This window comes from Sphingomonas sp. BK580, assembly GCF_014194975.1.
Classification (GTDB): domain Bacteria; phylum Pseudomonadota; class Alphaproteobacteria; order Sphingomonadales; family Sphingomonadaceae; genus Sphingomonas.
The window spans coordinates 444,409-502,079 of sequence record NZ_JACIAY010000003.1 but is presented as its reverse complement, the minus strand read 5'-3'; the positions used below and the strand labels follow the sequence as shown (position 1 = coordinate 502,079).

Below are 57,671 nucleotides of genomic sequence, written 5' to 3'. Positions count from 1 at the left end.
CTGCGCCCCACGCGTTTGCGGCGATCTGGGCTAGCTGACGAACATTCGCGAGCGGCGCTCCGGTCGCTCGCCTCCTCTGGAGAGCCTCTTGAGCCCGGCATAGTGCGGCTGAGGGATACATATGATGTTCTCCGATGGTCCGGTTGCAGTCTCAGATCTTCTTGGTGGTGGAAGCGGGTGGGGCGCCCTTGAGCGAGGGAGCGGACGCGTTCTGCTTCTCAGGGCCCGGCTTCTTAGGTTTGCGTGCTTCTTTGCTGCCTTTGCGCTGACTCTTCGCCATGTGGTCCTCCGAAGGTAGAATTTGATTCTTTGATGTTGTCGCTAAGCTCGCTCAGCTTGCCTTCGCGTGCTTTGTGACCCGGCAGCACGTCTTTCGCTGATGATGCCCAGAACGTTGCTGCTTTCATAATGAGCAGGTCGTCAACGGCATTGTGGCCTGGAATCGAGTACAAACCTCAATCCACCTCTGTCATGCCTTTAAACTTCGCTCCCCGATCGCCAATCTCAGGCGCGAGGATCGGCTTCTAAGTCGCCTCGAAGGAACTTAGCGTCAGATTAAGCCTTAGCGCCATACGTCGCAGATCAACGATCTCACGACCAAGCATCTGCGCCAGCTTACTGCCTGTGTGTCCCATAGAGACGCCACTTCGCAGGGCCGTGATGTCGCTTTGCGTCCAGCGTCGCGAAGGATTGCCCGCGGACGTCTCCGTCACGAAACGAGGTGTCGTAGAAGCCATTCACGTGCTCGTGCCGACGTCAACGAGCTAAGATAGAGCATGATGATCAGGGCGGTGGGGACGAGCCAGATGATGCTCAGCGTCACCAGGAGCCAGATCAAAGCTCTTGCTCCGACACCAAGTTAGCGAGGACGACATCAACGCTGCCAGCTGCGCTCACGACAGAATAATGATGAAGAATGGGCCGCTCCTCCCTTTGCTCGTCGAAATTCTTGATGCGATCGGCGTAGCCGGTGGCTAAGCGCCAGTGAGACGATTGCGCTTCGGGCGAAGCGGCTGTGGCTGCTCGTCCGACGGATACCTGTTGCCGCCCATGGAGTTCTGCGAGATTCATCCATTTCACTCCGCGCGTAAGCGGGAGCGCGAGGTCTCTCAGCCGCTGGCGCTTACGAAAGGAAGCCAGCGATGCGACCTATATGAGCGATAACGCTAGCAAATACAACAGACCGACTGGGCTAGCAGCCACACAGCTGGGCGGCCATCGGTCGTGCCCACAAGCGGGCAGCACGGCAGAGATACCTTCACCTCAGTCACCCGTCCCTTTGCAAACGCCGCCGATCATACCTGCTGTACCCCCACGCATTCCCGCTGCCACGTCCGTTTGGGCCCACTTGCAGGCCATCCAGGCAATTGCGCGAAGGGCCTAGGAACCTTGAACACTGAGACTAACGAGCGACCGAATCTGGGGGGCCGGCGAGGCGCCCGGAACGACCGTGTGTGGACGCCCCTTCGGATGCAAGAGGGTGTTGAAGAGATTTTAGCGCGGGTTCAGGTGCTTCCGTGTGTCCGGCCTGTCGATGCAGCCTTCATCACGGCTGCTGGCCTGAATGGAGATCGCGGATCGGGTCCAGATCGCTTTTGCGCGCTCAGGGCGCCTGGTCATTTCACTGGTTTTCCCGACCCCGTCTTCTGACCGTTGCGCCATTTCTCTCTGCTGACCTTCCCTGCGTCCCTGACGCCTCAAGCCTTGGCGGTTACCCCGCGGCCGGAGCTCTGTAGGTGCCGCCGTGCGCCATCAGCGCCCAGACGATCCGTGCCATCTTGGTCGCGAACGCGACGGTGACCAGCATGCGCGGCTTGCGCGCGAGCATGCCTGCCAACCACGCGCTGGCCTTATCGGGCTGGCGCGCCGCGACCTTCGTTGCCTAGCTTGCCCCGAGGATCAGCAGGCGCCGCAAGCTGCGCTCGCCCATCCTGGTCGTGCGCCCAAGCCGTTCCTTGCCGCCGCTCGAATGCTGTCGAGGAACGAGACCGAGCCAGGCGGCGGGCTTTGTCAAAGCTAATGCACCCTCGCAGGTGATTGGGGTAGGGAAGCGAATGCCCCGCCCGCGGAAGCCAGCCAGCCCGTTCCGCTACTTCAACTCGTCACCCGAGGTGATCCGGTTGGTGGTGCTGATGTACGTGCGCTTCCCGCTGTCTCTGCGTAACGTGGAGGACCTGCTGTTCGAACGCGGGATCGACATCTGCCATGAGACGGTGAGGCTGTGGTGGAACAGGTTCGGCCCGCTGTTCGCGGGCGAGGTGCGGCGCCAGCGGGTGAGCCGCATGCGCGGCTTCTGCCATTGGCGCTGGCACCTGGACGAGATGTACGTGAAGCTGAACGGCGAGAAGGTCTACCTGTGGCGCGCGGTGGACCACGAGGGTGAGATCCTCGAGAGCTACGTCACTAAGACTCGCGACAAGAAGGCAGCGCTCGCCTTCATAAAGAGGGCGCTCAAGCGCCACGGCTCGCCCGAGGCGATCACGACCGACGGTCTGCGCTCCTATGGTGCAGCACTGACCGAACTCGGCAATCGCGAGAAGCAGGAGCTGGGTCGCTGGGCCAACAACCGCGTCGAGAACTCGCACCTGCCGTTCAGGCGACGAGAGCGGGCGATGCAGCGGTTCCGGCAGATGCGAACGCTACAGAAGTTCGCCTCAGTTCACGCCAACGTCCACAACCACTTCAACCACGAACGCCACCTCGTCGACCGCCAGACCTACAAGCAGCGCCGCTCCGCGGCGCTGGCAGAGTGGCAGGCGCTCGTCGGCTGATCCAACGCGAGCCGAGGGCGAGGTGCATCGTGTAGAGACGAGTTCGCGTTAGACTGACAGCACCGGCGCGCATCGTTGAGCTGCTGACACACGGCCCCAGCACACATGCCACCGACGTTGATATAGCCGCTCAAACCGGTTGGATGGCAGGACGCGATGTTAACCAACCGCCAAGCTGATTAGGTTCATAATGGCGCAATGTCGCATTTGGCTCACATCGATAGAGAAGACGCGCGCTTAGCCGCACTGCGCGCGCTCGAGCTGCTCGACACACCTCCCGAAGCTGAGTTCGACGCCATTGTCGCCGGTGCTCAGCACCTGTTCGACTGCAAGATCGCCTATGTCGCGCTCATCGACGCTAACCGGCAGTGGTTCAAGGCGAGCTGCGGCCTAGACGCGTCCGAGACGTCACGCGAGGTGTCTTTTTGTACGCTCACGATCGCGAACGACGACCTGCTGGTGATTCCTGACACGCACGCCGATGAACGGTTTGCGCACAACCCCTTGGTCGTTGGACCGCCTCACGTCCGCTTCTACGCTGGTGTGCCGTTGCGGGTGAAGGACCCGACTTGTGAAGCTTTGCTGCCTATCGGTACCATTTGCGTGGCGGACGATCGGCCGCATAGCCCTGCTGCAGATAAGCTCGCCGTGCTCACCGGCATGGCGCGGGTGGTCGAGGCACTGATTGACGCTCGCCGGCTTAGCCGAGACAGCCTGCGCCTCGTCCTCGAGCGACAGGATGCGCTCGACGAGATGGCGCGGACGCAACGCCTGCTCACTCATGCCGAGAGGATGGCGCGGATTGGCTCGTGGCGGCTCGAGATTCCCACCGGACACGTTCATTGGTCCGAGCAGACCTACGCCATTCATGCTCTTGAGCCGCACTTAGACGAGCCACTCGCCGAGGCGCTCTCCTTCTACTCAAAGCCTGACCGAGCTCTGTTGAACGACGCGATCGAGCGTTGTGCCCGCGACGGCACGCCATGGGACCTGGAGCTGGACCTCACTGACGCCCGCGGCGTCGTGCGCCGCGTGCGGACGCTCGGCGAGATCGATCGTCGCGGCGGCGAGCGCGTCGCGATTATGGGCGTCATCCAAGACATAACGGAGCGGCATCACTTTGAACGCCACCTACTCGCCGCCGCGCGAACTGATGAGTTGACGGGGTTGCCGAGCCGCCGCGCGTTCAATCTTGAGGTAGAGCAGCTGCTCAACACCGCGGGTGACAGCCCGCCTTTGCCGTTCGCATTGGCTATCATCGACCTAGACCGCTTCAAGGAAGTGAACGATCGGCTCGGCCATGCCGCAGGGGACGATGTGCTGCAGCGCATGGCAGGGAAGCTGCAGGGGGCCGACTATCTCGGCGCGAACTTCGTCGCCCGTGTCGGGGGTGACGAGTTCGTCGTCCTCATGATGGGAGGTGACACTAGCGATCGCCTGCCGGGGTGCTTGAGCCGGCTACTTGCAGACCTACGACTTGAAGTCACCGATCGCGGGGACATTATCCAGGTCTCCGCTACGATCGGCGCCTGCCTCTGCGATGAGGAGTTGCGCAACCGATCAGCGCTTTTGAAAGCAGCAGACGACGCCCTTTATCGCGCAAAGGCTCGGCAGCGAGGTGTCGCTGCAATTGCGGGACGCGAGGAGGTTATCAGGCGTGATCCTCACAGCTGCTGAGGGATCGCGCTTGCTGGGCACCTGCGTCGGCACGCTTCTGTTCATGCGCTCAAGCCGGCGCTCGTTAGCGTCGTGCAGGAGTCGCTCACCTCGCTGGAAGACGATGTCACGGCAACCCCCGTCGCCATCATGCCCATGGATCCTCGCGGCGCCGCTCCTGCCCAGAGATGAACGTATGGCCAAAGTTGGGTAGCTTCAAAGAGCCCGTCAGCGTCCGGTTCTGGGTCGTGCCTCCATTCTAAGGGAGCGAGTGTCTGGTCGCTGTCGAAGGTACTGCCCATAGGGACAGATCTGCTCGTTCAGGGCCGCGCGCGGCCCCGCGGTGATCGTGAGCATATGAACCTCGGAGTTGAGACTGGAGCGCCACCGGCCTACGCTGGTCAGGATGACGCAAGAGCCTGAGCTTGGCCGCAACGTAACCGCTCAAGCGGTTATCGACGGGTTGACTCCGCCGCCTCAGCGGGCGGTGACTGATGGTGCCAGAGAACCTGAGCCGTTTATTCGTCAAAGAGCACTTGAGCGCTACCTTGCGCGGCTTCAGTTAAGCTCGAAGCTCTCCTCAACAGAGATCGAAGCTGTTGCTGGCCTAGATGGTGAGGTGAAGGTTGTGCGGGCTTACCGCGACATCACACGCCTTCCAGGCAGCGATATGAACGTCACTTTGGTTGCCAAGGGAATGATCGGGCGCTTTCACCTTTGCCCCTCTGGCAAAAGGGCAATCACTGCTGTCTACATGGCCGGTGACATAGCCGACTTGGAGTCAGCGTTTCTGCCGGCGATCCGCTGGAGCTTGACAGCTCTGACGCCGGCGACGATCGTTCGCATTCCTTACGCACAGCTTAGATCGGTGATCGTCGCCAATCCCGGTCTGGCTCTCGCGTTCTGGCATGACATGGCGATCGAAGCTTCCGTTCTTGAGCAATGGGTTATCAATCTGGCGTGCCGAAGCGCTGAAGCTAAACTGGTTCACCTACTATGCGAGTTAGGCCACCGGTTTGAACGAGCGGGATTGGGACGGCGAGACGACTACGTCCTACCGATGATCCAAGCACAGATCGGCGACGCCATTGGCCTCACCGATGTGCACGTGAACCGCATGCTTGGCTCGCTTCGTCGCGCCGGGCTCATCAAGCCGGACGGCCGGAGGATAACGATCCCAAGCTGGTCGAAGGTCGCAGCGATCGGCGGGTTCGATCCTCGTTATTTGCACGGCTTGGCGGCGGGAGCCTCGATCAACTGAACTTCCGTTGTAAACCGACAACCGTAAACGCGGGGGAAATACCCGGCGCTGTGCTCGCGTTGGCGAAGATCGGGGCGGAGGCAATCTCCGCCGCTATACCACCTCGCTGTCAAGGCTCGCACCTGAGTTACTCTTGGGTTACGGCGAATCGAAATCGGGCCACATACGATTAGCGCATGCCGGAATTTCGCATCAGCATCACAGACGACGAGGCGACCAGCGAGGGCATCGAGCGTCATGAGAGCTACGCCGCAGCACGAAGGTCTGCGGTGCAGACGGCATTAGCGTTTTTGTTCGATCGCGAAGTGCTCCCGCCAGCGCTAGCCGCAACCTGTGAGATACGAAACGAAGAGACGGGGCTTGCCAAGCGATTCAATGTGGATCTGCACGTTGGAGGGGACCGTCTGGTGTGATAGCGGCGAAGGTCACCCCCGCCGCGATCTACCCCTCCATGATGGCGTGAGATCAAGAGCTAGGGGTATAGATCAGACAGTAGCCGCGGGATCCGCAATGCGCGACGGAGTAGCGGGCTCGCCACACGGGGCCGCCGCAATTCATTACTGTTAGTTGCATGAGCCGAGATAGATTTTTGACTGCCTGCTCGCAGGTGGTGCGGCCCATCTTGAGACCGGTGGCCGGCGTCGCATGCGCTGACCGTGGCGGAGGCAACCTCCGCCGCGGTGCTCGGAACCGGCGTGATTGATCCACTTAGGCTTTGAACCTGGATCTAAGCGGCGTTGTAAGAAGCCGTCGTGATGGCGGCATGCCATCATTCTAAATCTCGATATCCGATGCCGCCGGCAGCAGCGAAGGCAACGAGCGACACACCACCTACTCGGCCGCGCGGAAGTCGGCAGCGCGCTCCGCCGTGAGCATTCTCTTGGAAAGGCGGCCGAGCTCGGCCCCGCGCATCGCCACCTGCGAGATCAGACGACGAACGCCGTTAGCCGGGTCGATGTCGAGGTGAAGGTCGGGCCGGATCGGCTTACTTGAACGCGGCGGAGATGACCTCCGCCGCAGTCATCCGGAGGGCACGTCCGGTAACGCCCATAGGCAGCCATTCAGCCCGATCCGGTGGCATTGCCCGCCGAACCTCATTGCGGCCGAGCCACGTCGCTTTAAGGTGGGCTGATGCAGCGTCGTCTCAGACACCTTGCCTTCAAGATCGGCCTGCCTGTGCTAGCAGGACAGTACCTGTCCGACTGGATCGATAGCGGCTTTAGTTTCGCTCTCGATCACTTCCCTGTGCGAGCCATCCTCCTCCTGTCGTTGCTACTCCTATGCGCAGCTTATCAAGAGCATCGCGCACGCAAGAAGCAGACCTTCCGCTAACTGCCAATTGCCGACATCTCGTCCGTATGACACGTTTGCTCGATGCGATCCGCACTCTTCCGTCCCGCTACGGCCCTGCTCATGCTGGCGATCCTCGGGATCGGCAGTTGCAGCCGGCCGCTCAAGCGCTTGAATGCGTCAGAGAGCCGGAGCTGCGTCTCGCAAGGCGGATACGAAAGTCGTGGCCCTTTCGGCTACCCGTTCTGTCAGTTCCGGTATTCCGACGGGGCAAGATCTGCTCAGGCAAATTTGATTGCCAAGGCCAATGCATTCTAGAGATCGCCGGCTCACCCGGGTCAGCCCCTGAACCTGGAGCACCTGCCCTCGGCGTCTGCGAAGCAGAACGGTCTACGTTCGGCTGCTATGCGACGGTCGAGGAAGGCAAGGTCTCACCCGAAGGCGGCGTCTGCGTCGACTAGCCGCAACGTCCGCTTTCCTGCCATCAGGCCAGCCCGACGCTACGTGAAGCGCCCGGAAGGCTCGAGCGGCGAGATGAACGAGCGGCCGGAGCTGGGAAGCGGGGAGGGGCACCTGGATGACCGGTTCTGGGTCGAAGCCACTAAGGCTCTTCCCGCGCATGTTACCCCGGCGTCACCGACCTTCAGGCCATCTCTGCACGGTGCGCCAACATCGATTCACGGCAATGAACCAACCTGATCGGACCGCTCCAGCGTCAGGCCATCGCGACGTGGCGTCGGCGCCGTCGCAACGCCGCGCCGATCGTGGCGCAGCCGGTCAGCATCCGCCCATGTCGCGGGCTCCGGCACCGGCGGCGCATAATCATAGGTTGGTTTGAAGTTCAGCCATCCGCAGAGATCCTCCGCTCCCGGGTCCCAAAGCACCGAGGAGCCCGCGGGAACCTGACAATAGCTCGCCCCGGCCAACCCAGGAAACACAGTGTCGCCCGGCGCGGACGAGAAATAGCCGAGGTCGAGATCCCGCCTGCGGCACCGGAGGCTTCCTTGCCTGCACCATCGACTAAAAGCAGCAGTTCGTTAAATCGCCGATGGTGAAGGGGAATGTTTCGCGTGTCGGCACATCGAGCGATCATGAGACAGATCGCAGGCGGCTACCTCGAATACACCTGAATTGCTCCCCTCCATCATAATCCCAACATATCGAGGAACACCGTGCGCTCGTGAAGCTCGGAGCGGAACGCGTCGTCGATCGGTTGCTCGAAGGGAAGGTCGAGCGTCTCCACCTCTCGCAGCACGAGGCGACGGCGGCGTCCAGCCGCCGCTGGCGAAAGTGACACCCGCATCGGCTGGTTGAGCGCACCTGAGATCTCGCTCCCTGGTACGCGTGTCCACGCACCGCCCCCTCCCTTCAGCGCAAGCAGCCCATCTGCTGGAGCGGCACCATCAGCTTCTTCCACTGCGGTCATCACGCGATTGAGGTGAGGACCGGCTGGTGCAACTCCCTCCAACGTCACGTCGAACCCACCGATGGCGGGCAAGATCGTCACCGTCCGATCGACCGGAAGCGGGAGGAAGTCCGTCAGGATGCTCGGCGACAGCTCCAACCCCGCCAGGCTGTTCGGCTGGTACCGGGCCAGGCGCAGGCGGACGAAGGGCGCATAGCTCTCCGCCGCCGCGCCCGGGAGCGCGACATCGGCGTGCCATCGCCCACTCGCCCGATCGTAGACCACGTCGCAGGGCATCGCGGTCACGGGCGTCCCGTCGTCCATGGTCAGCGGTATCGCGGAGGTCGGGTCGGCGAACATGCCTGCGTCCAGTCTTGAGGCCGGCAGCGCCGTATCCCAGATTGGATCGCGCAAAATGCGGCTGGCCCGCCCATCCGACGGCGCACCGTCCGCGGCGAGCAGAACCGCCAATCGCTCGCCGGCGCCGGATCTGTGCCACGGCCGTGCTAGTTCGATCCGGAGCCGTCCACCATGACGGCGTCGACGGATGGCACCGGCCGGCAGACCGGCCGCCGCGGGATCCACCGTCTCCCAGGCGTAGGCCGGGCCCGCCGCCAGGATGATGGGGGACAGAGGGATCGCCGCACTGGGGACGTGAGTGACGAGGGAGTCGCCGACGTTCGCGAACGCGGAGCCGGGCGCATCGTCGAAATAGTTCGCGAAGCGGCTGATCGCGGTCGCCACGTAGCTGATCGTCCGGTGCGCGGTGTCGCCCAGCTCGTGGTTCAGCGTGGGAAGCACGGCGATCCCCCGATCAAGCCGCAGTGGGGCTAACAGGTCCGTCCGTCGCGTCGGCGGCGGCATGGGAGCGTCCGGGGCGAGCCCGTCCAGCGCATAGGCGGGATAATCGACGAGTTCGTCCCAACTCGCGGCGACGTCCAACTGCGCGGTGCTGGGGATGTGAACGCCGATCATGGGAGTGGACGTAGCCGCCGTCAGCACCGCGACCGTGGCGCCCGGCGTCCGCGTCACCTCGAAGGCTCCGGAGGGCTTTCCCAACGGCCGGCGGACCGCGTGGACCAGGCGCAGGACGCGTGGCGGCGTCACCATCGGGTGGCGCCCGTCCACCACCGCGACGTCCGGCGCGGTCTCGGCCAGCCAGCTCGTGATTTCGAGATCGTCGATGTTGTCCGATGTCGGGAAGGATGAGAGTTCGACCTCGATGTCCGCGGCGGGCGGCAGGCGGACCGTCAGCACGGCGCCACTCTCGTCCGCGGTCCACACAAGCAACGGCTCGCCGTCGGACTGCGCAGCAAGGAGCAGCCGATTGCCAGTGAGTCTCGGCCATTCGCCCCAGCCGATGTCGGCCGTCGCCCCCACCTCGAAGCCCTCTGGATTTCTGCGGACGAACGCAGCGACGCCGAACGCGGCCGGATCGTGCAGCCAGTTGAAGGTACCATCCGTCGCGGCTTGCGGCGCCGCCATCGCACGACGCGCCCTAGACCAGGTCGCCGCATCGTCGCCGTCAAGTCGCCCGTGCTGCTCGGCGATCGCGAAGGATGTGGACGGGGGCAGCAGCCAGCGTCGATCGTTGTGGGGATAGCTTGGATGTTCCGCGACGAAGGCAGCGACGTCCTTCATGTCGGCGGGGTCACTGCGCAGAACCAGGCGGTCGATCGTGCCACCGGTGCCGAACGGGTTCTTGGGGGCTTCGTCCCGTGGCGCGTCCGCGGGCGGCTCGGGCGCGACGAGATCGGGCGGCGGCGCGATCTCCGGTGGCGGGATGGGTTCGTGTCGGCGGTAGATGATCGTGCCCGTCGCATAGTCCGTGCCGGTGAGCTCGTCCGCCTTCAATCCGCCACCGGCCATGTCCGCCACCCGCAGGCGCAGGCGATAGGCCTTGCCGAAGCGGAGCTGTGGCAGAGGTCGCGCAGCCCCGAAGGTCCAGTCGAATGCGAAGGGAAGGGGGAGGCGGCTCGCCGCGCCGGGCACCGCACCGCTTCCGTCCAGCACCGGTCGCGCGCGTGCGAGGCTCCATCCGCTCCACCGCGCGACCACCTCGCTCGTCTGGAGCTTCCCGTCGCTCCCCAACGCGACGGCATCGGCCTTGACCTGCCCGTCCTCGACGGCACCGGCCGTTCCGATCGTCCTGCCGTCGACGGTATAGGTAGCGCTGCGTTCGCATAACGACACCCAGTCGCCCTGCGATTGCGGGCGAACGTCGACCCGATAGCCCAGAACCAGATCGTCGGCGTCGAGCACGTGTTCGTCCATCGCAACCCGGAGCATGCCGGCGCGCCCCCGTGCCGCGCGCCGGCCGAACTCCGCCTGCCGCCCGGCGCGAAGGAGCGTCGGCCCGGTGGAGTGGAGCGCGGGCAGCGACACGCCGTCGGCCATATCGCTGCTGGCGCCCGCCGTCGCGGCGCCGTCGCGCAGACGACCCACCGCGCCGTCGACGTCGAAGGTGGCGACGCACCACTTGCTCGCCATCGGAGCGTCAGGAGCGCTCACCATCCGCGCGCCCCCGAGGTCGACCATGCCCTGCGCGAGGTCGCTGTCGGCCGCGGCGAAGGGGAGGAAGAGTGCACCGTCGAACGAATAGTTGGTCCACATCGCCGTGAACGTGATCGGCGGTGCGCCGGCGCCGAGCGTGCAGTCCACGGCGACGCGTCGCGGTGGCCCGACGACGGGGGAGCGTGGCAGGTCGGCGGCGGCGATCGACAGTTCGACGATGAGGCCGAGCTCGATGAGGACGGCGCTGTGTTCGCGCAACATCGACACGCTGCGATGAAAGTCCGGCACCTGCCATTCCTCGGGCGTCAACCCGCTGTCGGGGGCAACGGGATCCGCGTCGGTCCAGGTCGCATATTCGGCACGCACGACCGTCGCGGCATCCTTCACCGGGTCGACGTAGGAGCGGGCCGCTGTGGCATAGCTTGACGCGACGCGCGACGCCTTCGTCGCCGTACCGTCGACATGAGGTTCCGGGTAGGATTGCGGCTGCCATGGATCGACGGGCATGTCGGCGGAGAAGAAGGCGCGCCACGTCTCGCTGTCGCCGCGGGCGGCGGGCTGGCGCACGGGCAGGGAGGTGGCGGCGCCACCGTCGGCCGACGTCTGTGCGGAGAAGGTCGCGTTCACCAGCAGCGTCGGCCAGTCGTCCAGTACGTACGCCGAGAGCGGTGACGTCGCGTCGGCTCGGAGCCGCGGCACGAAGAGGAGTCGAAGCCGCGCCACGCCATCCCTCACCGCGCCGCTGGGGACGGCAACCATGAGCATCTCTGTTGTCGTCACGCGAAGTTCCTCCGGTAGGCCTGCCACGCTTCGAGGCCCGGCGCATCGTCCTCGAGCGCGGCCGTCTCCACGAAGCGCCGGGGCGACGCCCGGAGGCGCGCGTGTCCGGCAGGACCGCCGAAGATCCGCCACTCGCCGCTGTCCAGCTCGAATCGGTGCGAGTAGAGCGTCAGATCGACCGCGATCACGAGCTTGGCCCGGCCGACGAGGCTGTTGTCGGAACGGTAATCGAGTTCGACCCTCAGTTCGATCGCAACCGATATCAGGCCGAGCAGCTCCACGCTTCCGCCGATCTGAATGTAGCCGGTCAGCGACACGCTTCTATCGGGCAGCAACGCGTAGCGGATGCCGCCGAAGGCGTGCACCTCCGCCTTCGCCACACCTAGGTTCAACGCGATGGCGGCGCCGAACTGTAGCGATATCTCGAGCCGGCGCAGGCCTTGATAGGTCAGCTCCAGATCGACGTAGCCGCCACCGCCGAACATCAGCACGGTCAGGGTAAAGGGCTTCTCTCGCGAGGCGAAGCCCAGCCGCAACGCCACCGGGTCGGGAGTGAACGGCACCGTGAGCCCCGCGCTGAACAGCAGGTTGCTCATGACGAAGGAGAAGGCCTGCACGTCGGGAACGGGCAGTTGGAAGGTAGCGTCGGCCTGCGATGCGGTGACGTGTACGTTCGGGAGCTTGTCGCCCAGGCCCACCCGCTCCTGAAGCACCTGCAGCAACGCGAGCTTGCCGACCAGGGTGGCCGTGAGATTGCCGACCTTGAGGGTTGGCGTTTCGCCCAGCACCTGCCTGTATTCCAGGCCGCTGAAGTGAACGTTGATGAGGGGTTCGCCCGGCGGCATGTTGAGGCCGAAGCCGCCGAGGGTGCAGGTCGTCTCGCTCTTCGTCGAGGTGTTCACGACCTTGATCGAGAGGCTCGACGCATCGTCGGGGACGAAGACGGGTTTGTCCGCCGGCGTGGCCTTCAGTTCGATGCCCGACCAGTTCATCTCGACCGTAGGGGGGCCGCCGGCGAGCAGCAGCGTCTTGATCTCGGGCGGTACCTTGATGTTGGTGACCAGGTCGCGCAGATCAAACCCGAACAGCGAGGCGCCTTCGTCGAACAGCTTGCCGGGGTCGAGCATGCCCTGCGCGTCGCTCGCCACCTGCGCGGCGACGTTGATGAGGCCCTGCGCGCGGGAGATGCCGTCCGCGACCATGTTGGGCGCCGCGAGAGCGCCGACCCGATCCTTCGCCTCGGCGAAGTTGAGCTTCAACTGCTCGACGGCCCCGTCCGCCACGACCCGGCCGAGGATGCCGAACGGAACCTGGCTGACGCGCGACGCCGCATAGTCGGCCGCGTAGCGGAGGCGCACGGCCGGATCGGTGTCGAGGAGCGAGCGCAGGCTCGCCATGCCTACCTCGGCCGCCCAGGCGCGCGGATCGGCCGGAAGGTGTGGCACGTTGGGAAGCTGCGGGAGGCCGAGCGTCGGCAGGAAGCCGCGATCCAGCGCATTCCCCACGATGTTGAGCCGGCGTACCTCCTGGAAGCGCACGTTGACCGCGGGATCCGATCGGGTCACGCCGATCTGCGCCGGAAGCTCGGGAGCCAGATCGATGGGCACGCCGGGAAGCTCCACGATCCCGTCGTCGTTCTCGGCATGCGCCTGCTCAACGGCCGCTAGTACGCGCGCATCGGCCAGTGAGTGGAGAGGCGCGCGCAGATCACCGGCGATGTCGATGTCGGCGACGAACCACATCTTCAAGTTGAAGTGGACATCGGGACCAGCGCCGAAGCAGCGGATCGGGAAGGGAACTGGCTGACCGGCCGTGTGCGGCTGGAAGAAGACCTCGTGATCCTCCGTCCCGAGGCCGAGTTCGACGATCAGGTCGACGATCCTGCTCTGCGCTGCGCGCGCCGCTTGCCAACCGACGTACTCGGATGCCGCCTCGTCTCCTGCGGCGGCGCGATCCTCGACGACCGGACCGCCCATGTACACGCCTTCGCCGCCGTAGACTGCGTGCGTCAGCGCGGCCACTTGAGCGTCCATCTGCGCCAGCGTGTCATTGGCCTCGGCCAAGGTCAGCGCCTCGCGGGGGACGGTGTGCCACGACGCGTCATCCATATCCGTGAAGCGCCTCGTCATGATCTCGACGCCATCGAACGGGAAGCTGTTGATCAGCGCGGGCGTGGAGGTGGCGTCGCCGTGGCGGCGGACGGGCTCAAGGACGATGAGCTGCCTCGATTTGCGGAGCACCGCGGTCGCCTCGCCGCCGCTGCGTCGTGTGACCTGCTCGTAGACGGCGCGATGCCCAGTCGGGAAAAGCACGCCCTCCACCGCGGTCCGGACCTCCTGATCGCGACCGAGGACGATGCGCTGGTCCCACGAGAAGTGCGGCCAGCGCCCGGTCGCGTCGAGCGACCCACCGATGCTGGTCAGCGAGACGCGCCGGGCAAGAGCCGGTTCGGTCTGGACCTTGATGAAGAAGCGTTCGGCCTTTCCGAGTGGCGGTTCGAAGACGTCGGTCCGGCCCGCCACCACGTGCATCAAGCCGAGGTCTCCGGCATTATCGGCGTGCAGGTCCGTGCGCCACAGGGTGTTGGCGCCCGCCACGTCGAGCGGCTCGATGGGATGTTTCGCGTGGATCTCGGCGTTGCGTGCTCCCGGCGTGAAGGCGAGGCCAAAGGGCAGTTCCACGCGCGTGACGATGGGATCAACGCTCACCGTGGCGGTGGTCAGCGCCTGGAGGATGCCTGTCGTGGACAGCCCGACGACGGTGCCGGCCGCCGGTGTGAAGCCGATGCGGCTCGGGCCGGACAGTCGCGAGGGGCTGACGGCAGCCGGCGGGAACGAGTCGTCGCCGTTTACGACCCCCTCCACCACATGCTGGGGTGGGAAGGTCACGATCAGCCGCGCGTCCGGATCCTGCGCGATCAATCGGGCCCCATCGGGGTCGCGCACGAAGCCCGGCGCGGTCAGGCCGAGGACGAGCTGATCAGCCGCGCGCACGATGAGATATTCCGGCGGCGTGTCATCCAGGCCAGCGGCGAGCTCGTCCTCCAATGGCGTGGGGCGCACGACATCGAGCGTCCATTGCTCGACGGCCCAGGTGCCGGCGGCGAAGGTCCAATGGTGCAGCGAGCGGTCGCCCGCCCAGGCGAACACGTCCATCGTGCCCGCCGCGCGTGAGACGCCCGCCGGGTCGGACTGGAGCGCCTCCCCGCCGGGCTGAAGTCGCCCCCAGGCCCGTGCCCGGGCGTCCCACGACCAGTGTACCAGCGTTCCGTCACCGCCGCGCGCGAGCAGCTCGATGCTGTCGTCGCCAGTGGTGATGGGGAACGGCTTGGTGAGGAACGGTTCGGGGACGCTGGCCTCCGGACCGAACCAGCCACTCGGCGAGCCCGGAGCATGGAAGAAGCCGAAGCCCCAGTGCTTCAATCTCCCATCCTGCCCTCGCACGTAGACGTCCAGGCGCGGGAAGTTGCCGCTACTTGAGATAGACGTCAGCATGGTCGGCGCTTCGGGCATCTCGCCAGGCAGAAGGACCGGCGCCTTCCAGGCCCCGTCGACGTACTTCCACCACTCGGGAGTGCCGCTGTGACCGACCCCGACGACCACGTCCACGCCGTGGGGAGAGCGCGACACGATCGCCGGGCGTGCGATCGGATCCTCGTCCTTGATCCGAGGCGGGCCGAAATCCTCGGCGCCCTGGTCGTCGACGCTCGACGCCCAATAGCGTAGCGGCCCATCGATGCTGTGCGCGAAGATCATGATCCGTTCCGTACCCAGCGCGACCACGACCGGATCCGAGGCGATGCATCCAGGAAGGGCGCGTGGGCCGACGAGAGCGCGCGCCTCCTTCGACCAGCTCCACCACAGCAGCCTCTGGTTGAAGTCGCGTGCGAACACGTCGAGGCGCTCCGCTCCCCGGGTCACCGCCATCGGCGCGCCGGCGATCGCGCCACCCATGTCCAGCATCGTGGTGGTCGCGCCCTCCCGAAAGACGTGGAGCAGGGTGCTCGACGCTGAACGCAGGACCACGTCGAGGCGGTCCGGTCCCCATGAGGCAACCCCCGGCTGGTCGAAGCGTGGCATGCCCGTTCCTCCCACGTGGCGCTCCATGCGCCAGATCACACTCTGCCGACATCCGCTTGTCCGCGATCTGCCGCGCGGCGTTCCATCCTCACTGCCTTCCCCGAAGTCGGGGTGTTCAGCTCGCGAGCAACGTGTCGATGTCGATCCCACCGGGATCCCAGTGATCCTCCAAAGGCGCATGCTGATGACCGCACCAGCCCGAGAAGCGCTTCCACTCGTCCAGGGACATACGGTTGGTTGGATTGGCGTTGACACCATTGGCGTCGAGGAAGCGACGATCGGAGACGCGAGGAATCGGTACCAACGCCTCGACCGAACGCATGACGTCGCGCACGAAGGAAAGCTGCTCCTGGCTCCAATCAGGAGTGTTCTGGGCGCGTCCCACGATCTCGATCTGAATCGCGCGCGCGGCATTGTCCGGCATGAACTTGTCCGACAGCGCGCGAGACCCCACCGACAGCGAGATGTGTTGCAGCACGCGGTGGGTGTTCGGCTCGATCGTGAGATGCGGCCAGAAGTTGGTTCCGACGAACTCGTTGATCGCGCCGTCGATGCCGTCCCCCTCCGTGGTGTGCAGCACGCCCCGCCACGGCACCGGTGCAAAGCGGGGCCCGGTCACCGGCGCTCGGCGCACCTCGGCGGACTCGAGCCAGAGTTCGTCCACCAGATCCATCGTGTCGACGGGCGCGCGCACTCCCGGGCTCAGCCCGGGCCATTGCTGCGCGATCGGCAGGGGATAGCCGTCCATCACACGATCCGCCGCGATGTCGAACGCGAGGTATCGATCCCCCTTGAAGAAGTAGGCGCGACCGTTGCCCCAGTTGATCGCTCCGTCTAGCGAGGCTCCGAAACCGGCGGCGGCGAACCCGTTCCACGTCGCCGCGATCGACAAGGGATACCCCGCATCCACCCGGTCGCTCGCGACGTCATACCGCACGTACGAGCCGCCTTTGAAGAAGAACGCCTTGCCGTTTCCCCAATTCACCGCGGCGTCGAGGCCATCCGCGAACCCCACGCCTGCGAGTGTGGGCCATCCCTGCGCGATGGGCAGCGGAAAGCCGTCATCGACGCGATCGGTCGCGACATCGTAGCGGACGTAGGAACCGCCGCGGAAGAGGTACAGCTTCCCGTTCTCCCAGTTGACGGCGGCGTCGACGCGGTCGCTCATCCCGGCCTCGGCAAGCCCGGGCCAGTTTCCCGCAATCGGCTTGGGGTAACCGTCCGACGTGCGATCGTCGGCACGGTCGTAGCGCAGGTAGGTGCCGCTCGAGAAGAAGTAGACGCCGGTTCCCATCCGGGATCTCCTTTGCCAGGGCGTCAGCATCAGCCGACAGTCCGTTCAACCAAATCATAGCCGCCGTATCGGCCAACCTACCCCGCGCGTGTCAGCGGGCGGACGCCTGTGCCCGGCCTCGGCGCTGCCGGCGAAGGGCGGCGCCGACCGCGCCGAAGCCCGAGATCATGAGTGCCCAGGTCGCCGGCTCCGGCACGGCTGCGACCGGGCCGAAGGTGCTGCGAAGCTGGCTGATCGGAGCGCCGCTCGCTGACAGGTCGAGCACGGCCGTCCGCGCGTAGGACGTGGCGTCGGTGTCGAGGAACATGAAGTAGGACGATTCCCCTGCCGCGAGCGGCGTAGAGAACCGGAAGTTGATCGAGGTCAGCGAGTCCGGGAATACGTACGCCGAGTCGGGGCCGCGATCGCCGAGGCCGTCCGTCTGGTAATTGGCGTTGACGCCCAACACCCCCGATCCGAACGCGCCAAGCCTCAGCGCTCCGATCGACAGCGGCGGGCCGCCGGGTGCGGTGGCGACGTACGTGATGTCGCGAACGCGCCAGTAGAAGTCGTAGGTGCCATCGACGGACAGCACGACCCTGCTCTGGACCGACGCGTTGAGCGTGCCGTGCCCGTCCGAAAGGCTGAACGGATCGACCGTATCCTGCTGGACCACGCCGTTGAGCTTCGGTTCGGCCGCGCCTGTCGTGCCCTCTAGCGAGTTGGATCCGGCGACGAGCGTGGTGGCGGCGGCAGGTGAGGCTATCAGCGTGGCTGCCACGACCATGATGCGAAGAAGCATGAGCGTTCTCCCAAAGTTCTCCCGTCCGATAGGATCGGTAGTAACGGCGTCTGCGGCGTGGTGCCTACCGCACCCGTTCGAGCGTTTATTGGATAAATGTGCAGTGATGCAGTAACTTACAAATTCTAAACTTCAGCATTGACTATGCACTGAGTCCACGATGACCTTCGGCCAGAAGGAGTTCTAAATGCGACTCGGGTTAGGCCTGTTGGCAGGGGCGTTCCTCTTGATGCCGCCGCCGGCGTCGGCTCAGGAGAGCTTCAGTCGGGCGGTGGGCGGTGCGGGTGGGCGGCCGTTCACGCTGCGCTGTCCGGCCAACACGCATCTGACCGGTCTCTCGTCTCTCCAAGGGGCCTATATCAACTTCATCGCGCCGATCTGCGACGGCCAGGTGCAGCATGGTGCCGGCGGCCGTGGAGAGCGAAGGGATGCCTCATGCCCCAGCGGCATGTACTTCAGCACGATGATCGTTCAGACGCTGCGCAGCGACAATCGGCTCGTGAAGGCGGTCAAGATGCTGTGCGGCAACGATCGTCGCGAGGTGGGAGAGGCGGTTCTGCGCTCGCCGGGGCCGTACAGCGCCACCTTCTACTTCTTCGGCCATTCCTCGCCGTATCCGGTCTATGCGACGGGGTGCGATCACGGTCGCGCGATCGGGCTGCACGGCCGATCAGGCGCGGCGATCGACGCACTCGGTCTGATCTGCGAGAAATAAGGCGCGGCGGGTCGCGCGACGTCACGGCAGCGCCCTGCTGTCGGCGCCAAAGGCGAGGTGACGCGCGAAGGTCGCGTAGGCGGCGGGGTCGTGAAGGGCGTCGGCGGTGCTCATCAGGTCGTAGCGAGTGGCATATCGCGGATCGTCCGCCTGGAAGACCATGCCGAACAACGCGGCGACGGGCGCGGTCACATACCATTCGGGGATGTGGGTCGTGCGGGAGGCGCTGAGGTCGTCGTTCGCGTGCCATGCCTCATGGATGACGCTCAGCACGCGATTGTCCTCGCTGCGACGAAGGAAGTTGCCCGTGACATTGATCCGGGTGGCGGTCGTGACGGGTAGCGGCCAGGTGTAAGCGGAGTCGATGGCGACCGCGCCATCGGCCACCGCCTCCGCGTCCGTGCGGAAGCGGATCGTCTGCTCGTTGGCCAGCGTCGTCTGGATCGCGGCGAGATTGGCGCCTACCTGGGTGAGCGTCAGGGCATCGAGCGGGCCGGCGTGGAAGTGCGTCGCCAGCGCCGCCGCGACGATCGGTTGCGGAAGGCCGGTGCCGTTCAGCGCGTCCAGGTAGGCCGCGACCTGCCCGCGGGCGCTCACAAGCCAGGTCAGTGCAATCGACGTCGCCTTCGCCGCGGCCAGCATCTCCGCAAGGCCGACCCAGTTCCCCTGCACCGGCTGGTCGGGATTGCCATGCGGCTCGGCGGCTCCGGCCACCCAGTCGAACCTCACGTAGCGGTCCTCTCGGAACATGTAGCTGGCGTCTGCGAAGGATCCGCCACCGTCCACCCCGGCATCGAACCCGCCAGCGAACGCAGTCGGTATGCCGATCATGTTGGAAATCGGCTTAGCGCCACCGTCTGGTCGATCGGCAGACCAACTATAGCGTACGTAGCTCGGACCGCTGAAGAAGTAGCAGAAATCGTCGCGGTTCAGTGCCCCGTTAAATGAGGCGTCGACCCGCGCGAACGGCAGCTGCCATGCCGACGCATCGCTGATCGACGCCGGATCGAACGTCACGGCGGGTAGGGTCGTGAAGCGCACGTACCGCGAGCCGGAGAAGAGGTAGTGAAAGCCGTCGAAGCCGGCCTTGCCGCGCAGCGCCGTGTCGATCGACGCGCCGGGAGGCGTCGGTGCCAGCGGCGGGGCGGCGAAGAAGCCTTCCGGCGGACGGAGGGCAGCGAGCGCTCGCACGCCGTCCCGGCAGCGATCGTCCGCCCAGTCCCAGACGACATAACGATCCGAAACGATGAAATAGGCGGCGTCGCGACCGCCGTCGGGCACGCGAAGTGCCGCATCGACCAAATGCTCTGCCATCGAAGTCTCCGCCGTCGCTGATCGTTCCCATTCCGATCTTGAGCGCTCAAGCACTTTCAGAGCGCCCTCGAACCACCAGCCATTCGCGTCACATGGCGCCACTGCGCCGGTGGCGAGTGCCAACAGGGATGCTTAGGGCGGGCTACGCGTACTGATGCGTCCTTGCCGGCCGTACATCGAAACTGGAGGGCGCGAGCTCAGGCTCTCACGAGATCATGAAGCACGCAAGCACCAGTTCGTGCTGAGCCAGCTGCCTTGGCCGATTTTACTTACACCTTGATCAAACTTGCTGCGGGATCATAACAGATCGTCGCTGACGGGCCGTCGCGATGCTGGCGTTAGGGCATCTAACGGGGTATGTTCGTTGTGGGCCCAGGTGTTTTGGTTCAGCTGCCTGGCCCGCTGGCTGCTGCTTCGCCCGGCTCTTTTCCGTAAAGCTTCCGGAAGAGCTCCTCGACTCGCCCCGCTCGAAGCGGGGCCGCGCGCGCGTGATCGCTCAAACGGTTGAAGTGCGATCGGCTGCGCTGCTGCTCGCGAATGAGCGTCTCGTATTCGTCGATTTCGGCGTCCGTCACGCCACGGCCGTTGCGTTTCATCGCCTCGCGCTCGGCGGTCGATAGCGGTTCCACCATGGCGTCGGTCCTCCTCACAAGCCGGCGTTTCTGACAGTCAGCCTCTTCCTGCCTTCGCCGCGATTCGGTCGAGCAGGAAGCGTCGCGTTATCTGGTCATGCTGGCTCTGGATCTGATCCGCGAGTTCGCCGGGATCCTTGTATTGGTCCATCAGCGCCGTGCGCGACTGATTGACCAGCGCGCAGTGGTAGCTCGTCCAATCCGGCGGGTAGCCGAGCCCATCACGGGCTTGGTCGCTGGCGAAGTCCACTCCGTCGAGGTTGGCGAACGTGCCCGGGATCGGTCGCGCGGACTTCTTGTTGATCGTGACCGGACGATCCGATGCCGCGTCCGTGTACAGGTCGCAGACAAAGCCGTCCGAGGCGCTGGACGCCGCGTGGCCGAATTCATGCGCGGCAGTCAGCGAACTCGCGGTCGCGTGGATGGCCACGGCTCCTGGCACGAGGTTCCGACGCCAATGGTGGTAGACCGCGCCGTCGAAGGTGAAGGGAACGCCGTCCCGGGTTTCATCGTCCTGCGCTTCGAAGGCGGATGCGCGACGGTGCGTCGCTGATCCGGAGACGGCGAAGATCACATCGGCCACGATGCCGAACGCGCGGGCGAGGGCGTCGTAGTTTTCCTGGATGGGGCAGATGATGTTCGACGCCCACAATTCCTCGACGAGCGCGTGCGCCGCGTCAGTCGGAGCGATGCGAAGGAAGAGCGACTCCACCCAGATGCTTCCGCCGACGCTCGGATCCCACAGCAGCCGCTCCGCTTGCGTCGCCACGCCGCCGTCCGGTCGGACGCTCGTCATCTCTCCGAAGAGGCAGGCGTTGATGTAGTCGACCGCCGAGTTAAACATCGCTTCGTCGCCGATGATCGGATCCGCCGAGTAGCTGTCGGATCCTTCGGCCGGATGCCTCAGCAGGACGGGGTTTGCGATGATGAGGATTTTGTACGGTTCCACCCGCGTGGCATCGCCGCGACGTACGATCCGGTGGGAAAAGGGATACTGGCACTTCAGAAGAGCCTGTCTCGTTCGTGACAGCTCCATCTGCACGCCGGCTATTCGGGCACACGCCTGCCGCTGACCGCTTCGGCAGAGCTCCTGCAAATCGTCGACCTGTCCTTCGAGATCAGCCACCCGCGCGACGAGTTCGGCGCATGGGTCCGGCGGCGGCGGCGGCGGCGGAGGAGGTGGCGGAGGAGGAGGATGTGGTGGCGGCGGTGGAGCCGACGCCATGCACGTCTCATAGGCGCTTTTCGCCTCGGCGAGGCGCCTCGTTGCTGCCGCGATTTGCCCGCAGGCGCCCCGTATGCCGTCGTGGCACTGCGCCTTGAGGTCGTCCAAGAGGTCGCGCGCCGTTTCGAATGCGTGTTTCTGTCGTTCGCAGACCATCAGAAGGCTCCCTGTATATAACGCGGAACCAAAACAGACCTGAGCGCTTGGTGCGCTAACTTGTTCGTTCGAGGCCGGCGACGTGACTGTTTAGCATGAAGCGCCGCACTCGCCTACGCGGCGACCGGCTCATTTCCTTACAGGTTAAAGGCACGGTCGATGGTGACCGAAGACTTTCAACCTTGACGAGAACGTGGCTGAGGCCCTCGGCTTGCGAACATGCGAATTCGTCATGCTGGTCGACGGGCGCAATCCGGCCATGATCGTGCCGATCTGCGGTTTCGGAAGGACGACGGACGAGTCTCTCCTCTGCGTTGCAAAGGGGACTGTCGTTGTCGGCCCTCCGTTGAGGAGCCGGAGGTGGGGTGTGGAGGCCGCCCCAGCGAACTGCGCGTGGTCCGGCAGCGGTCGGCCTACGTACCGGGCAAAGACTGCAGCTCGCAATGTGAGGTGGCCCCCAATTCAGTTGCACGGAACGCCCAAGGCGGCTTGAGCGGCGAGATGAACATGGGGTAATCGCGGGAGCGAGCTACCTCGATCAGCGATGACGTGGAGGAAGGTGGCTGTTCCCCGGTAGATGAAGGTGCGGGCTCACGACTGGCAGCCGGGCCCATACATCGGAACGGAGAACAGCCATGGGTGAGTATATCGGGCTCGACGTATCGTTGAAAGAGACAGCGGTTTCGATCCGGCGTGAAGGCAAGCGAGTGTGGCGCGGCAAATGCGCCTCGGATCCGCAGCTGCTCGCCGCACTGATCCGCAAGCACGCCCGAGAGGTGGTGCGCGTGGTGTTCGAGACGGGACCGATGTCGGTCTGGTTCTTCCATGCGCTGAGCGCGGAGGGGCTGCCGGCGATCTGCATCGACGCGCGCCATGCCAAGGCGGCGCTCGACATGGCGGCGAACAAGACGGATGCGAACGACGCCGACGGCCTGGCTCACCTGGCAGAGGTTGGGTTCTACAAGGAGGTACGGGTCAAGAGCTTCGACAGCATGCTCGCGCGCACGCTGGTTGCGGCGCGGACTCGCCTGGTGCGGATCGGCACCGAGCTGTCGAACCAGATCCGGGGCTTGATGAAGACGTTCGGGCTGGTCGTCCCGCCGGCGTCGGGCAGCAAGTTCGAGCGCCAGGTTGAGGCTCTGCTCGCCGGTAACGCCGACCTCGGCCGGATCATCCGGCCGCTACTCGAGGCCTGGCACGCGGTTCGCCTTCGCGCCGCGGAGCTGGGACGCAAACTGCTGGCGGACGCCCGGCGCAGCGATGCCTGCCAGCTGCTGATGTCCATTCCCGGTGTCGGCGTCGTGACCGCCACTTCCTTCATCACCGCCATCGAGGATCCGACCAACTTCAAGCGATCGCGATCTGTCGGCGCCTGGGTCGGGTTGACCACCCGGCGCTACCAGTCGGGCGAGATCGACTATGACGGCCATATCTCGCGGCGAGGCGACAGCCATCTGCGCGGGCTGCTCTACGAAGCTGCGACCGTACTGCTGGTGCGGAGCCGATCCGAGTGCGACCTGCGCAAATGGGGGCTGCAGCTCCGCGAGCGGCTCGGCTTCAAGCGCGCCGCGGTCGCCGTTGCGCGCAAGCTGGCCGTCATCATGCACACCATGCTGGTCACCGGCGAACCCTTCCAGGAGACACGCACCTCAGCCTGACACCCGAGCTCGTCCGCGTCGCAAGGCGCTGCGAGACGTCGTGCCGGGACGTAGGCCGACCCACTCCGCGACGCTTGTTGCATCCGTTGCCTCAACGGCAGCAGAATGCGTGATGAACCTCGGAGGGGTCGACCCGCGAAGCCCCATCATGCGGCGGCACATGCCGACCGCGAAGACGACCATGCTCCTGGCAGCGGCATCTCAGAAGACCCTTGCGCCCGACGCGATTAGACGACAAGCGTCCAAAGTTGGGGCGGCGCCATATGGCCCTGAGTGACCGCTGTTGGGTCCTCGGCAGGAGAAGCAAGCGACCAACCGCGGTCGTTCGAAAGGACTGCACGAGTCGCCGAAATCATTCGTTCATCCAGCGCGAGCTCTTCCGTTTCCTCGTTGCTTACCCGATTGCCGACGCCACTGATTGATCTGCGGCAAAGTGACGTAGCGGGACTAGCGAAAGCCGGTCCTCATTCGCGTCAGATTACGACACGGAGTGACGCCCGCACGGTGCGGGGCGCGCCGGGGTAGATCCACAAGGCGCTGTACGAGCTCGCGGCATAGCGCTGAGCGAGCAGATTATCGGCCTCAAGACGGAAGCGGACTCCCTCAATCACCGGTGCTTCGATAGCCGTCTTTACCTTCACATATTCAGGTAGCACCACCGGATTAGCGGTGAGCGATCCCGCCCGATCGCCGACATAGGCGGCGCCCCCGCTCAACTGCCAGTCGCCACGAGTGGTCGGGATACTATGGACGACCAGCAAGTTGCCTGAGTGCTCCGGCACGTTCAGCACATCCGGTGTCGGGAAGGCGGTGTCATCCGCCGTCGCATCAAGCCATGCATAATTGGCGACGACCTGCCAGCGGTTGCCGAGCCGCGCTGAGGCGTCGAGTTCGATCCCACGGCTGACGATGCTACCCACGGGCGCCAGGAAGTTCGCATCGACCGGATCGGTCGTCAGGATGTCCTGCTTGCGGATATTGAACCACGTGGCCGCCAGATCCACACCCGGCAGCTTCGCTGCGACACCCACCTCGTAACCGCGACCTTGTTCCGGGCCAAAGCCCGCCCCGGCGCGATCGGTGCCGGTGTTCAGCGAGAAGATTTCCCCCCAATTGGCGTGCACCGCGATCACATCCGTGACGCGGTAGCGCGCACCGACACGGAAGCTAACGGGCTCATCGATGTTGCGGCCGACGCCGCCGGTATTGTTGTTGACGATCTTCTGCCGGTACGGGTCGATCCGTGCGCCTCCGACCAGCGTCAGCCGGTCGGTGACGTCCCACATGTCCTGCACGTAGAAGGTGCCTGCCCAGCGGCTCTCGTCATTGTTCGTGAAGGGCCGCAGGGAAGCTGCATCCGATCCATAGACCGGGTTGTACAGGTCGATCGCGTAAGGCGCAGAGGCTGAGGGATTGATACGCATCCAGCGCTCGCCGTAGAAAAAGCGATAACCTTTGATGCCTGCGCTGATGCGGTGTCGCCCGATCTGCCCGGCGAGCTCCAGGCGCGCTGACAGGTCATCGACACTGAAGTCACGCGATCGGCGCTGCCGCCACAGGGCGTTCGCGACGATGCGCGACTGGTCGGCGGACAAGCCCTTCAGCGAACCTGTTCGCCAGACCACACCGCCGTTCAGCGTCCAGCTCCCGCCGAGGTCCGCCAGAGCTGTCACCTGGTGTTGGTCCTGCCGTGATTTGGTGATGCCGTTTGATGGTTCGCCGTAGAAGTTTGAGAGCGGCAACGCGTTGGCCTTGCCGTCGATCGCGGGAATGCCGCGGTCAAACGGCGTGTCGTATTGGCTGAACTCGCCGGTGTAGGTGAGGCGCAGCGCATCGCTTGGCTGCCAGGTAAGCGACGGCGAAACGACGCGTCGGCGCAGGGTGACGGTATCGCGCCACCCATCACTGTCCTCACCTGCGACCACTATTCGGGCGGCCAGGGTCCGAGACAAGGGGCCCGTAGCGTCGAGTTCGACACGCCGCGTGTTGAACGAGCCATAACTGACCATCGCGTTCGCATGCGGCGTAAAGCGCGGCACCTTGTTCACGATGTTGACCCGGCCGCCGGGATCAACGTCACCGAACAGCGCGCCTGCTGGGCCTTTGAGCACCTCAATCCGTTCGGTCGTTGCGGGATCGCGTGGTGGAGCCATGCCGCGATTGGCGAGGAAGCCGTTCAGATAGTACTCCGCTCCTCCGTCTGGGGTGCCGAGAAATCCGCGAACCGCAAAATTGTCGATGACTCCGCCACGGTTGTTCTGCTGGCTGACGCCGCTGACGAGTTCGAGGGCGTCGCTTAGCCGGTACGTTCCCGCTGCATCCAGAATGTCGCGTTCGATCGACCGGCTCGATTGCGACATGCGCTCGGTGACCCGGTTTGACGATAGCGCGCGATCGACGGCGTTGCGGGTGCCCAGAACGACGATCTCGTCTTCGTCGTCACGCTTGCGAAATTCCTGTGCCTCTACGTCCAAGGGCGTCAAACCAAGCGCAATCGTGAAGGCGACTGTGGACTTCCGCAGTCGCGAACCAAGGGGCGTTAAGGACATTGCTACTCCGAGAACGGCTTAGATGCGCCGTGAGCGCACGGTATGTTGCAACATATCATACGGCCGTTTTGCCGCGAGGCAACTGGCGGCAGGTATCTGCCTGCGGCCTTCAAGGGTACGGTGTTGACGGGCGTGACCGCGTCGAAAGCAGAGAGGCTGGATGTAGCGGATCACCGTGTTCGCAGAGGCGATTGCTCGTCGATCCGCATCACCGCCCGCAAGCGGAGTGCCAGCGCGACGAGCCGCCGCCCGATTGGCGCTCGAGGAGCGCATCCCGCCGCGAACCAAGGGTGCTCGTCCTCGTCTCCGTCGTACCTGCGAGGCGTGCGACCTCAAGGCGCCGCTGTGATCGTACGCCGTGAGCAGGGAGAGAACCATGCGTTCCAAGTTCCGGGGCCCCGCGGCCGCGCTGAGCCGCACGGCGGCTCCGACGTCGGCAGCGCGAACGAAATCGAGGTCTGTCTCTCGACTCAAGCGACAGGCTAAAGAGTGGCGTACCGCCAAGAAAAGGGGAACGCCGCAGAAACCGCCGACCAAGGTGCCCTCGAACGGCTCATCGAAAATTAGCCTTACACCGCCTCGCGACCTCTACTCGGAGCTGCTTTTGACTAACGGACTTTGTGTCAGATGCGAGGCTGCACCGGCCGGTAGCGCTGGCGTATGCATCTACTGCTACATGATGGAAACCTCCGACGAAGCGTCGTAGAGGGCCACCGCGGGTGTGCCGGCATCTTGCCTAGCGCGGAGCCACTGCGCCGGCGGTAAGCCAATCGCGTAGCCCAGCGACCGAAGACGCCTACATTGCAGCGCTCTATTGCTAGCCGCGCTCAGCAGGACCTGCCATTCGGCAATGTAAGTTGGGACGTCGGCGAAGCCCCACTCTTCGCCTTATCCCCCGTTGCTGGTGGAGGCGTGGGACGAACATGAACGGATGTCTTAAGGTGGGGCGCGCGGAGCGACGGCTGAATGTCGTCTTTTGGGTCTTGAGCAGAGAGGACCACGGGTGAGGGCGCGTTGCCCGCCGGCCGCTTTCTGCAGATGCTAGCGGCTGATCGACTATCGCGGTCGATGCGGACGTACACGCTTCCGAAGCTCAAGACTGTGTAAGGCACACGTCCCATGCTGAGAGTGCCTCCCGCACGCGCGCGAGCGCGGCCGCTTCTGGCGCTGCTTCGCCCATCAGGGCCCAAGCACCACTGATCGCGAAGGAGCAGTGACCGTGGACTGTGGCGATGAGCGAGCGCGACAAGGCGGCGACCTCGTCATCGACCTCGCAGCCAACGGCACGCGCGATCTCCTCAACGACGATTCGGGTCAACAACGCCCGGCCGGTCTCGTCCGCCTCGGTCAGTCCACCATCAGGGGGCAGGCGGTGATCGAAGATCGCGGTCCACAAATGCGGGTGCTCGCGCGCGAAGCCGAAATAGCCATCTACCAGCGCTGCGATTCGATCGCCGTCCGGACCGACAGCATTCAGCCGCTCGCGTAGCGACGCCGCCCAATCCTTGAAGCTGCGCGTGTTGATCGCCGCCACCAACCGGTCGGCGGTGCCGAAGACGTTGTGGATCGTGCCGATGGAATAGCCAATCCGGCGCGCCACCTCGCGCGCCGAGAAACCGGCGAGTCCGGTTTCTGCGATCAGAGTCGATCCGGTTGACAGGATCAGCTCCTCGAGCTCGGCACGGCTATGGTCGGATCGGCGTCCCATGGAATGGATGTACGTCACAAATTGAGCACTGTCTATTTCTTATATTGAGCGATGCTCAGTTTGTGATATCGTCAGCCGAATCGAGGAGGTCGGCGATGTCGCTGCTGCTGTTGATCGTCTGTTCCGTGGCTCTCGCGCTGCTCTGGCAGGAGGTGCGGCACCTGCGCGACCGCATCGAAATGCTGGAGGCCGCAGGGCAGGCGCTGGTGGCATCGGACTTGCCGAACGAGAGCGTTGAGGTGATCCGGTCACCCGCGCTCCAGCGGGCCGCTGTCGTGCGTCCCGCCCCTGAGCCAGAATTCGGTTCTTTAGCTGCGGTGCGTGTTCCCATAATTGAACGCCCGCAGCCACCTTTCGAGGTCGCGGATGAATGGGAGGCCGAACGGCAGGACGTCCCAGCGCCGTCGTCATCGAGGTTTGAGGATGTGTTCGGCCGGCGGCTACCGATCTGGGCGGGCGGGCTGACGCTGGCGGTCGCAGGCGTGCTGATCGTTCGGTATTCGATCGAGGCGGGGCTGCTGTCGCCGTGGGTGCGGGTCGTGTTCGGGCTGATCTTTGGCGCCGGGCTGATTGGCAGCGCGGAACTCGCGTTATGCCGCGACGCGTCGATCCGCGATCCGCGCGTGCGCCAGTCGCTGGCGGGCGCCGGCATCGCGACGCTCTATGCGGTGATATTGGCTTCGGCTCATCTGTACAACCTGATCGGTCCAGGCTCGGCGTTCGCCGCAATGGTGTTGGTGACCGTGCTCGCCAGCGCGCTGTCCGTGCGCTTCGGTGCGCCGAGCGCGCTGCTCGGGCTGGCCGGCGGCCTGGCGGCGCCGACGCTGGTCGGTGCCGGCGAGCCGAGCGTGCCGCTGCTGACGCTGTACCTCGCGCTGACGGTCGGCGGATTGTGCGCGCTGGGGCGGCAGCAGCGCTGGTGGTGGCTGGGGGCGCTGGCGCTGGCCGGCGGGTTTGGCTGGGGGGCGATGCTGATCCTCGGCGGCGCGCTCGATCTCACCGCGGCGCTAACGGTCGGTTTCTACACGCTGGCGCTGGCTATCGCGCTGCCGCTGCTGCTCACGGGCGAGCGTGCCGCGCTGCTGCGGGCGGCGTCGAGCGCGCTGGGCTGCGCGCAGCTTGCCGCTCTGGTCGCACTGGGCGGCTTCGCACCCCTGCACTGGGGCTTGTTCGGCCTGATCTCCGTCGCAATCCTGTGGCTGTCGCGGCGGGAGGCGATCTTCGTCGACCTGCCTGCGCTGGCGCTGGGCGTGGCGCTCCTGCTCGGCTGCGCCTGGCCGTCGCCGAGCGGCTGGGAGATGACGGCGCTGCTCGTCGCCCTGGTCGCGATCCATGCGGTGCCTGCCGCACTGCGCGTGTGGCGTCAGGACGCGCGCCCGGTCGATGCACCGATGGTGGCGGCGGTCGCGGTCGCGATCGGCGTATTGCCGGCGCTGCACTTCCACGCGGCTGTCGTGACGCTGGTCGGCGTGGCGCTGGCGGCCGGTGTGGCGGCACGCGGGTGGCGCGTCGCCGGCCGCGCCGATGATGCGCGCTTCGCGACGCTGGTGATCACCGCGGCGGGACTGACCGCGCTGGCGGCCGTGCAGCTGTTGCCCCTGGCCGCGTGGGCGTCGGTGGCCGCGCTGCTCTGCGCCGGGATAATGGCACTGGCCGATCGGGCCGGCGACCGGCGGATCGAGCGCGCCGCTTCGGCCCTGGGTGCGGCGACCCTCGCGGTGCTGGGGATCGACCCGGGCCTCGGCCGCGCGTTCGGCGGGGCGGGGGACGGCGACTTTGCGTCCTGGATCGTGCCGGCATGCGTCGCGGCCGGCATGGCGGTGCGATCGCGCGGGCTGCGCGCCACGGTGATCCAGCCGGCAACGGTCGCCCTCGGCTATGCTGCGGCGGCACAGCTGGTGCCGGCCACGGTAATGCCGCTCGTGGCGGCGGCGCTGCTGACGGGACTCGCGATGACGCGTCGCGTCGCCGTGCTGCCGGCGAGCGTGGCGGCGGCGTGCATCGCGCTCGGCTGGTCGGTGATGCCGGCGCTCGCATGGGCACGCACCGCCGTGATCGCCGCGAGCGGCGCGATGGTCCCGGCCGGCGACTGGCCCGCCTTGCTCGACACGGCATTGCGGCTGGCGTGCCCCGGCGCCGCGCTCCTCGCGGCGGCGTTGCTCCTGCCGCAGCGTGCCGAGGTGCGCCGCGCCGAAATCGGGGTTGGGGGGGCTCTGCTGGGCATCACCGTGCATGTCGCGCTTCAGCATGCGGTCGGAATCGACGGCGAGGCGAGCTTCGTCGCGCGCACGACGATGGCGGACGCGCTGTGGGAGACGCTGCTGGCGCTGGCCGCCGTCGGCGCCTGGCGTCTCGGCGTCTCGGCGTGCGGGACGCGGCGCCGGTGCTGGGGGCAGCGGCGCTGGCGCATGGCCTGTGGTTCACCGGGCTGGTCCTCAATCCGCTGGTCGTGCTTCAGCATGCCGGACCCTGGCTGGCGCTCTCCTATGCCGTGATCGGGGCGATCCTCTGGGCGACGCCCCGTATCGTGCCGGGTACGGGCCGGGTGCGCGACGGGGCGCTGATGGGGGTGATCGTCGTTGCCGCCTTCACGCTACTGCGTCAGGCGAGCCATGCGCCGATGCCGCTCTGGACGGGCACCGACGCCGGAGAGCAGATCGCGCGCTCGATCCTGGCGCTGGTGCTGGCGGGAGCGTTTCTGGGGATCGGTATCCGCCGGCAGGCGCGGGACTGGCGGCTTGCCAGCCTGGCGCTGATGCTGATCGCGGTGGCCAAGGTCTTCCTGTTCGACGCGGCAGGGCTGGACGGGCTGGCCCGGATCGCCTCGTTCGCCGCGCTCGGCTTCAGCCTGATCGGGGTCGGCTGGCTTTACAGCCGGTATTTGCCCGACGCTTCCCGTTAAGAAATCAACGCTATCGCCTCGTATCAAGGGGAATTGCAACTATGTCCGCACCAGATCTGTCATTGCTGGGCAAGCGCCGTTTCGCGCCGCTGTTCGCCGTCCAGTTCCTCGGCGCGTTCAACGACAACCTGCTGAAGTTCGCGATGCTCTTCCTCGCCAACTTCACGCTCTATGCGGCGGCGCCCGCGCGTGCCGAGATGTTGGCGACCGTTGCGACGGGGCTCTTCATCCTGCCCTATTTCCTGCTGTCGGGCCTTGCAGGGCAACTCGCCGACAAGTGGGACAAGGCGGTGCTGGTGCGCGCGGTCAAGGCGGCGGAAGTCGGCATCATGCTGCTCGCGCTGTGCGGCTTCTGGTTCCAGTCGGTGGCGGTGCTGCTCGGCTGTCTGTTCCTGATGGGCATTCACTCGACGATCTTCGGCCCGGTGAAATATTCGATCCTGCCGCAGCAGCTCGGCTTCCACGAATTGATGGGCGGTACCGGATTGATTGAAGCGGGTACCTTCCTGGCGATCTTGGCAGGCCAGCTGGCAGGCGGGCTGATCCCGGTTTGGGCGGCAGGGATGGTCGCGGTCGCCGTCGCGGTGCTCGGCTTCGTCGCCAGCCTTGCCGTGCCGAGCGCGCCGGCGGCCGCGCCCGACCTGCCGATCGAGCGCAACGTATGGCGCAGCACGATGGAAATCCTGTCCGCCGCCCGTTCCGGCCGTGGCGTGTGGCTGGCGATACTGGGCATCAGCTGGTTCTTCTCGGTCGGTGCGATCCTGCTGTCAGAGTTCGCGCCGCTGGTCAGCGGCACGCTGGGCGCAGGCGCGGGCGTCGTCACGCTGTTCCTGCTCGTCTTCTCGGTGTCGGTCGCGCTGGGGTCGCTGATCGTCAACAAGCTGCTCGGTGGCGAGGTGTCGGCGCGCTTCGTGCCGATGGCGGCGCTGGGCATGGCCGCATGCCTCGTCGAGTTGTGGTTGGCGACGCGCAGCTTCGCCGTCGTTCACCCGGGCGCCGACGTCGCCGCGTTCCTGTCAATGTCGGGCAGCTGGCCGATTTTGTTCGGACTTGTCGGGCTGGCGATATCGGGCGGCATCTTCATCGTGCCGCTCTACGCGATCCTTCAGGTCCACAGCGATCCGGCGGAACGCTCGCGGGTCATCGCAGCGAACAACGTCGTCAACGCCTTCGTCACGGTGGTCATGGTGGTCGTGGTCACCGGGCTGCTGAAGCTTGGCACCAGTGTTCCGGGGATCATCGGCGCGATGGGGTTCGCGACGCTGACGATTGCGCTGATCTCGTGCTGGCTGCTGCCGGAGACGGTGTTCAAGGCGCTGGTCCGCGGACTGCTGGTGCTGTTCTACCGTGTCGACGTGCGTGGCGCGGAAAACATGCCTCAGCCGGGCGAGCGCGCGGTGGTCGTCGTCAACCACGTCTCGTTCCTCGACGGCCTTCTGCTTGCGGCGTTCCTGCCCGGCAAGCCGACCTTCGCGGTGGCGACGAAGATCGCCAGGGCATGGTGGATCAAGCCGTTCCTCGGCATGTTCGACGCCTTTCCGGTCGATCCGACCAATCCGATGGCGGCGAAGGCGATGGTCAAAGCGGTGCGCGAGGGTCGCACGCTGGTGATCTTTCCGGAAGGGCGCATCACGGTGACGGGCGCGCTGATGAAGGTATTCGACGGCCCCGGCATGGTCGCCGACAATGCCGATGCGCCGATCGTACCGGTGCGGATCGCCGGTGCGCAATTCACGCGCTTCTCGCGTCTCAAGGGCAAGGTGCGGCTGCGCGCCTTTCCGAAGATCGACCTGACGATCCTGCCGCCGCGGCGTTTCCAGGTCGAAGGCGACACGGCGCGCCAGCGCCGGGCGGCGGCGGGCGCGAAACTGTACGACGTGATGAGCGACATGATCTTCGCGACGTCGGATGTCGACCGCACGCTGTATCAGGCGCTGCTCGACGCCAAGGACATCCACGGTGCGAAGCGGCCGGTGGTGGAGGACGTGAAGCGCGAGCCGATGAGCTATTCCCGGCTGGTGACCGGCAGTATCGCGCTTGGCCGCCCCCTGGCAGCGACGACGCAGCCAAGCGAGGCGGTCGGCGTGCTGCTGCCGAACGTCAGCGCCGTCGCCGCGACCTTCTTCGCGCTGCAGGGCATCGGCCGCGTGCCGGCGATGCTGAACTACACGGCGGGCCTCGCCAATCTGAAGGCGGCCTGCACCGCAGCACAGGTCCGCACGATCGTGACGGCACGCGCCTTCGTGCAGCAGGCGAAGCTCGGCGAGGTAGTGGACGGGCTGGCGGCGGACAAGCTTCGCATCATCCTTCTGGAGGATCTGGGCGCGAGCATCGGCACGTTCGCCAAGCTGCGCGCCCTGATCGCGACGCGCTGGGCCGGGCGCCGGCATCGCCGCTTCGGCGTCAAGTCGGACGCGCCGGCGGTGATCCTGTTCACCAGCGGATCGGAAGGGCTGCCCAAGGGCGTCGTCCTGACCCACCGCAACCTGCTGTCGAACTGCCTGCAACTGTCGGCACGGATCGACTTCAACTCCGCCGACGTCGTGCTAAACGCCTTGCCCGTGTTCCACAGCTTCGGCCTGACCGGCGGCACTCTGCTGCCGATCCTGTCGGGGGTGAAGACGCTGCTCTATCCGAGCCCGCTGCACTATCGGATCGTCCCGGCGCTCGCCTACGATGCCAATGCCACGATCCTGTTCGGCACCGACACCTTCTTGTCGGGCTATGCGCGGATGGCGCACGGCTACGACTTCTATTCGCTGCGTTACATCTTCGCCGGCGCCGAGCGTGTCCGCGACGAGACGCGGCGGACCTATGCCGAAAAGTTCGGGCTGCGCATCCTGGAGGGTTACGGTGCGACCGAGGCAGCGCCGGTGATCGCGGTCAACACGCCGATGCATTTTCAGGCGGGCAGCGTCGGGCGCCTGCTGCCCGGCGTCGAGGCGAAGATCGAGCCGGTGCCCGGCATCGAGGAAGGAGGGCGGCTGTCGATCCGTGGACCGAACATCATGGCGGGTTACCTGAAGGCGGATGCGCCCGGCCTGCTTCAGCCGCCCGAAGACGGCTGGCACGACAGCGGCGACATCGTGACAATCGATGCCGCAGGGTTCGTGACGATCAAGGGGCGGGCCAAGCGCTTCGCCAAGATCGGCGGCGAGATGGTGTCGTTGCCGGCCGTCGAGGGTTATGCCGCCCGGCTCTGGCCGATTGCCGAGCATGCGGTGGTGACGCGACCAGATGCTCGCAAGGGCGAGCAGCTCGTGCTGTTCACCACTTATTCGGAGGCGACCGCCGGCGCCCTGCAGCAGTGGGCTCGCGCGAACGGCATCGCCGAATTGTCCGTGCCGAAGGACGTCCGCCTCGTCGATGCGCTGTCGGTCCTGGGCACAGGCAAGCTCGACTATGTCACGATGACCGCCCGTGCCGCGGCTCTCGGGCGCACCGATTGGGCGGACACAGCCGATGAGGAGACGGTATGATCGGGGCGTAGCGGGCAACGAGTGGTCGTTCCACGTGGCGTGGTTCGCGAGCGTACCGGTCCACTCACATTAACGAATGGCAGAAAGCGGGCAGCTGCAAGTGGCGCACGAATGACCGGAAATGGGTCTGCACCCTTATTGCTTAGTCTTGAGCTAAGACTTTCAGACGCTCCGTCGCGGCGAAGTGACGCTGGCATCAAGGATTTGCCCACAACGGGCGGGTTGCCGAGGACGATGAGACCACCCCTGCCACTTCAGCGCGCACGCGGAGCACCGCGGCGAAAAAGGCGAAGGTGTCGGAAAACGGCGGGCCAGCGTCTCGAGCGCACCGTCTGGCAGCCTGCCGGCCTGCCACGGCGCCTCAGCACTATCACCGATTTGGCCAGGCGGCGCTGGCGCTGAAGGTGGCGGCCGCTTGCCGCGCGCGAATGCAGAGGCTATCAGCACTTCGTGCAGGACGACCCTCTTCGCCAGGTTTTCTACCATAGCCAGGCTGCAGACGGTCTGGACGTGGACATCGATCAAATCGTCGCCTCCGCAAAGCGGAACAACGGCATGGATGGCATCACTGGCGTGATGTTTTTCGATGGTCACTCGTTCCTCCAGGTGCTTGAAGGCCCAGCGACGAGCGTTGATGCCACCTTCGCCAGGGTCATGACTGACCCGCGACATCACAGCCTAACGGTCATCAGCGATCGTGAGGTGGCGGAGCGCGATTTCGCCTACTGGAGCATGGAATTGTGCGACCCTGAGCACCCCTCGGATGAAGCCATCTGGCGCCTGCGTCGGCGGCTCGAGCGGTTCTCTCCTGATCTGCACCACTACTTTTTTCGGGACACCAGCGGCTCAGATCGAAAAGCCGGCTAAGGCACTGAACTAGCGTCGGATGGTTGGTACACCGACGGGAGATCAGTGTGACGTCTGAGCGGATAGTAGCGGTTGGATTGTTGACCGAGGAGGATGTGGCGGTCCTAGGAAAAGGCTTCAAGCGGCTGTTTCCGGTCCCAAACGACGCCGTGTTCGACGACCTTCTGGGTAAGCTGGATAGCGTGAACCCCGTAGCTCAAGGCGCGGCGAGAAAGCCGCAGCAGTAGGTACGCCTCACTGAGAGGCGAGCAAGCTGCCGGCAAGCTACCAAACGGACGCGGCGCGCCTGGTTTGATCGCGGCTCGCCCAAAAACCCGAGAGGATGGCTGCATCTGTCAAGGGTTTGTCGCACCTCACGTCAGCAGCAGACTCAGAGACGACGCGAAGGTACGGGCGCTCAGAGCTGAACGAAACACCGAACCTTCACGGCGACTCGAAGGCGCTAAAGTCAGGCACTTGATCCTTGGTACGATGGGGCAAATGACGCAACGTGCGGCTAGGTAAGCGCCGGCGGGAGCGCCGCGTCAATACGGTCCCCGCGTCGATGGACTGCGGCGTTGAAGGCGTTCGCAGGGACACGCTGTGCCGGCACCATCTGTCAGTCTTCTTGCAGGATCATTGCGGGCAACCCATCTACGCTGCAACGCACAAAGGCCGCGTGCGCGGCAGTCGCATCGCAGGTCTGTCGCTCCTAACTGCCGGCTAGGGGCTTGGTATGCGCTCGATTTCTGACACGATCGCTCGTTTGAAGAAGCCGCTGCGGCCTATGGATCGTGCGGGCGGACCTCACAGGCATCTCGCCTCGATGGAGAGTAGCGGGAGCAATCCCGGTGCTTTGCGCGCGCTGCTGCACGTCCCACTGGGGCTCCCAGCCGGCTCGCCGCTGGTCGTCGTGCTTCACGGGTGCACGCAGACTGCCGCAAGCTACGACCACGGCTCGGGCTGGTCTGAGCTCGCTGATCGGTTCGGCTTTGCCGTGCTGTTTCCAGAGCAGCAGCGGGCGAACAACCCTCATCTCTGCTTCAACTGGTTTTCGCCCGAGGACACGCGGCGCGGTAGCGGCGAGGTCGAGTCGATCCGCGAGATGGTCGTTTTCGCGGTCGAGCGCCACCGGCTCGACCCCGCGCGAGTGTTCGTCACAGGCCTGTCGGCAGGCGGGGCGATGACCTCGGCGATGCTGGCCTGCCATCCCGAGCTTTTCGCCGGCGGAGCGATCATCGCCGGGCTGCCGTTCGGCACCGCCTGCGGAGTGCCCGCGGCGCTGGAGCGAATGCGCGGCCGAGGCCATGATCGTGCAAATCTCGCCAACCGGGTACGCGCGGCGTCGTCGCATCGCGGACCGTGGCCCACCGTGTCGGTCTGGCACGGCAGCAGCGACACGACGGTCGACGTGGTCAACGCCACGATGATTGTCGAGCAGTGGCGTGGGCTTCACGGCGTTGGCGAACCCGACACGACCAAGCGTGTAGCGGGATGCGTCCATCGGGGCTGGCACGACGCCGACGGCCGCATAGTGGTCGAGGAGTACGTGATTACCGGCATGGGACACGGCACCCCGCTAGCGACCCGCGGTGACGAGGCGTGCGGCACGCCCGGGCCGCACATGCTCGACGCTGGCATCTCCTCCACCTACCGCATCGCGGCCGCGTGGGGCATCGTTCCGGCTGTTGCGTCGCCTCTAGCGATAGAGACGCCCGTCACCGCGCCTGCGTCGCCCGCGCGCTTCGACCCGGCGACGACGATCAACGACGCGCTGCTCGCCGCCGGGCTGCTCAGGCGGTGAGGCTGCACATCCGGCATCGCACCGTCTACCGCTATGCCCGACGAGTCCATTTTCTCGACCATCGCCTTCTGATCACCCCGAGGTCGGGCCGCGACGTCACTACAGTTTCTTCGATCGTGACGATCGACCCCGCGTCCGAACTGGTCTGGAGCGAGGACGCTGCGGGCAACACGGTTGCGCTAGCGCTGATCACCGACGCGGCACCGACGCTGACGATCCTCGCCGAGCATGACGTGCTCCATACCGCTGACCCCTATCCGATCTTCCGGCTCGACCCGTCCGCGTTTCGTCATCCATTCGCTTACGCAAACGGCGATCTGGCGCTGTTCGGCGCCGGACTGCTCGATTCTGGGGCAGGGGGTGACGCTGCGGCGGCAGCGTGGCTCGCCGGCTTTCGCGCGACCGCGCCCGACGATGCTCTGATGCTGCTGAACGCGCTCAACGAGGCTGTTGGCACCCTTATTGCGTATCGTACCCGTGACGAAGAAGGCACCCAACCGCCTTCGCTTACCCTTGCGCTGCGCAGCGGTTCGTGCCGCGACTTGGCGGCGCTGTTCCTGTGGGCGGCGCGGCGGCTGGGCTTCGCCGCGCGGGCGGCGTCGGGCTACCTGTTCGACCCCGGGAGCGTGGCCTACGACGTCGGTGCGACCCATGCCTGGTGCGAAGTCTTCCTGCCCGGCGCCGGCTGGATCGCGTTCGACCCTACCCAGCGTCGACTGGGCAGCGCCGGGCTGGTCGCGACCGCGGTCGGCGTGACCAGTGAAGCAGTGCTGCCTGTAGTCGGCGGCTTTTTAGGCGAAGCCGCTGATTTCGTCGGCATGGAGGCGAGCGTTTCCGTGAACGCCAGTGCATGAACTATGTAGCCTTGGCGTTGCCCAGTCCGTAAAAAAGAACATTAGTCGAGTGAATGAGCAGCCCACGAGCGCTCGGCGCAGCGCCTCAGAAATCAAGGCCTCGACGTTGTACCTCGACCGAGAGTACGTCGCTCTCTCTCGCGCCATGACTGGCGGCACTCTGCTGAAACGCCAGCAGCAAATCATTGTCGCGTTCTGGAACGAGCGCGTTGATGCCGTCGGATGTATGTACGAGCAGGTACGGGAATTGTGACATGGCAGGCGCCTGTTGGTGGGGAGCGACGAAAGGTGCTGTGATGCGCTCGTCATAGACGACGTAGCGGAGGACGCCTTCATCCAGCGATACCAGTGTGCCGGCGGCCGGCCCGCCATAGGCCATGACTGTCACTTGACCCGGCATCGGCCCTTACCTCCTGCTGCTCTCGTATGCGGCGGATTATTATGCCGAAGTACCAATTGTTCGCCTCAACAAATGAGACGGTCTCACGATGTAGGCGACGCCCCGGCCGCATTCTCATTGGCAATAAGCTTACCGGCATGATCAGCACGCCAGTTTCGCACTTGCTCATTCGCCCGTATGGCCGAGAAACGCTCCTCAGCACTCGCATCATGCTTCTTGATGCGAGCGGCATAGCCCGAGGCAAGTCGGCTATGCGACGATCGTGCCTCCGGCGTGATCGCAGCTGCGGCCATGCCGACTGAGATCTGCTGGCGCCGATGCAATTCGATGAGATCCATCGCTATTCTCCACACGTAAGCGGGAGCGCTGCGACTCTCAGCCGGTGGCGCTTACCGCGTACGTACCACCGGTCAACGGAACATGGCGATCTGGCGTGCTTTCCACAAGGGTTCGCACGATGTCGACGCCTGCGACAGCGTCAGAAATATTAGTGGTCAGATCTAGGTCTCTGCCGAGAGATCTGGGCGTACATAAAAACGTAAGTTCCAAGGTCGATTTCCACTTCCATTCCACGCTGATAAGCCTATATAGAAAAAGCTGACGTCGCGTGTGACGGATATACGAGCTGACGTCGTCGCCTCCTTGTCCCTTTCTAGCATCACTGAGGCCGGGATGCGCCGCTCTTGGCGCATGCCCGTCAACGATTGGGCAGGACATTGCTATGATCATTGGAACCGTCAAGTTCTTCAACAACGACAAGGGCTATGGATTTATCGCGCCAGAGAGTGGCGGCGACGATGCCTTTGTTCATATCTCGGCTGTCGAGCGTGCAGGCATGCCGACGCTCAACAAGGATCAGCGGGTCAGTTACGAACTTGAGACTGATCGACGGGGTAAGGCGTCCGCGGTGAACCTGCAGGATGCCTAGGAAGCTCGTGGCCGGGCGACAGCCCGGCTACCTGAGTGCGTGTGAGACGCGTCAGTCTGCGATTTCTATATCCACCCGTCCACCTGGAGGCACGAGGCATGTCGAGAAGCATCCCCAAGCCATTTTTGATCGCCAAGGATGACGAAGGTGCATTCCGGCTTACGCTGCGGCAGGTTCGATACAACTCCCAGCATTATCCGGTCGTCACGTCGACGCTTCAGCCGGAGAGCTTTGAGAGCGCTCACGCTGCTCGAGTTTTCGCAAAGAAGCATCATGGTGCGGTTGCTGGGGAATTCGCCGCCAAATAGGTAGACGAACGGCCAATAGGCAAATTTCTGAGGTCCATGGTGCTTGTCACTTTTTACGTCACCTAAATGGGCGAGCTGATCGCTCGCTAGGCTGATCGTCGCCGAGCACGTATTGCCAAATAGTTTTCAATCGACGAAACCGGGCTTTGCGTCCCTTTGCTGGATCGTCGCCGGGAGAGCCTGACCTTCGGTATCGTAGCGCGTCGGATTGTGCTCAACCCGACGGTCGTGTGCGTCTGCTTGATGATCGCGATTAGCGGCATTAAGCCGTGCTTTCAGAAGCTCTTGCTCACTCCTCTTCATGGCTTCGCCTTCTTTCCGACCCGTTTGAATGTTCTGGAACATGGCGTTGCGCTTCTAGAAAACGTTCACTTGCGTCGGCTTGGGCTGCGCGTTGGTCGTTGGTCGCAGCTAGGGTCATCATCAACGCAGCGTCTCGCTCACCTACTCCAACTGCTAGCCGCCTGCATCGCTCGGCATCACTGCGGTACTCGGCCGCCGATTTGAGTGGTTTTGGGAGCAAAGACATCCAAAGAAGCTGACATTCATCGATCCACGCCGCTATCAAACAAGCTTTGAACCTCGATCTGGATTAAGTGCCGTAGTGGCCCTCGTTCGAAGGGTCCTCATGCTGCGCACACTCGAATGGCATTAGACGCGAAAGGCTCAGGTCAGGGACCTCAGGTCGACTCAGCGCGGCCGAGTCAGATTCAGACGTCCGGCCATCCGCGAAAGATCGGCAAGATCGCGGCCCACGGCTTGAGCTAGTTCCATGTCCCGCGAGAATGCCGCGCCGGAGCGCGGTTATATCCGTTTGCGTCCATCGCCGATGAGCGACGGCAGTCGCAATCACCATCACGAAACCAGCTTACGTAGCAGCCAGCCACGTGCACGCGGCGACGCTAGAGAGCTGAGATAGAGCATAATGATCAGCGCACTGGGCATGATCCAGATGACGCTTAGGACGAGTAGTAGCCAAATCATTGCAGGCCGCACTTGATCGTCAGGGGCAGTTCGAGGAGGTCCATATACGTCACTCCGCGCGTAAGCGGGAGCTCGCTGTCTCTCAGCCGCCGACGCTTACGAAGCGAATGTCAGCGATCGTTGAACCATGAGCCTATACGAAAGTGCATGCAAGGACTTTTGGCAAGAGCGTAAAGGCGCCGAAATGACCTTACCCGTGAGGCGCTGGGGAGGGAGGTTAGAGTGGAAAGGCGAAGGGCAAAAAGCCTGTACTGATGTCGCCGAGGTGAGCCTTACTTTCGCTGCTCGCCGCGAGAAGCCGATAAAAACAGGCTAAGGTTCAACCTGAACAAGCGTCCGGAGTTGGGCGATCGGCGGGCGGCCCTGAGTGACCGGTTTTGGGTCTTTGTCACCTCGTTAGAAGAACAGGGGGAGACGCATTCTGACCCACAAAGCGCAGCTCACAGCACCGGTGTAGCCATATCGAACCTGCTGTTCGTCGGCCCGCCCGGCGCGGGCAAGTCGCTGATGGCGGCGTGCCTGCCTGGCATCCTGCCGCCGCTCGACTCGGCCGAGGCGCTGGAAGTGTCGATGGTCCAGTCGGTCGCGGGGACGCTCGCGGGCGGCGCGCTGACGCGCGTGCGCCCGTTCCGCGCCCCGCACCATTCGGCGAGCATCGCGGCGCTGACCGGCGGCGGGCTGCGCGTGCGACCGGGCGAGGTGAGCCTGGCGCACAACGGCGTGCTGTTCCTCGACGAGCTGCCCGAGTTCCAGCGCGCGGTACTCGACTCGCTGCGCCAGCCGCTCGAGAGCGGCACCGTCAGCATCGCCCGCGCCAACGCGCACGTGACCTATCCCGCGCGGGTGCAGCTAGTGGCGGCGATGAACCCGTGCCGCTGCGGCCATCTCGGCGACCCCGCGCTGTCGTGCGGACGCGCGCCGCGCTGCGGCCTCGACTATCAGGCGCGCGTCTCGGGCCCGCTGCTCGATCGGATCGACCTGCACGTCGAGGTCGCCGCGCTGACCGCGCTCGAGCTGGCGCTGCCGCCCGCGGCGGAGGGCTCGGCCGAGGTCGGCGCGCGGGTCGCCGCCGCGCGCGAGGTGCAGCGCGAGCGGCTCGCCGGCACCGGGCTGCGCACCAACGCCGAGCTCGAGGGCGACCGGCTCGACCGCTTCGCCACGCCCGACGAGGCCGGTCGCGCGCTGCTGGTCGAGGCCGCGACGACGCTGCGCCTGTCGGCGCGCGGCTACACCCGGGTGCTGCGGACCAGCCGCACGATCGCCGATCTGGCCGGCTCCGAGCCGGTCCGCCGCGCGCATGTCGCCGAGGCGCTGAGCTATCGGCGGCGGGCTGCGGTGAGCTGAGTGACCGCGTTAGATAACACAGGGTGACTAGCGGAGCGGCTCACGCGTCGCCGAACCGCTCCACCGGCCGCGCCGGACCGTCGCCCGCGGGCGCGCGCGCGGGCTCGATCGCGAGCGGCTCGGGCGGGTCGAAGCCGCCCTCCCATCTCGCGATCACGGCGCTCGCCACCGCGTTGCCGATCACGTTGGTGGCGGTGCGCCCCATGTCGAGGAAGTGGTCGATCGCGAGGATCAGCAGCAGGCCCGCCTCGGGCAGGTGGAACATCGGCAGCGTCGCCGCGATCACCACCAGGCTGGCACGCGGCACTCCCGCGATCCCCTTGCTGGTCACCATCAGCACGAGGAGCATCGTCACCATCTGCCCGAGCGACATGTCGATGCCGTACGCCTGGGCGATGAACAGCGACGCGAAGGTCATGTAGATCATCGAGCCGTCGAGGTTGAACGAATAGCCCAGCGGCAGCACGAAGCTGGCGATCCGCGGCGGCACGCCGAAGCGGTCGAGCGCCTCGAGCATGCGCGGATAGGCCGCCTCCGAGGAGGCGGTGGAGAAGGCCACCAGCAGCGGCTCGCGCACGTGGCGGATCAGCGCGCCGATGCGCGGACCGAGGAACAGGAATCCGATGCCCAGCAGCGCCGCCCACAGCACCAGCAGCGTAAGATAGAAGCTGCCCATGAAAAAAGCGAGCTGACCGATCACGTCGGGCCCGCGCTCGGTCAGCGTGCCGGCGACCGCGGCGAAGACGGCGAGCGGCGCGACGCGCATGACATAGTCGGTCACCTGCAGCATGACATGGACCAGCGCGTCGATCGCGCGCACCAGCGGCGCGGCTTTCTCGCCCACCGCGGTGATCGCGACGCCGACGAAGACCGACATCACGACGATCTGCAGGATCTCGTTCTTGGCCATCGCGTCGACCATCGAGGACGGCACGATATGGGTGAAGAAGTCCTTGAGGTTGAACGCCGCCGTCTCGAGCCCGCTCGTCCCGCCCGCGGCCGGCAGCGCCAGGCCCACGCCGACGCCGGGCTGGAGCAGGTTGACCATGATGAGCCCGAGCGTGAGCGACAGCAGGCTCGCCGAGAGGAACCAGGCGAGGCTGCGCGCGCCGATCCGGCCGAGCGCGCGCGTATCGCCCATCTGCGCGATACCCGAGACGAGCGTCGCGAACACCAGCGGCGCGATGATCATCTTGATCAGTCGCAGGAACAAGGTGGTGACGATCGAGAAATAACCGGCGACCTCGGTGGCGCGCTTCGCCCCCGCGGGCGTGCCGTCGTCGAGCCACACGTTGAGCACGAGGCCCAGCACGAGGCCGAGCGCGAGCCCGACGAGGATGTAGAGGGTCAGCCGTTTGGCCATTCGTCGCTCCGGTTGATGCGCGCGCGAGGGAAGGGGATTGCGAGCACTCGGTCAAGCGCCCTAGTGCCGGTGCATGACGACGCGAAGCCCCTATCGCCCCGCCCGCCGCGACGTGCTCACCGGCGGTGCGGCGCTGCTGGCGGGGACGAGCGCGGTGCCGGCCGACGCGTCCGCCGCGGTCGTGCGCGCCGCCGCGCCGGATCTGACCGCGCTGCATGACCTCACCGCCGACGCGCGCCCGATCGACGCCGCCGAGCGCGCGTCGCGGCTGGGGCGGGCGCAGGCGCTGATGCGCGCGCACGGGATCGGCGCGGTGCTGGTCGAGCCGGGATCGAGCCTGATCTATTTCAGCGGGGTGCGCTGGGGGCGCAGCGAGCGGCTCACCGCGGCGATCCTGCCGGTCGAGGGCGAGCCGTGTGTCGTCACGCCGTTCTTCGAGGAACCGTCGGTCCGCCAGACGCTGGCGGTGCCGGCGGAGGTGCGCGTATGGCAGGAGGACCAGGATCCGCTCGCGACGGTCGCGGGCTTCCTGCGCGACCGCGGGCTGGCGGCGCGTCCGGTCGGCGTGGAGGAGAGCGTGCGCTACTTCGTCTACGCCGGCCTGGCGCGCGCGCTGCCGGGGGCAAGGCTGGTCAGCGCCGATCCGGTCGTGCGCGGCTGCCGCATGATCAAGACCGCGGCCGAGATCGCGCTGATGCAGCGCGCCACGGACGTGACGCTCGCGGCCTATCGCTGGACCTATCCGCGGGTCGAGAAGGGCATGACCGGCCAGCAGATCGGCGCGCTGATGACCGCCGCGACCGAGAAGCTCGGCGGCGAGCCCGAGTTCGCGCTGGCGCTGATCGGTCCCGCCGCCGCGCTGCCCCACGGCAGCCGCGAGGTGATCCGCCTCGACGATGGTCAGGTGGTGCTGATGGACTGCGGCTGCACCGTCCAGGGGTACCAGTCGGACGTGTCGCGCACCTGGGTGCACGGCAGCGCCTCGGTTGCGCAGCGGCGGGTATGGGATCAGGTGAAGGCGGCACAGGCGCTCGCCTTCCGCACCGCGCGCGTCGGCGTCGCGGCCGGCGCGGTCGACGACGCCGTCCGCGGCTATTACGAGCCGCTTGGCTATGGCCCGGCCTACCGGCTGCCGGGCCTGTCGCACCGCACCGGACACGGCATCGGCATGGACGGGCACGAGCCGGTCAACCTCGTCCGCGGCGAGAGCACGCGACTCGCGCCCGGCATGTGCTTCTCGGACGAGCCCGGCCTGTACCTGCCGGGCAAGTTCGGCGTCCGGCTGGAGGATTGCTTCCACGTCACCGCCGACGGCCCGCGCTGGTTCAGCGAACCGCCCGATTCGATCGAGCGGCCGGTCTGAGGCGTCAGGCGGCCGCGCGATCGCCGACGGCGCGACGACGCCGGATCGCGGCACCGGCGAGGCCGAACCCGAGCACCATCATCGCCCAGCTCGCCGGCTCGGGCACGGCCGCGCCGAAGGGCGTGTAGTCGTAAGTGAGCGTATAGCGCACGCTGCCGCAGAAATCGTCGTCCGCGGGCATCGGCGTGCCGCCGAAGCCGAGCTGGCAGGAGCGCGACAGATGGGTCACCGCACCGCCCGTCGGCACGCCGGTGATCGTCGTGTCGCCCGCCGGCGGCGCGTTGAAGCCCAGGTCGAAGCCGTTGAAGTAGACGCGCTGCGAGCCGATGAAATAGCTGGTGTCGAGCGTTGCCGACCCGGTGCCGCTGCCGGACACCTCGAAATAGCCGAAGTCCGTGCCAGCGGCCGGCGAGAGCGCGACGGTGCTGCTGCCGCTGCCGACGATCGGGACCAGCAGCGGCGCCGCGAGACCGTTGCCGAGCAACTGCCAATCGCCGTTGACCGACCAGTCGAGCGCGACCGGCGAGGTCGTGCCGGAGGGCGCGCGGAGCAACCACGAGCGGAACTTCGTGACGCTCACGTCGAGCGTCACCTTGTTCAACGTGCCCAAGCTGGAGTCGAAGCGTGGGATACCCAGCAGGACCGACTCGCTGTCGGTGGCGACGATCGTTGCCGCCGAGGCACCCAGCGGCGCGAGCACAGCACCGGTCGCCGCGGCGAGAAGCCACTTCCGTACGTTCATGTCGTGTATCCCCCTGCTCCTGTGAGCGGTCATCTACCCGTTAACCATAGATTCACAAAGAGCCGCATCCTGTCCCGGAACGGGATAGGTCGGCATCGTTGCCGCTTTGCAACGCCTGAGGCTAGGCAGCGCCGCCATGGGCGATTAAGTCACCCGGCCATGAGCTCGACCAGCACCACCTCGACCAACGATCTCCGCCGCTCGTTCCTGGACTATTTCGGCGGCAGCGGGCACCGCATCGTGCCGTCGGCACCGTTGGTGCCGCAGAATGACCCGACGCTGATGTTCGTCAACGCCGGCATGGTGCCGTTCAAGAACGTCTTCACCGGGCTCGAGACGCGGCCGTACACCACCGCGACCAGCGCGCAGAAGTGCGTCCGCGCCGGCGGCAAGCACAACGACCTCGACAATGTCGGCTATACCGCGCGCCACCACACCTTCTTCGAGATGCTCGGCAACTTCTCGTTCGGCGACTATTTCAAGGAGCAGGCGATCACGCACGCGTGGACGCTGCTGACCAAGGAATGGGGGCTGCCGGCCGACAAGCTGACCGCGACCGTCTTCCACACCGACGATCAGGCGTTCGACCTGTGGAAGAAGATCGCGGGCCTGCCCGACCAACGCATCATCCGCATCCCGACGAAAGACAATTTCTGGGCGATGGGGTCGGACGGGCCGTGCGGGCCATGCTCCGAGATCTTCTACGACCATGGCGACCATATCCCGGGCGGCCCGCCGGGATCGCCCGACGAGGACGGCGACCGTTTCGTCGAGATCTGGAACCTCGTCTTCATGCAGTTCGTGCAGGAGGCCGACGCGATCGTCGGCGACCTGCCGCGCCCGTCGATTGACACCGGCATGGGGCTGGAGCGCGTCGCCGCGGTGATGCAGGGCGTCCATGACAATTACGACACCGACACGTTCAAGGCGCTGATCGCCGCGTCGGGCGCGCTGACCCACACCGCCACCACCGGCGACAATCAGGCGAGCCACCGCGTCATCGCCGATCACCTGCGCTGCTCGGGCTTCCTCGTCGCCGACGGCGTGCTGCCCGCCAACGAGGGCCGCGGCTATGTGCTGCGCCGGATCATGCGCCGCGCGATGCGCCACGCGCACCTGCTCGGCGCCAAGGAGCCGCTGATGCACCGCCTGGTGCCCGCGCTCGTCGCCGAGATGGGTGCGGCTTACCCCGAGCTGGTGCGCGCGCAGCCGCTGATCGAGGCGACGCTGCAACAGGAGGAGACTCGCTTCCGCCAGACGCTGGAGAAGGGCCTGCGCCTGCTCGACGACGCCACGGGCGGGATGCGGCCGGGCGACACGCTCGCGGGCGAGACCGCGTTCAAGCTCTACGACACGTTCGGCTTCCCCTACGACCTCACCGAGGACGCACTGCGCGCGCAGGGTTACCGCGTCGATCGCGCCGGCTTCGACGCGGCGATGGCCGAGCAGAAACGCGCCGCGCGCGCGGCGTGGAAGGGCTCGGGCGCCAAAGCCTCGGACGAATTGTGGTTCGACCTCGCCGACCAGTTCGGCGCGACCGAGTTCACCGGTTACGCCAGCGAGAGCGGCGAGGGCGTGGTGCTCGCGCTGGTCAAGGACGGCGCGCGAGTCGAGCGCGTCGCCGCGGGCGACCAGGTCGACGTGATCGTCAACCAGACCCCCTTCTACGGCGAGAGCGGCGGCCAGGTCGGCGACGCGGGCACGCTCGCCACCGACTCGGGTGTGGCGGCGCGCGTGACCGACACGTCGAAGCAGCTCGGCAAGCTCTGGGTCCATCACGCCGCGATCGACGCGGGTGAGCTGGCGGTCGGCGACACGGTGCGGCTGACGGTCGATCACGCGCGGCGCGGCGCGATCCGCGCCAATCACTCCGCCACGCACCTGTTGCACGAGGCGCTGCGCCAGCGGCTCGGCACACACGTGGCGCAGAAGGGTTCGCTGGTCGCGCCCGAGCGGCTGCGCTTCGACGTCTCGCACCCCAGCGCGATGACGCCAGCCGAGCTCGCCGATGCCGAGGCCGCGGTCAACGCGCAGATCCGCGGCAACGGCGCGGTTGAGACGCGCCTGATGACCCCCGACGACGCGATCGCGATGGGCGCGATGGCGCTGTTCGGCGAGAAGTATGGCGACGAGGTCCGCGTCGTGTCGATGGGCCGCGAGGCGGACGGCGCGACCTACTCGATCGAGCTGTGCGGCGGCACGCACGTCGGCGCGCTCGGCGACATCGGCCTGTTGAAGATCGTCGGCGAGAGCGCGGTGTCGAGCGGCGTGCGCCGTGTCGAGGCGCTGACCGGCGAGGCGGCACGCGCTTACCTCAGCGCGCGCGACGAGACGCTGCGCGCCGTCGCGGCGTCGCTGCGCACCACGCCGGACGAGGTGCCCGCGCGAGTCACCGCGCTGCTCGACGAGCGGCGTCGGCTCGAGCGCGAGCTGGCCGAGGCGAAGAAGGCGCTGGCGCTCGGCGGCGGTGCCGGCGGCGCGCCGTCGGGTCCGGAGCGGGTCGGCGACGTCGCCTTCGTCGGCCAGGTGCTCGACGGCTTCGACGCCAAGGGACTGCGTGGCGCGGTCGACGAGGCCAAGCAGCGCGTCGGCTCGGGCGTGGCGGCGGTGATCGCGGTCAACGACGGGCGCGCCTCGGTCGCGGTCGGGGTGACCGAGGATCTGGTGGGGCGCTTCAACGCGGTCGATCTGCTGCGCCGCGCCGTCGCCGCGCTGGGCGGGCAGGGCGGCGGCGGTCGCCCCGACATGGCGCAGGGCGGTGGCCCGGACGGCTCGCAGGCGGCGGAGGCACTCGCCGCGATCCGCGCGGCGCTGGAAGGGGCGACCGCGGAGGCGTGAGGGAAGCGTTCCTCAGGAACCCCGGGCCGCCAGCGTGTCGTTTGCCGCATCTCGGCCCCGGCGCGCGCAGGGGCTCGGCGGTCTGATCGAGGGTGAGCCGCTGCTCACCTGAGCTGCCGCCGCGGCGCACGCCGGGGACCACTTGCGACGGCCGAAGTGACCGCACGCGGCGTCACCCACCTGGACCCCGGGTTCACCGGGGTGGCAGAAGCGGGGAAAGCGTCCTCCCCGCCGCCACGCGCCACCGTTCGCATTGTCTCAGCCGTCACCTTCTGCTGTATCGTCGCGCGATGAACCGCACCTCCGTCGCGAGTCTGCTCGCGCTCGCCGCCGCCGCGCTCGCCACTCCCGCCGCCGCGCGTCAGCTCACCATCGACGATGTCACGATGCTGAGCCGCGTCGGCGCGCCCGCCATGTCCGACGACGGCCACTGGCTGGTCTGGGCACAGCGCGAGACCGACCTCGACGCCGATCGCGGACGCTACGATCTGTGGCGGCTCGATCTGACCCGCGCCGGCGCCGCCCCCGAGAAGCTCGCCGCCGACCCCAGGCTCGACGAGAACGACCCGCAGATCGTCGCCGGCACCGTCTATTTCAGCGCCGACGACGCGATCTGGGCGGTGCCCGTGACCGGCGGGACGCCGCGGCGGCTCACCGATTTCAAGGGCGGCTTCGGCGGGTTCAAGGTCGCGCCCACGGGCGACAAGCTCGTGGTCTGGGCCGACCGCAACCCCGGCGCGCCCACGCTCGAGCTGCCGATGGTGAAGAAGCGCGCCGACGCCGGCGCGGGCCGCACCTACGACCAACTGTTCGTGCGTCACTGGGACACCTGGGCGGACGGCACGCGCTCGCAGCTGTTCGTGCTGCCGCTCACCGCGCAGGGCGCGCGCGGCAACGGCCGCTCGGTGATGGGCGGGCTGGTCGGCGATACCCCATCCAAGCCCTATGGCGGGGGCGAGGAGGTGAGCTGGAGCCCGGACGGTCGCACGCTCTATTTCGCGCTGCGCGAGGCGGGGCGGATCGAGCCGCTGTCGACCAACCTGGACGTCTTCCAGGTACCCGCCGACGCCAGCGCGGCACCGACCAACCTCACCGGCGCCAACCGCGCCACCGACACGCAGCCGAGCGCCTCGCCCGACGGCCGCACGCTCGCCTATCTGGCGATGCGCCGCCCCGGCTACGAGGCCGATCGCTACGTGCTCACGCTGCGCGACCTCGCGACCGGGCGCTCGACCTCGCTGACCGAGCGCTGGGACCGCTCGGTCGGGTCGCTGCGCTGGGCGCCCGACTCGCGCTCGCTCTACGTCACCGCCGAGGACACGCAGGAGAACCCGCTATGGCGCGTCGACGCCGCGAGCGGGCAGGTGACGCGGCTGACTCAGCAGGGCAACGTCGCCGCGGTGGCGGTCGGCCCGCGCGGCGCGGTGGTCGCGATGAACAGCCTGATCGCGCCCGACGACTTCTACCGCGTCGCGCCTGGGCGCGCACCGCAGCGGCTCACCAGCGTCAACGCCGCCAAGCTCGCGGGCATCGACATACCGACGGTCGAGCGGTTCAGCTTCAAGGGCGCCAACGACGACACCGTCTGGGGCTATGCGGTGCGACCGGCGGGCAGCACCGGCAAGCTGCCGATCGCCTATATGGTCCACGGCGGACCGCAGGGGTCCAGCAACAACAGCTGGTCGTACCGCTGGAACCCGGCGGTGTTCGCCGGCGCGGGCTACGCGCTGGTGGCGGTCGATTTCCACGGCTCGACCGGTTACGGCCAGGCCTTCACCGACGCGATCCGCAACAACTGGGGCGGCTGGCCGCTCGAGGACCTGCAGAAGGGGCTCGCCGCCGCGACGGCCAGGTTCGAGTGGATGGACGGCGGCAACGCCTGCGCGCTCGGCGCGAGCTACGGCGGCTATATGATGAACTGGATCGAGGGGCGTTGGCCCGATCGCTTCAAGTGCATCGTCCAGCACGACGGCGTCTTCGACGCGCGCGCGATGGCGTACGAGACCGAGGAGCTGTGGTTCGACGAGTGGGAACATGGCGGCAAAGCCTATTTCGAGGACCCGCAGGCGTACGAGAAATGGAACCCGGTCAATCACGTCGACAATTGGAAGACGCCGCAGCTGGTGATCACCGGCGAGAAGGACTTCCGCATCCCCTACACGCAGGGGCTGGCGGCGTTCACCGCGCTGCAGCGCCGCGATGTCCCGTCGCGGCTGCTCGTCTTCCCGGCCGAGAACCACTGGGTGCTCAAGCCCAGGGACTCGCGCCAATGGTATCGCGAGGTGATCGGTTGGATGAACCGCTGGACGGGCCGCACGGTACAGTGAGGTAGGCCGCCGGCGGAACGCGCGAGGCTAACCTGGGTTGGTAGGAGCATCCGTCTAGGAGAGCCGACGATGTATGCTGCCCCGATCCGCTACCATCCCGACCTCGAGCAGGTGAAACCCGACGAGGCGGAGACGGTCGTGCAGCTCAACGCGACCTTCGACCGCATCCTGGAGACGACGCACGAGGACTACGGCCATGCCGTGCGCGCCGTCCACGCCAAGGCGCACGGCGTCCTCGAGGGCGTGCTCACGATCGACGCCGACCTGCCGCCCGAGCTGGCGCAGGGCCTGTTCGCGACGCCGGGCGAGCATCGCGTGATGATGCGGCTCTCGACCAATCCCGGCGACATCCTGGACGACGCCATCTCGCTGCCGCGCGGGCTGGCGATCAAAGTGTTCGACGTCGACGGCGAGCGGCTGCCCGGCGCGGAAGGACGCACGCAGGACTTCGTCATGGTCAACGGCAAGGTGTTCCAGGCCAAGGACGCGGACAAGTTCCTCGGCAGCCTCAAGCTGCTCGCGCCGACGACCGACGCGATCGAGGGCGGGAAGAAGGCGCTCTCCGCGGTGCTGCGAGGAGTCCGCAGCGCGATCGGCTCGGTCGGCCTCGAGAGCCCGGCGATCAACTCGCTCGGCGGCGCGCCCAACGTCGACCCCGTCGGGGAGACCTATTACAGCGTGACGCCGTTCCGCTACGGCGACCACGTGGCCAAATTCAGCCTCCGTCCGATCGCGCCGGGGCTGCGCGCGCGCAAGGGCGACATCATCGACACCGACGGCGAGCGCGACGCGATCCGCCGCACCGTTCAAGAGGACCTGCGTGACACCGAAGGCGAGTGGGAGTTCCGCGTCCAGCTCGCGCGCGACGTATCGCACCAGCCGATCGAGGACCCGACGGTCGAGTGGGACGAGGAGGAGGCGCCGTTCCACCGCGTGGGCGTGATCCGCACCGAGGCGCAGGACAGCTGGGACCCGGCGCGGGTCGAGCGGGTCGACGAGCAGATGCGCTTCAGCGTGTGGACCGGCCTCGCCGCGCACCAGCCGCTGGGCAACATCAACCGCGCGCGCCGCGACACCTACCGCCATTCGGCCGACTTTCGCGCGCGCGCCAACGCCTGCCCGATCCATGAGCCGGCCTGAGCGTGGCGCGCTAGCGTCTCGTTAACGCTGCGCATTTAACGTAATTGCCTCAGGCGATTGGGGAAGTGCGCGTGCGCGAGGGACCGCTGTGGGACGCGATCAAGCGATCGCAACTGGTGATCGAATTCCTGCCCGACGGCACGATCACCTGGGTGAACGAGCGCTTTCTAAGGGCGATGGGCTACGCCGCGCGCGAGGTCGAGGGGCGTCACCATCGCACCTTGTGCCCGGCCGCCTTCGCCGCCTCGGCCGACTATGCCGCACTGTGGCGCGCACTGGGCGAGGGCAAGCACCAGAGCGGACTCTTCGAGCGTGTCGCGCGGGATGGCAGCGCGGTGTGGCTGCGGGCGGTTTATACCCCGATCACGGGGGAGGATGGGACGGTCGAGCGGATCGTCAAGTTCGCCAGCGACGTCACCGCCGAGGTCAACCTCGCCGACGAGGTCGAGCTGCGGCTGCGCGAGAGCCAGCGCTATCGCGGTGAGGCCGAGCTCGACCGCGGCAAGATGGAGACGTTGGTCGAGCAGCTCGCCGGCGTCGTCGACGCGATCGCGGGCATCGCGGCGCAGACCAACCTGCTCGCGCTCAACGCCTCGATCGAGGCCGCGCGCGCCGGCGACGCCGGCCGCGGCTTCGCGGTGGTCGCGGCCGAGGTGAAGAAACTCGCCGGCGACACCCAGGCGGCGACGCTGCGCGCGCGGCAGATGATCGCGGCGTAGCGCACCGCGACAACGTCAGGCGGCTTCTACCCGACCCGCTACCGTCGCCGGATCAGCCCTTCCTGCGCCACGCTCGCGACCAATCGCCCGTCGCGCGCGTAGATCGCGCCGCGATTGAAGCCGCGGCCGCCGCCTGACCAGGGACTGTCCGCGGCGTACAACAGCCACTCGTCGACGCGCACCGGCGCGTGCAGCCACAGCGCATGGTCGAGGCTCGCGGTCTGCATGCCCGGCGTCGTCCAGCTCACGCCGTGCGGCAGCATCGACGTGCTGAGTAGCGCGGTGTCGCTGGCGTAGGCCAGGATCGCGCGGTGCATCGCGGCGTCGTCGCCCAGCGGTGCCACGGTGCGGAACCAGCTATGTTGCACTGGCTCGCGCGGCGCGGGGTCGGTCCAGCGGCGCGGCGCGACCGGGCGGAACTCGATCGGGCGCTCGCGCAGGAGCGAGTCGCGCCAGCGCTCCGGGATCGCCTCGCGCTGCGCGATCCGCCACGCGCGCTCGCTCCGCAGCGTCTCGGGTGCGGGCACGTCCGGCATCGTCGACTGATGGTGGAAGCCGGCCTCGTCACGCTGGAACGAGGCGGTGAGCGTCAGGATCGGTCGCTCGTCCTGCCACGCCACCACGCGCCGGGTGGCGAAGCTCGCGCCGTCGAAGTCACGGGTGACTCGATAGTCGATCGGCGCGGCCTCCGATCCCGGCCGCATGAAATAGGCGTGGAGCGAGTGCGCCGCGCGACCGTCGACGGTGTGCTGCGCCGCCTGGAGCGCCTGCGCCACCACCTGCCCGCCGAAGACACGTCCGACGCCGCCGGTCGAGCGGCGCCCGCGGAACAGGTCGACGTCGACCGCGACCACGTCGAGCAGGTCGACGAGGTCGGCGACGAGCGCGGCGGGCGTCGTCTCCGCCATCGTACCCCTCAATAGCCCGCCGCGCGCGCGAGCCGGTCGGCGTGGTAGTGCGTGTCGCCGAACATTTCGGCGAGGACGCGCGCGCGCTTCATGTAGAAGCCGACGTCATATTCGTCGGTCATGCCGATCCCGCCGTGCATCTGGACGCTCTCCTGCACCGACAGCGTCGTCGCCAGCCCGGTCATCGCCTTGGCGACCGAGACCGCCTCGTCGGCGGCGTCGCTGCCCGCGTCGAGCAGCTGCTGCGCCTTGAGCACCGCGGCGCGCGCCACCTCCATCTCGCTGTAGAGATGCGCGGCGCGGTGCTGCAGCGCCTGGAAGCTGCCGATCGGCACGCCGAACTGCTTGCGCTGCTTGAGATAGCCGATCGTCATGTCCATCGCGCCCGCGCCGACGCCGACCAGCTCGGCCGCCGCGCCGGTACGTCCCGCGCGTAGCGCACGGTCGAGCACCGCGCGGCCGGCATCGACCTCTCCCAGCACCGCGTCGGCATCGACCGTGACGTCCTCCAGCGTCAGCCGCGCGGCGACGCTCGAGTCGGCCAGCCGCTCGGGCGTGGCGGTCAGCCCGGCGACGTCGCGCGGCACCGCGAACAGCGTGACGCCCTCCGCATCGTCATCGCCGCCGGCGGTACGCGCGGCGACGATCAGCACGTCGGCGACATGGCCGTGCGTGACGAACTGCTTGGCGCCGGAGAGGCGGAAGCCGTTGCCGGCGCGCTCGGCGCGGAGCGCGACGCGGTCGCGGTGCTTGGCGCCCTCGTCGATCGCGAGCGCGGCGATCGTCTCGCCCGCGAGGATCCCGGGGTACCAGCGCTCCGCCTGCGCGCTGCCGCGCAGCGCCTCCACCGCCGCGACCGCCGTGGTGAGGAAGGGGGAGGGCGAGAGGTTGCGCCCGATCTCCTCGAGCACCACGCCGGCCTCGACATGGCCGAGCCCGAGCCCACCCTGGTCCTCGCCGATCAGGATGCCGGTGAAGCCCATCTCGCCGAACTGCTTCCACAGATCGCGCGAGAAGCCGGCGGGGTCGTTCGCATCGCGCAAGGCCCGAAGATGCGCGACGGGGGCGTTCTCGGCGACGAACTCCTTGGCGGTGTCGCGCAGCATCGTCTGTTCGTCGTTGAGGTAGAGCGGCATCCCATCTGGTCCCGTGTTCGGGCGGACGCCGGACCCCAGAGTCCCGGTCGTACCGCCGCGTGATTCTGGGCTCCTGCGTTCGCAGGAGCACGGCGGCGATCTAGGCGCCCGGCAGATCGAGGATCCGCTTGGCGACGATGTTGAGCTGGATCTCGCTCGTCCCGCCCTCGATCGAGTTGGCCTTGGTGCGCAGCCAGGCGCGCGCGCCCGCGCCGCCGCGCGAGCGCTCGCTCTCCCATTCCAGCGCATCCGCGCCGCCCGCCGCCATCATCAGCTCGTGCCGCGCCTTGTTCAGCTCGGTGCCGACATACTTCATCATGCTCGGCTGCGCGGGATGCGCACGCCCGGCCTTGAGCTCGTCGATGAAGCGCTCGGACATCGCCGCGAACGCCCTGGCGCGGACCTCGAACAGCGCGATCTGCGCGCGCAGCAGTGGGTCGGCGAGGCGCCCGTCGTGATCGAGCCCGACCGTCGCGATCGCGCCCTCGATCAGCGGGTTGCGCCCGCCGCTCGCCAGCCCCATGCCGCTGATCATCTCGCGCTCGTGCCCGAGCAGGTACTTGGCGACGTCCCAGCCCTTGTTCTCGTCATGGACGCGGTTGGCCTTGGGCACCTTCACGTCGTCCATGAAGGTCTCGCAGAACGGAGAGTAGCCGCTGATCAGCAGGATCGGCTTGGTCGAGACGCCGGGCGAGTCCATGTCGAACAGCACGAAGCTGATCCCGCCCTGCTTCGACTCCTTGCTCGTTCGCACCAGGCAGAAGATCCAGTCGGCCTTGTCGGCATAGCTGGTCCACACCTTCTGGCCGTTGACGATATAATGGTCGCCCGCGTCCTCGGCGCTGGCGGCGAGCCCGGCCAGGTCGGAGCCGGCGTTGGGCTCGGAGTAACCTTGGCACCAGCGGATCTCGCCGCGCGCGATCTTGGGCAGGTGCTCGAGCTTCTGCGCCTCGGTGCCGTACTTCAGCAGCGCCGGCCCGAGCATCGATATGCCGAAGGAGTTGAGCGGGTTGCGTGCGCGGATCGCGGCCATCTCCTCGCGCAACACCTTCGTCTCCGCCGGCGAGAGCCCGCCGCCGCCGTACTCGATGGGCCAGTCGGGCACGGTCCAGCCGCGCTCGGCCATCGCCTTGAGCCAGCGCGCCTGCGGCGGGTTGGCGGCGGGGTCGTAGCGTCGGCCGCCCCAGCAGATGTCGGTGTCGGCGCGCACCGGCTCGCGCATCTCGGGCGGGCAGTTCGCGGCGAGCCAAGCGCGGGTCTCGCTGCGAAAGGTGTCGAGGTCGGTCATCGCTGGATCCTCGCTGGGGAGATGATGGGGGCGGCGTGGAGAGCGGGGCCGCTCGCCCGACTCACTGCCGTCATCCCGAACTCGTCTCGGGATTCACGGTGCGGCGTACTCAGGTGCGGCGGCGCTTGCCGTAGGGTGGATCCTGAAACGAGTTCAGGATGACGCAAGGGGGAGCGGAGCGCCCCTCTGCCGCCGCTGGCTGACACCCTTCCGAGACGCTCCGGCCGCTCGCCACCGCTCGCCGTCACTGGATCGTGCCCGCGCGCAGGCTCCTCGCCACCGCGAAACCGTGCTTCTCCAGCCCGGCGACGACCTTGTCATAGCCCTCGGTCTTCGCCCAGAACATCGGTCCGCCGCGGTAGACCGGCCAGCCGTAGCCGTAGATCCACACGACATCGATGTCGGACGCGCGCTGCGCCTTGCCTTCCTCCAGGATCAGCGCACCCTCGTTGACCATCGGGTAGAGCGTGCGCTCGACGATCTCCTCGTCGGTGACCTGATGCTGCGGCGTGCCGGTCTTCCCGCGCCACTCCTGGATGATCTCGGCGACCCGCGCGGAGGGGATGGGCGTGCGCTTCTCGTCGTAATCGTAGAAGCCCGCCTGGCGCTTCTGGCCCCAGCGGCCCTCGGCGGCGAGCGCGTCTCGGACGTTCTCGATCCGGCTCGGGTCGCGGTGCCAGCCGATGTCGACGCCCGCGAGATCGGCCATCTGGAACGGCCCCATCGGCATGCCGAAGTCGGTGTGGACGCGATCGATCTGCTCGGGCGTGGCGCCTTCGAGCAGCAGCTTGTTGGCCTCGACCTGCCGCGGCATCAGCATGCGGTTGCCGATGAAACCGTAGGTGACGCCAGCGACGACCGCGACCTTGCGGATGCGTTTGGCGAGCGCCATCACCGTCGCGAGCACGTCGGGCGCGGTCCGCGCCCCGCGCACCACCTCGAGCAGCTTCATCACGTTGGCGGGCGAGAAGAAGTGCATGCCCAGCACGTCCTCGGGCCGGTTCGTGCAGGCGGCGATCGCGTCGATGTCGAGATAGGAGGTGTTGGAGGCGAGGATCGCGCCCGGCTTGGCGATGCCGTCGAGCCGGGCGAAGATCTCCTTCTTCACGTCCATGTTCTCGTACACCGCCTCGATGATGAGGTCGCAGTCGGCGAGCGAGTCGAAGTCGAGCGTCGGCGTCAGCGCCGCCATCGCCGCCTCGACCTGATCGGTCGTCATCCGCCCCTTGGCCGCGGTCGCCTCGTAGTTCTTGCGGATGACGCCGGTGCCGCGGTCGAGCGCTTCCTGCGCGGTCTCGACGATCGTGACGGGGAGGCCGGCGGAGAGGAAGTTCATCGCGATCCCGCCGCCCATCGTGCCGGCGCCGATCACGCCCACCCGCGCGATCGGCCGCAGCGCGGTGTCGGCGGGAACGTCGTCGATCTTGGCGGCCTGGCGCTCGGCGAAGAAGATGTGGCGTTGCGCCGCCGACTGCGTGCCGGTCATCAGCCGCACGAAGGCCTGCCGCTCGTAGGCGAGCCCCTCGGCGAAGGACAGTTCGGTCGCCTTGACAACGCAGTCGACATTGGCGGCGGGCGCGTCGAAGCCGCGGAAGCGGCGGGCGTTCTCTTTCTGGAAGGCGGCGACCGCCGCGGGATCGGCCGCGACGGCCATCTCGGCGGCGCGCGGGAGGGGGCGCTTCGCCTTGACCTCGTCGGCGAAGGCGAGTGCGTCGGCGGCGAGGCTGTCCTCGCCGACGATGCGATCGATCAGCCCCACCTCCCGCGCGCGCTGGGCCGAGATCGGCTCGCCCTTGGCGGTCATCTCCAGCGCGAGCGCCACCCCCGCGAGCCGCGGCAGCCGCTGCGTCCCGCCCGCGCCCGGCAGCAGGCCGAGCTTCACCTCGGGCGTGCCGATCTTGGCCGACGGCACCGCGACGCGGTAGTGGCAGCCGAGCGCCACCTCGCAGCCGCCGCCCAGCGCGGTGCCGTGGATCGCGGCGACGACCGGCTTGCCGCACGCCTCGATCATGTCGACCAACACCGGCAGCATCGGCTCGACGGGCGGCTTGCCGAACTCGGTGATGTCGGCGCCAGCGAAGAAGGTGCGGCCGTCGCAGCGGATCACCATCGCCGCGATCGACTGGTCCGCGGCACCCTCCTTGATCGCGGCCTCCAGCCCGATCCGCACCGCCGCGCCGAGCGCGTTCACCGGCGGGGTGTTGGAGACG

Annotated in this window: 39 protein-coding genes and 2 pseudogenes (1 of these 41 running past the window's edge); 21 read left to right on the top strand and 20 right to left on the bottom strand. The window is 66.7% G+C overall.

Features of this window, described 5'->3' with window-relative positions:
- Positions 1 to 834 precede the first annotated feature (834 nt).
- Positions 835 to 1,071, bottom strand: a complete 237-nt coding sequence (locus FHY05_RS08865; protein WP_183943987.1) for a hypothetical protein — start codon at positions 1,069 to 1,071, stop codon at positions 835 to 837.
- A gap of 640 nt (positions 1,072 to 1,711) precedes the next feature.
- A pseudogene (locus tag FHY05_RS08860) lies at positions 1,712 to 2,002 on the bottom strand (transposase); the annotation flags it as partial.
- Positions 2,003 to 2,054: 52 nt separating this feature from the next.
- Between FHY05_RS08860 and FHY05_RS08855 the strand changes: the two are divergent.
- The 5 genes from FHY05_RS08855 (at position 2,055) to FHY05_RS08835 (ending at position 7,020) form a co-directional block, all read left to right on the top strand.
- The gene (locus FHY05_RS08855; protein WP_183943986.1) at positions 2,055 to 2,771 is read left to right on the top strand and encodes an IS6 family transposase; all 717 of its coding nucleotides are present in this window, start codon (positions 2,055 to 2,057) and stop codon (positions 2,769 to 2,771) included.
- Positions 2,772 to 2,969: 198 nt separating this feature from the next.
- Positions 2,970 to 4,448, top strand: coding sequence for a sensor domain-containing diguanylate cyclase (locus FHY05_RS08850; RefSeq protein ID WP_183943985.1), 1,479 nt, complete (start codon positions 2,970 to 2,972; stop codon positions 4,446 to 4,448).
- Between the two features lie 385 nt (positions 4,449 to 4,833).
- Positions 4,834 to 5,688, top strand: coding sequence for a Crp/Fnr family transcriptional regulator (locus FHY05_RS08845; protein WP_183943984.1), 855 nt, complete (start codon positions 4,834 to 4,836; stop codon positions 5,686 to 5,688).
- Between the two features lie 176 nt (positions 5,689 to 5,864).
- A complete protein-coding gene (locus tag FHY05_RS08840) occupies positions 5,865 to 6,101 on the top strand; it encodes a hypothetical protein (RefSeq protein ID WP_183943983.1) in 237 nt (78 codons plus the stop codon).
- Between the two features lie 718 nt (positions 6,102 to 6,819).
- On the top strand, positions 6,820 to 7,020 hold the full coding sequence (locus tag FHY05_RS08835; RefSeq protein WP_183943982.1) for a hypothetical protein: 201 nt from the start codon (positions 6,820 to 6,822) through the stop codon (positions 7,018 to 7,020).
- Between the two features lie 1,102 nt (positions 7,021 to 8,122).
- Here FHY05_RS08835 and FHY05_RS08830 read toward each other — a convergent pair.
- The 4 genes from FHY05_RS08830 to FHY05_RS08815 form a co-directional block, all read right to left on the bottom strand.
- Positions 8,123 to 11,677, bottom strand: a complete 3,555-nt coding sequence (locus FHY05_RS08830; protein WP_183943981.1) for a hypothetical protein — start codon at positions 11,675 to 11,677, stop codon at positions 8,123 to 8,125.
- Positions 11,674 to 15,756: a hypothetical protein gene (locus tag FHY05_RS08825; RefSeq protein WP_183943980.1), complete on the bottom strand. Its 4,083-nt coding sequence runs from the start codon at positions 15,754 to 15,756 to the stop codon at positions 11,674 to 11,676. The genes FHY05_RS08830 and FHY05_RS08825 overlap by 4 nt, the downstream gene beginning before the upstream one ends.
- A gap of 115 nt (positions 15,757 to 15,871) precedes the next feature.
- A complete protein-coding gene (locus FHY05_RS08820; RefSeq protein ID WP_183943979.1) occupies positions 15,872 to 17,050 on the bottom strand; it encodes a hemopexin repeat-containing protein in 1,179 nt (392 codons plus the stop codon).
- Positions 17,051 to 17,141: 91 nt separating this feature from the next.
- A complete protein-coding gene (locus tag FHY05_RS08815; RefSeq protein ID WP_260181410.1) occupies positions 17,142 to 17,831 on the bottom strand; it encodes a PEPxxWA-CTERM sorting domain-containing protein in 690 nt (229 codons plus the stop codon).
- Between the two features lie 187 nt (positions 17,832 to 18,018).
- Between FHY05_RS08815 and FHY05_RS08810 the strand changes: the two genes are divergently transcribed.
- Complete coding sequence (locus FHY05_RS08810) at positions 18,019 to 18,546, top strand: hypothetical protein (RefSeq protein ID WP_183943978.1); 528 nt, start codon at positions 18,019 to 18,021, stop codon at positions 18,544 to 18,546.
- A gap of 21 nt (positions 18,547 to 18,567) precedes the next feature.
- Here FHY05_RS08810 and FHY05_RS08805 read toward each other — a convergent pair whose 3' ends face one another.
- The 3 genes from FHY05_RS08805 to FHY05_RS08795 form a co-directional block, all read right to left on the bottom strand.
- Positions 18,568 to 19,860, bottom strand: a complete 1,293-nt coding sequence (locus tag FHY05_RS08805; RefSeq protein WP_183943977.1) for a hypothetical protein — start codon at positions 19,858 to 19,860, stop codon at positions 18,568 to 18,570.
- 386 nt (positions 19,861 to 20,246) lie between these two features.
- Positions 20,247 to 20,492: a hypothetical protein gene (locus FHY05_RS08800; RefSeq protein WP_183943976.1), complete on the bottom strand. Its 246-nt coding sequence runs from the start codon at positions 20,490 to 20,492 to the stop codon at positions 20,247 to 20,249.
- Positions 20,493 to 20,529: 37 nt separating this feature from the next.
- On the bottom strand, positions 20,530 to 21,618 hold the full coding sequence (locus FHY05_RS08795) for a hypothetical protein (protein WP_183943975.1): 1,089 nt from the start codon (positions 21,616 to 21,618) through the stop codon (positions 20,530 to 20,532).
- An 890-nt stretch (positions 21,619 to 22,508) separates the two neighbouring features.
- On the opposite strand from FHY05_RS08795, the gene FHY05_RS08790 reads away from it, so the two are divergent.
- Complete coding sequence (locus FHY05_RS08790; RefSeq protein WP_183943974.1) at positions 22,509 to 23,531, top strand: IS110 family transposase; 1,023 nt, start codon at positions 22,509 to 22,511, stop codon at positions 23,529 to 23,531.
- A gap of 473 nt (positions 23,532 to 24,004) precedes the next feature.
- Here the strand turns inward: FHY05_RS08790 and FHY05_RS08785 are convergent, their stop codons facing one another.
- Together FHY05_RS08785 and FHY05_RS08780 are read right to left on the bottom strand one after the other, a co-directional pair.
- Positions 24,005 to 26,005 (bottom strand): TonB-dependent siderophore receptor, encoded by a 2,001-nt coding sequence (locus FHY05_RS08785; protein ID WP_260181409.1) that lies wholly within the window; start codon positions 26,003 to 26,005, stop codon positions 24,005 to 24,007.
- A 1,168-nt stretch (positions 26,006 to 27,173) separates the two neighbouring features.
- Positions 27,174 to 27,788, bottom strand: a complete 615-nt coding sequence (locus tag FHY05_RS08780) for a TetR/AcrR family transcriptional regulator (protein WP_183943972.1) — start codon at positions 27,786 to 27,788, stop codon at positions 27,174 to 27,176.
- 95 nt (positions 27,789 to 27,883) lie between these two features.
- On the opposite strand from FHY05_RS08780, the gene FHY05_RS22460 reads away from it, so the two are divergent.
- The 6 genes from FHY05_RS22460 (at position 27,884) to FHY05_RS08755 (ending at position 37,673) form a co-directional block, all read left to right on the top strand.
- Complete coding sequence (locus FHY05_RS22460) at positions 27,884 to 30,283, top strand: DUF2339 domain-containing protein (RefSeq protein WP_260181408.1); 2,400 nt, start codon at positions 27,884 to 27,886, stop codon at positions 30,281 to 30,283.
- A complete protein-coding gene (locus FHY05_RS08775; protein WP_409321664.1) occupies positions 30,280 to 30,690 on the top strand; it encodes a DUF2339 domain-containing protein in 411 nt (136 codons plus the stop codon). Before FHY05_RS22460 ends, FHY05_RS08775 begins: the two co-directional genes overlap by 4 nt.
- A 41-nt stretch (positions 30,691 to 30,731) precedes the next feature.
- Complete coding sequence (locus tag FHY05_RS08770) at positions 30,732 to 34,169, top strand: acyl-[ACP]--phospholipid O-acyltransferase (RefSeq protein ID WP_183943970.1); 3,438 nt, start codon at positions 30,732 to 30,734, stop codon at positions 34,167 to 34,169.
- Between the two features lie 450 nt (positions 34,170 to 34,619).
- The gene (locus FHY05_RS08765; RefSeq protein ID WP_183943969.1) at positions 34,620 to 35,036 is read left to right on the top strand and encodes a BLUF domain-containing protein; all 417 of its coding nucleotides are present in this window, start codon (positions 34,620 to 34,622) and stop codon (positions 35,034 to 35,036) included.
- An 835-nt stretch (positions 35,037 to 35,871) separates the two neighbouring features.
- On the top strand, positions 35,872 to 36,819 hold the full coding sequence (locus tag FHY05_RS08760; protein ID WP_260181407.1) for a PHB depolymerase family esterase: 948 nt from the start codon (positions 35,872 to 35,874) through the stop codon (positions 36,817 to 36,819).
- Positions 36,816 to 37,673, top strand: coding sequence for a transglutaminase family protein (locus tag FHY05_RS08755; RefSeq protein ID WP_183943967.1), 858 nt, complete (start codon positions 36,816 to 36,818; stop codon positions 37,671 to 37,673). Before FHY05_RS08760 ends, FHY05_RS08755 begins: the two co-directional genes overlap by 4 nt.
- Positions 37,674 to 37,758: 85 nt before the next feature.
- On the opposite strand, the gene FHY05_RS08750 is transcribed toward FHY05_RS08755, so the two are convergent.
- Positions 37,759 to 38,073, bottom strand: a complete 315-nt coding sequence (locus tag FHY05_RS08750) for a hypothetical protein (RefSeq protein WP_183943966.1) — start codon at positions 38,071 to 38,073, stop codon at positions 37,759 to 37,761.
- An 83-nt stretch (positions 38,074 to 38,156) separates the two neighbouring features.
- The gene (locus FHY05_RS08745; protein ID WP_183943965.1) at positions 38,157 to 38,411 is read right to left on the bottom strand and encodes a hypothetical protein; all 255 of its coding nucleotides are present in this window, start codon (positions 38,409 to 38,411) and stop codon (positions 38,157 to 38,159) included.
- Between the two features lie 383 nt (positions 38,412 to 38,794).
- Between FHY05_RS08745 and FHY05_RS08740 the strand changes: the two genes are divergently transcribed.
- Together FHY05_RS08740 and FHY05_RS08735 are read left to right on the top strand one after the other, a co-directional pair.
- Complete coding sequence (locus FHY05_RS08740) at positions 38,795 to 39,001, top strand: cold-shock protein (protein ID WP_132911308.1); 207 nt, start codon at positions 38,795 to 38,797, stop codon at positions 38,999 to 39,001.
- Positions 39,002 to 39,099: 98 nt separating this feature from the next.
- Positions 39,100 to 39,309, top strand: coding sequence for a hypothetical protein (locus tag FHY05_RS08735; RefSeq protein WP_183943964.1), 210 nt, complete (start codon positions 39,100 to 39,102; stop codon positions 39,307 to 39,309).
- Between the two features lie 126 nt (positions 39,310 to 39,435).
- Here FHY05_RS08735 and FHY05_RS08730 read toward each other — a convergent pair whose 3' ends face one another.
- Entirely contained in the window at positions 39,436 to 39,654 is a 219-nt protein-coding gene (locus FHY05_RS08730) for a hypothetical protein (RefSeq protein ID WP_183943963.1), read from the bottom strand.
- Between the two features lie 1,104 nt (positions 39,655 to 40,758).
- On the opposite strand from FHY05_RS08730, the pseudogene FHY05_RS08725 reads away from it, so the two are divergent.
- A pseudogene (locus FHY05_RS08725) lies at positions 40,759 to 41,637 on the top strand (YifB family Mg chelatase-like AAA ATPase); the annotation flags it as partial.
- A 40-nt stretch (positions 41,638 to 41,677) separates the two neighbouring features.
- On the opposite strand, the gene FHY05_RS08720 reads toward FHY05_RS08725, so the two are convergent.
- Positions 41,678 to 43,000 carry a dicarboxylate/amino acid:cation symporter gene (locus FHY05_RS08720; RefSeq protein WP_183943962.1) on the bottom strand — a complete coding sequence of 441 codons (1,323 nt, stop codon included), beginning with the start codon at positions 42,998 to 43,000 and terminating at the stop codon, positions 41,678 to 41,680.
- Positions 43,001 to 43,073: 73 nt separating this feature from the next.
- Here FHY05_RS08720 and FHY05_RS08715 point away from each other — a divergent pair, with 73 nt between their 5' ends.
- A complete protein-coding gene (locus FHY05_RS08715) occupies positions 43,074 to 44,363 on the top strand; it encodes a Xaa-Pro peptidase family protein (protein ID WP_183943961.1) in 1,290 nt (429 codons plus the stop codon).
- Positions 44,364 to 44,367: 4 nt separating this feature from the next.
- Here the strand turns inward: FHY05_RS08715 and FHY05_RS22455 are convergent, their stop codons facing one another.
- The gene (locus tag FHY05_RS22455; protein WP_260181406.1) at positions 44,368 to 45,105 is read right to left on the bottom strand and encodes a choice-of-anchor E domain-containing protein; all 738 of its coding nucleotides are present in this window, start codon (positions 45,103 to 45,105) and stop codon (positions 44,368 to 44,370) included.
- A 159-nt stretch (positions 45,106 to 45,264) separates the two neighbouring features.
- Here FHY05_RS22455 and alaS point away from each other — a divergent pair, with 159 nt between their 5' ends.
- The 4 genes from alaS to FHY05_RS22780 all read left to right on the top strand — a co-directional run bounded on the left by alaS (position 45,265) and on the right by FHY05_RS22780 (position 52,129).
- The gene (gene alaS / locus FHY05_RS08705; RefSeq protein WP_183943960.1) at positions 45,265 to 47,943 is read left to right on the top strand and encodes an alanine--tRNA ligase; all 2,679 of its coding nucleotides are present in this window, start codon (positions 45,265 to 45,267) and stop codon (positions 47,941 to 47,943) included.
- 290 nt (positions 47,944 to 48,233) lie between these two features.
- Positions 48,234 to 50,270, top strand: a complete 2,037-nt coding sequence (locus FHY05_RS08700; RefSeq protein WP_183943959.1) for a S9 family peptidase — start codon at positions 48,234 to 48,236, stop codon at positions 50,268 to 50,270.
- Positions 50,271 to 50,339: 69 nt separating this feature from the next.
- Positions 50,340 to 51,410, top strand: coding sequence for a catalase family protein (locus tag FHY05_RS08695; protein WP_183943958.1), 1,071 nt, complete (start codon positions 50,340 to 50,342; stop codon positions 51,408 to 51,410).
- 71 nt (positions 51,411 to 51,481) lie between these two features.
- A complete protein-coding gene (locus tag FHY05_RS22780) occupies positions 51,482 to 52,129 on the top strand; it encodes a methyl-accepting chemotaxis protein (protein ID WP_311732415.1) in 648 nt (215 codons plus the stop codon).
- 38 nt (positions 52,130 to 52,167) lie between these two features.
- On the opposite strand, the gene FHY05_RS08685 is transcribed toward FHY05_RS22780, so the two are convergent.
- The 4 genes from FHY05_RS08685 to FHY05_RS08670 all read right to left on the bottom strand — a co-directional run.
- Positions 52,168 to 53,037 carry an acyl-CoA thioesterase II gene (locus FHY05_RS08685; protein WP_183943957.1) on the bottom strand — a complete coding sequence of 290 codons (870 nt, stop codon included), beginning with the start codon at positions 53,035 to 53,037 and terminating at the stop codon, positions 52,168 to 52,170.
- Between the two features lie 8 nt (positions 53,038 to 53,045).
- On the bottom strand, positions 53,046 to 54,173 hold the full coding sequence (locus tag FHY05_RS08680) for an acyl-CoA dehydrogenase family protein (RefSeq protein WP_183943956.1): 1,128 nt from the start codon (positions 54,171 to 54,173) through the stop codon (positions 53,046 to 53,048).
- Positions 54,174 to 54,273: 100 nt separating this feature from the next.
- A complete protein-coding gene (locus tag FHY05_RS08675; RefSeq protein WP_183943955.1) occupies positions 54,274 to 55,461 on the bottom strand; it encodes an acyl-CoA dehydrogenase family protein in 1,188 nt (395 codons plus the stop codon).
- Positions 55,462 to 55,705: 244 nt separating this feature from the next.
- On the bottom strand, positions 55,706 to 57,671 hold the 3' portion of the coding sequence (locus FHY05_RS08670) for a 3-hydroxyacyl-CoA dehydrogenase NAD-binding domain-containing protein (protein ID WP_183943954.1). It continues 53 nt past the right edge of the window; 1,966 of the gene's 2,019 nt are visible here — the last part of the coding sequence; its start codon lies beyond the right edge, outside the window; its stop codon occupies positions 55,706 to 55,708.

What these genes read in the sequence shown, in the direction of transcription:
- FHY05_RS08865 (WP_183943987.1), bottom strand. Translation starts at nt 1,071, where the DNA reads ATGAATCTCGCAGAACTCCATGGGCGGCAACAGGTATCCGTCGGACGA.
- FHY05_RS08855 (WP_183943986.1), top strand. Translation starts at nt 2,055, where the DNA reads ATGCCCCGCCCGCGGAAGCCAGCCAGCCCGTTCCGCTACTTCAACTCG.
- FHY05_RS08850 (WP_183943985.1), top strand. Translation starts at nt 2,970, where the DNA reads ATGTCGCATTTGGCTCACATCGATAGAGAAGACGCGCGCTTAGCCGCA.
- FHY05_RS08845 (WP_183943984.1), top strand. Translation starts at nt 4,834, where the DNA reads ATGACGCAAGAGCCTGAGCTTGGCCGCAACGTAACCGCTCAAGCGGTT.
- FHY05_RS08840 (WP_183943983.1), top strand. Translation starts at nt 5,865, where the DNA reads ATGCCGGAATTTCGCATCAGCATCACAGACGACGAGGCGACCAGCGAG.
- FHY05_RS08835 (WP_183943982.1), top strand. Translation starts at nt 6,820, where the DNA reads ATGCAGCGTCGTCTCAGACACCTTGCCTTCAAGATCGGCCTGCCTGTG.
- FHY05_RS08825 (WP_183943980.1), bottom strand. Translation starts at nt 15,756, where the DNA reads ATGCCACGCTTCGACCAGCCGGGGGTTGCCTCATGGGGACCGGACCGC.
- FHY05_RS08820 (WP_183943979.1), bottom strand. Translation starts at nt 17,050, where the DNA reads ATGGGAACCGGCGTCTACTTCTTCTCGAGCGGCACCTACCTGCGCTAC.
- FHY05_RS08815 (WP_260181410.1), bottom strand. Translation starts at nt 17,831, where the DNA reads ATGCTTCTTCGCATCATGGTCGTGGCAGCCACGCTGATAGCCTCACCT.
- FHY05_RS08810 (WP_183943978.1), top strand. Translation starts at nt 18,019, where the DNA reads ATGCGACTCGGGTTAGGCCTGTTGGCAGGGGCGTTCCTCTTGATGCCG.
- FHY05_RS08805 (WP_183943977.1), bottom strand. Translation starts at nt 19,860, where the DNA reads ATGGCAGAGCATTTGGTCGATGCGGCACTTCGCGTGCCCGACGGCGGT.
- FHY05_RS08800 (WP_183943976.1), bottom strand. Translation starts at nt 20,492, where the DNA reads ATGGTGGAACCGCTATCGACCGCCGAGCGCGAGGCGATGAAACGCAAC.
- FHY05_RS08790 (WP_183943974.1), top strand. Translation starts at nt 22,509, where the DNA reads ATGGGTGAGTATATCGGGCTCGACGTATCGTTGAAAGAGACAGCGGTT.
- FHY05_RS08780 (WP_183943972.1), bottom strand. Translation starts at nt 27,788, where the DNA reads ATGGGACGCCGATCCGACCATAGCCGTGCCGAGCTCGAGGAGCTGATC.
- FHY05_RS22460 (WP_260181408.1), top strand. Translation starts at nt 27,884, where the DNA reads ATGTCGCTGCTGCTGTTGATCGTCTGTTCCGTGGCTCTCGCGCTGCTC.
- FHY05_RS08770 (WP_183943970.1), top strand. Translation starts at nt 30,732, where the DNA reads ATGTCCGCACCAGATCTGTCATTGCTGGGCAAGCGCCGTTTCGCGCCG.
- FHY05_RS08750 (WP_183943966.1), bottom strand. Translation starts at nt 38,073, where the DNA reads ATGCCGGGTCAAGTGACAGTCATGGCCTATGGCGGGCCGGCCGCCGGC.
- FHY05_RS08745 (WP_183943965.1), bottom strand. Translation starts at nt 38,411, where the DNA reads ATGGATCTCATCGAATTGCATCGGCGCCAGCAGATCTCAGTCGGCATG.
- FHY05_RS08740 (WP_132911308.1), top strand. Translation starts at nt 38,795, where the DNA reads ATGATCATTGGAACCGTCAAGTTCTTCAACAACGACAAGGGCTATGGA.
- FHY05_RS08735 (WP_183943964.1), top strand. Translation starts at nt 39,100, where the DNA reads ATGTCGAGAAGCATCCCCAAGCCATTTTTGATCGCCAAGGATGACGAA.
- FHY05_RS08730 (WP_183943963.1), bottom strand. Translation starts at nt 39,654, where the DNA reads ATGTTCCAGAACATTCAAACGGGTCGGAAAGAAGGCGAAGCCATGAAG.
- FHY05_RS08720 (WP_183943962.1), bottom strand. Translation starts at nt 43,000, where the DNA reads ATGGCCAAACGGCTGACCCTCTACATCCTCGTCGGGCTCGCGCTCGGC.
- FHY05_RS08715 (WP_183943961.1), top strand. Translation starts at nt 43,074, where the DNA reads ATGACGACGCGAAGCCCCTATCGCCCCGCCCGCCGCGACGTGCTCACC.
- FHY05_RS22455 (WP_260181406.1), bottom strand. Translation starts at nt 45,105, where the DNA reads ATGAACGTACGGAAGTGGCTTCTCGCCGCGGCGACCGGTGCTGTGCTC.
- alaS (WP_183943960.1), top strand. Translation starts at nt 45,265, where the DNA reads ATGAGCTCGACCAGCACCACCTCGACCAACGATCTCCGCCGCTCGTTC.
- FHY05_RS08700 (WP_183943959.1), top strand. Translation starts at nt 48,234, where the DNA reads ATGAACCGCACCTCCGTCGCGAGTCTGCTCGCGCTCGCCGCCGCCGCG.
- FHY05_RS08695 (WP_183943958.1), top strand. Translation starts at nt 50,340, where the DNA reads ATGTATGCTGCCCCGATCCGCTACCATCCCGACCTCGAGCAGGTGAAA.
- FHY05_RS08685 (WP_183943957.1), bottom strand. Translation starts at nt 53,037, where the DNA reads ATGGCGGAGACGACGCCCGCCGCGCTCGTCGCCGACCTCGTCGACCTG.
- FHY05_RS08680 (WP_183943956.1), bottom strand. Translation starts at nt 54,173, where the DNA reads ATGCCGCTCTACCTCAACGACGAACAGACGATGCTGCGCGACACCGCC.
- FHY05_RS08675 (WP_183943955.1), bottom strand. Translation starts at nt 55,461, where the DNA reads ATGACCGACCTCGACACCTTTCGCAGCGAGACCCGCGCTTGGCTCGCC.